This is a genomic window from Streptomyces graminofaciens, assembly GCF_030294945.1.
Taxonomy (GTDB): domain Bacteria; phylum Actinomycetota; class Actinomycetes; order Streptomycetales; family Streptomycetaceae; genus Streptomyces; species Streptomyces graminofaciens.
The window spans coordinates 2,173,517-2,231,187 of sequence record NZ_AP018448.1 but is presented as its reverse complement, the minus strand read 5'-3'; the positions used below and the strand labels follow the sequence as shown (position 1 = coordinate 2,231,187).

Annotated in this window: 49 protein-coding genes and 1 pseudogene (2 of these 50 running past the window's edge); 25 read left to right on the top strand and 25 right to left on the bottom strand. The window is 68.9% G+C overall.

Annotated features, from left to right (window positions below; all coding sequences use genetic code 11):
• Positions 1-840: the 3' portion of a xylose isomerase gene (xylA, locus tag SGFS_RS09680; protein WP_286249394.1), read on the top strand. The gene continues 327 nt to the left of window position 1, outside the view; the window shows 840 of its 1,167 coding nt (coding positions 328-1,167); its start codon lies off the left edge, out of view; the stop codon is at positions 838-840.
• A 518-nt stretch (positions 841-1,358) separates the two neighbouring features.
• Positions 1,359-1,640: a hypothetical protein gene (locus tag SGFS_RS09675; RefSeq protein WP_286249393.1), complete on the top strand. Its 282-nt coding sequence runs from the start codon at positions 1,359-1,361 to the stop codon at positions 1,638-1,640.
• Between the two features lie 131 nt (positions 1,641-1,771).
• On the opposite strand, the gene SGFS_RS09670 is transcribed toward SGFS_RS09675, so the two are convergent.
• Complete coding sequence (locus SGFS_RS09670; protein ID WP_286249392.1) at positions 1,772-3,061, bottom strand: SWIM zinc finger family protein; 1,290 nt, start codon at positions 3,059-3,061, stop codon at positions 1,772-1,774.
• The gene (locus tag SGFS_RS09665) at positions 3,058-5,895 is read right to left on the bottom strand and encodes a DEAD/DEAH box helicase (protein ID WP_286249391.1); all 2,838 of its coding nucleotides are present in this window, start codon (positions 5,893-5,895) and stop codon (positions 3,058-3,060) included. Before SGFS_RS09665 ends, SGFS_RS09670 begins: the two co-directional genes overlap by 4 nt.
• A 261-nt stretch (positions 5,896-6,156) precedes the next feature.
• Between SGFS_RS09665 and SGFS_RS09660 the strand changes: the two genes are divergently transcribed.
• Positions 6,157-6,345 (top strand): hypothetical protein, encoded by a 189-nt coding sequence (locus tag SGFS_RS09660; RefSeq protein ID WP_286249390.1) that lies wholly within the window; start codon positions 6,157-6,159, stop codon positions 6,343-6,345.
• 86 nt (positions 6,346-6,431) lie between these two features.
• Here the strand turns inward: SGFS_RS09660 and SGFS_RS09655 are convergent, their stop codons facing one another.
• The 3 genes from SGFS_RS09655 to SGFS_RS09645 all read right to left on the bottom strand — a co-directional run bounded on the left by SGFS_RS09655 (position 6,432) and on the right by SGFS_RS09645 (position 8,485).
• The gene (locus SGFS_RS09655) at positions 6,432-7,283 is read right to left on the bottom strand and encodes a hypothetical protein (RefSeq protein ID WP_286249389.1); all 852 of its coding nucleotides are present in this window, start codon (positions 7,281-7,283) and stop codon (positions 6,432-6,434) included.
• 137 nt (positions 7,284-7,420) lie between these two features.
• Positions 7,421-7,717, bottom strand: coding sequence for a hypothetical protein (locus SGFS_RS09650; protein ID WP_286249388.1), 297 nt, complete (start codon positions 7,715-7,717; stop codon positions 7,421-7,423).
• 105 nt (positions 7,718-7,822) lie between these two features.
• Positions 7,823-8,485, bottom strand: coding sequence for a class I SAM-dependent methyltransferase (locus SGFS_RS09645; RefSeq protein WP_286249387.1), 663 nt, complete (start codon positions 8,483-8,485; stop codon positions 7,823-7,825).
• A gap of 143 nt (positions 8,486-8,628) precedes the next feature.
• Between SGFS_RS09645 and SGFS_RS09640 the strand changes: the two genes are divergently transcribed.
• From SGFS_RS09640 to SGFS_RS09610, 7 genes are all read left to right on the top strand, one after another.
• Complete coding sequence (locus SGFS_RS09640; protein WP_286249386.1) at positions 8,629-9,405, top strand: MHYT domain-containing protein; 777 nt, start codon at positions 8,629-8,631, stop codon at positions 9,403-9,405.
• Between the two features lie 86 nt (positions 9,406-9,491).
• Positions 9,492-12,017, top strand: a complete 2,526-nt coding sequence (locus SGFS_RS09635) for a sensor histidine kinase (RefSeq protein WP_286249385.1) — start codon at positions 9,492-9,494, stop codon at positions 12,015-12,017.
• A complete protein-coding gene (locus SGFS_RS09630; RefSeq protein ID WP_286249384.1) occupies positions 12,014-12,448 on the top strand; it encodes a roadblock/LC7 domain-containing protein in 435 nt (144 codons plus the stop codon). Before SGFS_RS09635 ends, SGFS_RS09630 begins: the two co-directional genes overlap by 4 nt.
• 20 nt (positions 12,449-12,468) lie before the next feature.
• Positions 12,469-12,885: a DUF742 domain-containing protein gene (locus SGFS_RS09625; RefSeq protein WP_286249383.1), complete on the top strand. Its 417-nt coding sequence runs from the start codon at positions 12,469-12,471 to the stop codon at positions 12,883-12,885.
• Positions 12,886-13,139: 254 nt separating this feature from the next.
• A complete protein-coding gene (locus SGFS_RS09620; RefSeq protein ID WP_286249382.1) occupies positions 13,140-13,745 on the top strand; it encodes a GTP-binding protein in 606 nt (201 codons plus the stop codon).
• 344 nt (positions 13,746-14,089) lie between these two features.
• The gene (locus tag SGFS_RS09615; protein ID WP_286249381.1) at positions 14,090-14,503 is read left to right on the top strand and encodes a roadblock/LC7 domain-containing protein; all 414 of its coding nucleotides are present in this window, start codon (positions 14,090-14,092) and stop codon (positions 14,501-14,503) included.
• A gap of 128 nt (positions 14,504-14,631) precedes the next feature.
• Positions 14,632-15,738, top strand: coding sequence for a DUF6397 family protein (locus SGFS_RS09610; protein WP_286249380.1), 1,107 nt, complete (start codon positions 14,632-14,634; stop codon positions 15,736-15,738).
• Between the two features lie 95 nt (positions 15,739-15,833).
• Here SGFS_RS09610 and SGFS_RS09605 read toward each other — a convergent pair whose 3' ends face one another.
• On the bottom strand, positions 15,834-16,709 hold the full coding sequence (locus SGFS_RS09605) for an acyl-CoA thioesterase (RefSeq protein WP_286249379.1): 876 nt from the start codon (positions 16,707-16,709) through the stop codon (positions 15,834-15,836).
• 19 nt (positions 16,710-16,728) lie between these two features.
• On the bottom strand, positions 16,729-19,242 hold the full coding sequence (locus tag SGFS_RS09600) for a DEAD/DEAH box helicase (protein ID WP_286249378.1): 2,514 nt from the start codon (positions 19,240-19,242) through the stop codon (positions 16,729-16,731).
• A gap of 166 nt (positions 19,243-19,408) precedes the next feature.
• Between SGFS_RS09600 and SGFS_RS09595 the strand changes: the two genes are divergently transcribed.
• Positions 19,409-20,203, top strand: a complete 795-nt coding sequence (locus tag SGFS_RS09595; RefSeq protein ID WP_286249377.1) for a metal-dependent hydrolase — start codon at positions 19,409-19,411, stop codon at positions 20,201-20,203.
• Between the two features lie 80 nt (positions 20,204-20,283).
• Here the strand turns inward: SGFS_RS09595 and SGFS_RS09590 are convergent, their stop codons facing one another.
• From SGFS_RS09590 to SGFS_RS09580, 3 genes are all read right to left on the bottom strand, one after another.
• On the bottom strand, positions 20,284-20,754 hold the full coding sequence (locus SGFS_RS09590; RefSeq protein ID WP_286249376.1) for a DUF5709 domain-containing protein: 471 nt from the start codon (positions 20,752-20,754) through the stop codon (positions 20,284-20,286).
• A gap of 264 nt (positions 20,755-21,018) precedes the next feature.
• Positions 21,019-22,800 (bottom strand): ABC transporter ATP-binding protein, encoded by a 1,782-nt coding sequence (locus SGFS_RS09585; RefSeq protein WP_286249375.1) that lies wholly within the window; start codon positions 22,798-22,800, stop codon positions 21,019-21,021.
• Positions 22,797-24,734 (bottom strand): ABC transporter transmembrane domain-containing protein, encoded by a 1,938-nt coding sequence (locus tag SGFS_RS09580; protein ID WP_286249374.1) that lies wholly within the window; start codon positions 24,732-24,734, stop codon positions 22,797-22,799. Before SGFS_RS09580 ends, SGFS_RS09585 begins: the two co-directional genes overlap by 4 nt.
• A 357-nt stretch (positions 24,735-25,091) precedes the next feature.
• On the opposite strand from SGFS_RS09580, the gene SGFS_RS09575 reads away from it, so the two are divergent.
• From SGFS_RS09575 to SGFS_RS09565, 3 genes are all read left to right on the top strand, one after another.
• Entirely contained in the window at positions 25,092-25,781 is a 690-nt protein-coding gene (locus SGFS_RS09575) for a L,D-transpeptidase family protein (RefSeq protein WP_286259864.1), read from the top strand.
• Positions 25,782-25,860: 79 nt separating this feature from the next.
• Entirely contained in the window at positions 25,861-27,528 is a 1,668-nt protein-coding gene (locus SGFS_RS09570; RefSeq protein WP_286249373.1) for a peptide-N4-asparagine amidase, read from the top strand.
• Between the two features lie 144 nt (positions 27,529-27,672).
• A complete protein-coding gene (locus SGFS_RS09565) occupies positions 27,673-29,112 on the top strand; it encodes a cation:dicarboxylate symporter family transporter (RefSeq protein WP_286249372.1) in 1,440 nt (479 codons plus the stop codon).
• A gap of 103 nt (positions 29,113-29,215) precedes the next feature.
• On the opposite strand, the gene SGFS_RS09560 is transcribed toward SGFS_RS09565, so the two are convergent.
• A complete protein-coding gene (locus tag SGFS_RS09560; protein ID WP_286249371.1) occupies positions 29,216-29,671 on the bottom strand; it encodes a MarR family winged helix-turn-helix transcriptional regulator in 456 nt (151 codons plus the stop codon).
• Positions 29,672-29,783: 112 nt separating this feature from the next.
• On the opposite strand from SGFS_RS09560, the gene SGFS_RS09555 reads away from it, so the two are divergent.
• The gene (locus tag SGFS_RS09555; protein WP_286249370.1) at positions 29,784-31,733 is read left to right on the top strand and encodes an ABC transporter ATP-binding protein; all 1,950 of its coding nucleotides are present in this window, start codon (positions 29,784-29,786) and stop codon (positions 31,731-31,733) included.
• Positions 31,734-31,786: 53 nt separating this feature from the next.
• On the top strand, positions 31,787-32,638 hold the full coding sequence (mltG, locus tag SGFS_RS09550; protein ID WP_286249369.1) for an endolytic transglycosylase MltG: 852 nt from the start codon (positions 31,787-31,789) through the stop codon (positions 32,636-32,638).
• A 21-nt stretch (positions 32,639-32,659) separates the two neighbouring features.
• Here mltG and SGFS_RS09545 read toward each other — a convergent pair whose 3' ends face one another.
• The 3 genes from SGFS_RS09545 to SGFS_RS51360 form a co-directional block, all read right to left on the bottom strand.
• Positions 32,660-33,739, bottom strand: coding sequence for an NAD(P)-binding domain-containing protein (locus SGFS_RS09545; protein ID WP_286249368.1), 1,080 nt, complete (start codon positions 33,737-33,739; stop codon positions 32,660-32,662).
• Between the two features lie 219 nt (positions 33,740-33,958).
• Positions 33,959-34,834: an ABC transporter ATP-binding protein gene (locus SGFS_RS09540; protein WP_286249367.1), complete on the bottom strand. Its 876-nt coding sequence runs from the start codon at positions 34,832-34,834 to the stop codon at positions 33,959-33,961.
• A gap of 307 nt (positions 34,835-35,141) precedes the next feature.
• Positions 35,142-35,225: a putative leader peptide gene (locus SGFS_RS51360; protein WP_350284083.1), complete on the bottom strand. Its 84-nt coding sequence runs from the start codon at positions 35,223-35,225 to the stop codon at positions 35,142-35,144.
• Positions 35,226-35,349: 124 nt separating this feature from the next.
• Here SGFS_RS51360 and SGFS_RS09535 point away from each other — a divergent pair, with 124 nt between their 5' ends.
• The 3 genes from SGFS_RS09535 to SGFS_RS09525 all read left to right on the top strand — a co-directional run bounded on the left by SGFS_RS09535 (position 35,350) and on the right by SGFS_RS09525 (position 38,181).
• On the top strand, positions 35,350-35,772 hold the full coding sequence (locus SGFS_RS09535; RefSeq protein WP_286249366.1) for a secondary thiamine-phosphate synthase enzyme YjbQ: 423 nt from the start codon (positions 35,350-35,352) through the stop codon (positions 35,770-35,772).
• An 84-nt stretch (positions 35,773-35,856) separates the two neighbouring features.
• On the top strand, positions 35,857-37,380 hold the full coding sequence (locus SGFS_RS09530) for a recombinase family protein (protein WP_286249365.1): 1,524 nt from the start codon (positions 35,857-35,859) through the stop codon (positions 37,378-37,380).
• 138 nt (positions 37,381-37,518) lie between these two features.
• Positions 37,519-38,181 carry a recombination directionality factor gene (locus SGFS_RS09525; protein WP_286249364.1) on the top strand — a complete coding sequence of 221 codons (663 nt, stop codon included), beginning with the start codon at positions 37,519-37,521 and terminating at the stop codon, positions 38,179-38,181.
• Between the two features lie 441 nt (positions 38,182-38,622).
• On the opposite strand, the gene SGFS_RS09520 is transcribed toward SGFS_RS09525, so the two are convergent.
• Positions 38,623-39,807, bottom strand: coding sequence for a DUF6907 domain-containing protein (locus tag SGFS_RS09520; protein WP_286249363.1), 1,185 nt, complete (start codon positions 39,805-39,807; stop codon positions 38,623-38,625).
• A 437-nt stretch (positions 39,808-40,244) separates the two neighbouring features.
• Between SGFS_RS09520 and SGFS_RS09515 the strand changes: the two genes are divergently transcribed.
• The 4 genes from SGFS_RS09515 to SGFS_RS09500 are packed head-to-tail and all read left to right on the top strand — an operon-like array spanning position 40,245 to position 45,478.
• Positions 40,245-40,670 (top strand): DUF6507 family protein, encoded by a 426-nt coding sequence (locus SGFS_RS09515; protein WP_286249362.1) that lies wholly within the window; start codon positions 40,245-40,247, stop codon positions 40,668-40,670.
• Positions 40,670-43,177 carry a hypothetical protein gene (locus SGFS_RS09510; protein WP_286249361.1) on the top strand — a complete coding sequence of 836 codons (2,508 nt, stop codon included), beginning with the start codon at positions 40,670-40,672 and terminating at the stop codon, positions 43,175-43,177. The genes SGFS_RS09515 and SGFS_RS09510 overlap by 1 nt, the downstream gene beginning before the upstream one ends.
• A gap of 13 nt (positions 43,178-43,190) precedes the next feature.
• Entirely contained in the window at positions 43,191-44,057 is an 867-nt protein-coding gene (locus SGFS_RS09505) for an immunity 49 family protein (RefSeq protein ID WP_286249360.1), read from the top strand.
• The gene (locus tag SGFS_RS09500) at positions 44,054-45,478 is read left to right on the top strand and encodes a DUF6177 family protein (protein WP_286249359.1); all 1,425 of its coding nucleotides are present in this window, start codon (positions 44,054-44,056) and stop codon (positions 45,476-45,478) included. Before SGFS_RS09505 ends, SGFS_RS09500 begins: the two co-directional genes overlap by 4 nt.
• A 391-nt stretch (positions 45,479-45,869) precedes the next feature.
• Here SGFS_RS09500 and SGFS_RS09495 read toward each other — a convergent pair whose 3' ends face one another.
• The 3 genes from SGFS_RS09495 to SGFS_RS09485 all read right to left on the bottom strand — a co-directional run bounded on the left by SGFS_RS09495 (position 45,870) and on the right by SGFS_RS09485 (position 48,345).
• Positions 45,870-46,400: a proline dehydrogenase gene (locus SGFS_RS09495; protein WP_286249358.1), complete on the bottom strand. Its 531-nt coding sequence runs from the start codon at positions 46,398-46,400 to the stop codon at positions 45,870-45,872.
• Between the two features lie 164 nt (positions 46,401-46,564).
• Positions 46,565-47,080: a hypothetical protein gene (locus SGFS_RS09490; protein WP_286249357.1), complete on the bottom strand. Its 516-nt coding sequence runs from the start codon at positions 47,078-47,080 to the stop codon at positions 46,565-46,567.
• Positions 47,081-47,143: 63 nt separating this feature from the next.
• A protein-coding gene (locus tag SGFS_RS09485; protein WP_434026647.1) for an IS3 family transposase occupies positions 47,144-48,345 on the bottom strand; the annotation gives its coding sequence in 2 pieces (ribosomal slippage) (positions 47,144-48,060 and positions 48,060-48,345; 1,203 coding nt in all).
• 374 nt (positions 48,346-48,719) lie between these two features.
• Between SGFS_RS09485 and SGFS_RS09480 the strand changes: the two are divergent.
• A pseudogene (locus tag SGFS_RS09480) lies at positions 48,720-48,976 on the top strand (glutamate--tRNA ligase); the annotation flags it as partial.
• Between the two features lie 25 nt (positions 48,977-49,001).
• On the opposite strand, the gene SGFS_RS51355 reads toward SGFS_RS09480, so the two are convergent.
• The 4 genes from SGFS_RS51355 to SGFS_RS09465 all read right to left on the bottom strand — a co-directional run bounded on the left by SGFS_RS51355 (position 49,002) and on the right by SGFS_RS09465 (position 53,023).
• Positions 49,002-49,553: an ATP-binding protein gene (locus SGFS_RS51355; RefSeq protein ID WP_350283989.1), complete on the bottom strand. Its 552-nt coding sequence runs from the start codon at positions 49,551-49,553 to the stop codon at positions 49,002-49,004.
• 186 nt (positions 49,554-49,739) lie between these two features.
• Positions 49,740-50,342, bottom strand: a complete 603-nt coding sequence (locus SGFS_RS09475) for a non-canonical purine NTP pyrophosphatase (protein WP_286249355.1) — start codon at positions 50,340-50,342, stop codon at positions 49,740-49,742.
• Between the two features lie 240 nt (positions 50,343-50,582).
• A complete protein-coding gene (locus SGFS_RS09470) occupies positions 50,583-51,566 on the bottom strand; it encodes a phosphotransferase family protein (RefSeq protein WP_286249354.1) in 984 nt (327 codons plus the stop codon).
• A 548-nt stretch (positions 51,567-52,114) separates the two neighbouring features.
• Entirely contained in the window at positions 52,115-53,023 is a 909-nt protein-coding gene (locus SGFS_RS09465) for a hypothetical protein (protein ID WP_286249353.1), read from the bottom strand.
• 753 nt (positions 53,024-53,776) lie between these two features.
• Between SGFS_RS09465 and aspS the strand changes: the two genes are divergently transcribed.
• Entirely contained in the window at positions 53,777-55,099 is a 1,323-nt protein-coding gene (gene aspS / locus SGFS_RS09460; protein ID WP_286249352.1) for an aspartate--tRNA(Asn) ligase, read from the top strand.
• Between the two features lie 57 nt (positions 55,100-55,156).
• Here aspS and SGFS_RS09455 read toward each other — a convergent pair whose 3' ends face one another.
• The 3 genes in view from SGFS_RS09455 to SGFS_RS09445 are tightly spaced (at most 7 nt apart) and all read right to left on the bottom strand, a layout consistent with a single transcriptional unit that may run on beyond the window.
• On the bottom strand, positions 55,157-55,942 hold the full coding sequence (locus SGFS_RS09455; RefSeq protein ID WP_286249351.1) for a hypothetical protein: 786 nt from the start codon (positions 55,940-55,942) through the stop codon (positions 55,157-55,159).
• 7 nt (positions 55,943-55,949) lie between these two features.
• Entirely contained in the window at positions 55,950-56,855 is a 906-nt protein-coding gene (locus SGFS_RS09450; RefSeq protein ID WP_286249350.1) for a radical SAM protein, read from the bottom strand.
• Positions 56,852-57,671: the 3' portion of a radical SAM protein gene (locus tag SGFS_RS09445; protein ID WP_286249349.1), read on the bottom strand. The gene runs 482 nt beyond the window's last position; 820 of the gene's 1,302 nt are visible here — the last part of the coding sequence; its start codon lies off the right edge, out of view — the gene reads right to left on this strand; it ends in the stop codon at positions 56,852-56,854. The genes SGFS_RS09450 and SGFS_RS09445 overlap by 4 nt, the downstream gene beginning before the upstream one ends.

The following is a 57,671-nucleotide window of genomic DNA, read 5'->3' as shown; positions in this document are numbered from 1 at the left end:
GACGTGCGCCGCTACGCGCTGCGCAAGACGATCCGCAACATCGACCTGGCGGTCGAGCTCGGCGCCAAGATCTACGTCGCCTGGGGCGGCCGCGAGGGCGCCGAGTCCGGCGCCGCCAAGGACGTACGCGTCGCCCTCGACCGCATGAAGGAGGCCTTCGACCTCCTCGGCGAGTACGTCACCTCCCAGGGTTACGACCTGAAGTTCGCGATCGAGCCCAAGCCGAACGAGCCGCGCGGCGACATCCTTCTCCCCACCGTCGGCCACGCCCTGGCCTTCATCGAGCGCCTGGAGCGCCCGGAGATGTACGGCGTCAACCCCGAGGTCGGCCACGAGCAGATGGCCGGGCTGAACTTCCCGCACGGCATCGCCCAGGCCCTGTGGGCGGGCAAGCTCTTCCACATCGACCTCAACGGCCAGTCCGGCATCAAGTACGACCAGGACCTGCGCTTCGGCGCCGGCGACCTGCGCTCCGCGTTCTGGCTGGTCGACCTCCTGGAGAGCGCCGGTTACGCGGGCCCGAAGCACTTCGACTTCAAGCCCCCGCGCACGGAGGACTTCGACGGTGTGTGGGCGTCGGCCGCGGGCTGCATGCGCAACTACCTGATCCTCAAGGAGCGCGCGACCGCCTTCCGCGCCGACCCCGCGGTCCAGGAGGCCCTGCGCGCCGCGCGCCTGGACCAGCTGGCCCAGCCGACGGCCGCCGACGGCCTGAGCGCGCTGCTCGCGGACCGTACGGCCTTCGAGGAGTTCGACGCCGAGGCGGCCGCCGCGCGCGGCATGGCGTTCGAGCAGCTCGACCAGCTGGCGATGGACCACCTGCTGGGCGCGCGCGGCTGACAATGCCGCAGCCGCGGCTGAACATGCTGTAGCCGGGGCTGTGCGCCTTGGAGGGGCCTTTCCTGTGCCGTGTCAGGGGTGCAGGAAAGGCCCCTTCATGCTTCCTCGCCGCGCTCTGGCCGATACGTGCGCCTCAATGGCCGAACCTTGCGCGCAATTGCCCGGAATCATGCGATCCATGGCATGAGTCCGTATCAACTCCCGCACAGGGGTCGCACCATGACCAATTCACGGCGACCCTTGTCGGTATGGGCATGCCGCCGATACCGTCCCAGCCCCCTCAGCCGCCGGATGGCACACGGTCGAACGGCGGTGGGTTCGGCCCGCCGTCCGGAGGCTACGATCCGCCGTCGAGCGACCCCTCAGGGGGTTACACCGCACCGACCGCAGGCTTCGGTCCGCCCCCACCAGGAGGCGGTTGGCCACCGCCCGGTGAGAGCGGGAGTAAGCAGCCGTCAGGCCCGCCCGACGGACCTCCACCGGACGGGCGCCGGAAGGTCCTGCTCATCCTGCTGGCCGTGATCATCGTCCTGGTAGGTGTCACCGCCATCGTGCTGGTGGCCAACGGGGGCGAGGGAACACCGGACGACAAGACGCCCGGCGAGACGGGCCGCGACACGAGGCCTACGCCCACCCCGTCTCTGAGTGTCCCCTCGCAACTGCCCAGCGAACTGCCGTCGCTGCCCTCGGACCTCCCCAGTGACCTGCCGAGCGGACTGCCCAGCGACCTCGACTCGCTCTTCCCGTCCCTGGCGGCGGACCTCGGCGGTGACGGCAAGCGCACCGAGCCACTGGAGTGAGCTGCACGCGCGCGTGCCCCGCACTTCAGGGTTCACGCGCGCGTACGGCCTTCTTCCTTCTTCCCGCTCTTGGCACGCGGCTCAGGCACCGTGCGGCTCATACGTCCCGCGGCTCGGGCACCGTGCACGGCTCACGAGCGCCAGCCCCCTCGGACATCACCGCCGACCGAAGCCAGCGCCGTCGCCGGATCCTGGGCCGCCGGGCCCGCCGGCCACCAGCGGCCGCGTTCCTTGCGGTACGGCCACCAGCGGCCGTCCTGCCCCAGACGCAACTGGGCCGAGCCGCCGACCACGGTCCAGCGGTTGTGCGAGGCTCGCAGCCGGGGCCGCTCGTCCTCGTCCCAGGCCGCCTCCAAGGCGGCACGCGCGCGTGCGAGCGATTCCGCTCCTACACGCCACTCCTCTTCGAGCACGGCGAGCCCGGCCCGGCCCCCGTACCGCCAGGCGCGGACGGCGAGCGCAAGCCCTTCCCGGTCGCGCTCCGAGCCACTGGCCAGCCGCGCTTCGACCGTCCTCCCCGGATCGCCGGCCGCCAGCCGTACCGCGTCCTGCTGGATCGTCAACGCTTCTCCCACGGGCTGCTGTTCATGACCTGGCCGGAGCGCCTCGACGAGCATCCGGTACGCCGCGCGAGCGGTCTGCGCCGCGACGAACTCCAGCGCCGCGGGGTCCACACCGGGCGCCGGCCGGGTCTCGGTGTCCAGGGAAGGCGGCACACCGGGTTCCCCAGGCTGCACGGGAGGCGCGGGAAGCGGCGGCAGGGCATGCCCGGCCGCGTACGCCTCGGCGGCGTCCACGCCCTCCTGGGGGCCTTCCGGCGCCACGCGCTCCTCCCATGTGGCGGCCAGCGTGCGCACCTGGAGGTCGCCCAGGAGCGCACGTTCGTCGCGGCCACGCATCAGCAGCAGGACGAACGGGTCCTGGTCCAGCAAGCGCGCCACCTGATAGCAGAGCGCGGCGGTGTGTCCGCAGTGGTCCCAGGCCCCGCAGTCGCACTCCGCCTCCAGTTCGCCCAGCCCGGGCAGCAGGTCGACACCGGCGGCCTCGGCGTCCTCGACCAAATGCGGCGGCATCTCACGGTCGAGCAGGGCGGCGAGGTGCCCGGCCCGCTCGACCGTCATGTCCAGGAAGCGGTCCCACTGTTCGTCGGACAGCTCCTGGAGCAGGACATCGGCGCGGTGCGCGTTGCCGTCGCGGTCCTGGACGACGGCCGTGACCCGCCCCGGGCGCACCGACACCGCACCCACGGCGCCCGCGCGCGCGAGCCTGCGCCCCACCTTGACCTGTTCCGAGTCGAGCGCCGCGTCCTCCAACGCCTTCAGCCAGGCCTGGCCCCACCAGGTCCGCGCGAATCCCCCGCCGCGCAGGGGCGGCAGCGCCGCGAACGTGCGCTCCTCGTCGTGACCCGTGCGCTCCGTCATCGTGCGTCTCCTCGAAGCTCCACCAGGTCGGCGAGATCGGCATCGGACAGCTCGGTGAGCGCGGCCTCGCCGGAACCGAGCACCGCCTCGGCCAACTCCCGTTTGCGTACCAGCATGTCCGCGATACGGTCCTCGATCGTCCCCTCCGCGATCAGCCGGTGCACCTGCACCGGCCGCGTCTGGCCGATGCGGTAGGCGCGGTCCGTGGCCTGCGCCTCGACCGCCGGGTTCCACCAGCGGTCGTAGTGCACCACATGTTCCGCGCGCGTCAGGTTCAGGCCCGTGCCCGCGGCCTTCAACGACAGCAGGAAGACCGGCACTTCGCCCTCTTGGAAACGCTCCACCATCGCCTCGCGCTCGGGGATCGGTGTCCCGCCGTGCAGGAACTGCGACGACACCCCACGCGCCGCGAGATGCCGTTGGAGAAGCCGTGCCATCTGTACGTACTGGGTGAAGACGAGAATGCTCGCCCCCTCGGAGAGGATGGTGTCCAGCAGCTCGTCCAACAGCTCCAGCTTCCCCGACCTGCCCCGGATCCGCGGCCGCTCCTCCTTGAGGAACTGTGCGGGGTGGTTGCAGATCTGCTTGAGCCCGGTCAGCAGTTTCACGATCAGCCCGCGCCGCGCCATGCCGTCGGCCTCGGAGATCTCCGCCAGGGTCTCGCGGACCAACGCCTCATACAGACCGACCTGTTCCTGGGTGAGCGAGACAGCCCGGTCGGTCTCGGTCTTCGGCGGCAGCTCGGGAGCGATGCCGGGGTCCGACTTGCGGCGCCGCAGCAGGAAGGGGCGTACGAGGCGGGTGAGCCGTGCTGCGGCTGCGGGATCCCGGCTGCCCTCGACGGCCTGCGCGTAGCGGGTGCGGAAGGTGCCTAGCCTGCCGAGCAGACCCGGGGTGGTCCAGTCGAGGATCGCCCACAGTTCGGACAGGTTGTTCTCCACGGGCGTGCCGGTGAGCGCCACGCGCGCGCGTGCCCCGATCGTGCGCAGCTCCCGGGCCGTGGCCGAGTAGGGGTTCTTCACATGCTGTGCCTCGTCCGCGACGACCATGCCCCACGGCACCCCGGCGAGCCGCTGAGCGTCGAGCCGCATCGTGCCGTACGTCGTCAGGACGAACTCGCTGTCGTCGCGATCCGCAAGGCTGCGCCGGGACCCGTGGAAACGGCGTACGGGCGTCCCGGGGGCGAACTTCTCGATCTCCCGCTGCCAGTTGCCCATCAGCGAGGCCGGGCAGACCACGAGCGTGGGGCCGGCGGTGGAGGCCTCGCCCTGACGATGCAGATGGAGTGCGATCAATGTGATCGTCTTGCCCAGCCCCATGTCGTCAGCCAGACAGCCGCCCAGCCCCAGGGAGGTCATCCGGGCCAGCCAGCTGAGGCCCCGCAGCTGGTAGTCGCGCAGTGTCGCGGTGAGCCCGGACGGCTGTCCCACCGGTTCCTGCCCCTCAGGGTCCGAGAGGCGCTCTCGCAGCGCCGCCAGCCAGCCCGTGGGCCGGACCTCGACCGATCGGCCGTCGACCTCCGTGGAGCCTGTCAGGGCGGCGCTGAGCGCGTCCACGGGCGCCACCTTGTGGTCCTGCTGCGCCTGGGCACGACGGATCTCCTCGGGATCCACCAGAACCCACTGGTCGCGCAGCCGCACCATCGGGCGGTTGGCCTCCGCGAGCCGGTCCAGCTCCTGCCGGGTCAGCCGTTCCTCGCCCAGCGCGAACCACCAGTCGAAGGCGAGCAACGCGTCGGCCGACAGGAACGAGGTCGTGTCCGACCCCGTTCCCCCGGGGCCAGGCTCGTCGTCCGGCGGACCGATGACCGCGCGGGCCGTCAGCTTCCGCGCCAGCTCCCTGGGCCAGTGCACGTCGACGCCGGCGGCCGCCAGCAGCCGTGTGCCCTCGCCGAGCAACTCGGTGACCTCCTCCTCGGCCAGCGCGACGGTGTCCGGCACGGCGGCCGAGAGCAATGGGGTGAGCGGGGCCCATGCGCGGGCGGCCCGGCGCAGCGCGAGCAGCGCGTCCATCCGCGCGCGCGGTCCGAACGCCTCGGCACCGGCCCACACGGCGGATGCGTCCGCCACGAGCGCCGGGTCGCTCACGCTGTGCACCTGGAGCACGGCGCGGAAGGACAGCCGTTCCTCGTCCGACACGGCTGTCGCGAGCCCTGGGACTTCCACGCGCAGCGACAGGCGGACACCCTCGTCGTACCCGGCGGCGACATCGGCGGCCCACCCCCGCTGCTCGGGCACATGGTGCGGCTCGGGGGCGGCGAAGGCGGGGCCGCCCGCCGCGAGCGTCGCGGCGGGGGAGCGGGGCAACGAGTCGGCGACGGCGTCGAGAAACGCGCGCAGCAGCCGCTCCGGATCCGGCAGCCGAGGAGGTGCCACGCCCTCGACGGGCAGCGCGTGTGCCTCGGGCGGCATCGCTGACGCGAGTTCGCGGATCCGCTCCAGATCCTCCGCCCGTAACGGTCCCGCCCGCCACTGGTCGTGGCCGTTGTCGGTCACGCCGGGCAACAGCAGCCCGCGAGCGGCGAGTTGGAGCGCCAGCACGGCGGCCGCACCCCAGAACGCGGTCGACCGGTGCGCGTCCGCGGCGGCACGCGCGCGCGTGAGCACCGGCAACGCGGCAGGCACCGGCAGCGACAGAGCGGGCATCGGCACCACCTCGACGCCTTCGCGACCGGCCAGGACGACGGTCGGCTCCTCGACGGAACCCGGCGCGACCACGGTCGGCATCGCCCCGTCCGTCCGCCAGAAGACGACACGGCCCGTCCGGGCGGGCTCCGCGGATACGAATGCGGCGGCGCAGCGGGTCAGCTCGGCGACCTCGGAGAGAGATGCCAAGAGATGGGTCTGTACAGAGATGAGCCCACTCCTCAAATTTGACTACTGCATGCAGGATCGCCGAGGTTACATCAGTTCAAACCTCGACCCGAGTCGTCACGGGGTGACATGGCTCACTTGCGGTGGGTGGGGAAAGGGCATCTCAGGGTTGTGCAGGGGTCGCACTCAGGGACGCGTCAGGGGGCGCGGCTCGGAACTGCGGGGAGCGCGATCCCGTTTTGAGATCAGAGAGCGGCAGTGGCCGCGAAGGAGGCGACAGAGATGTCGAAGAGCACAAAGATTGTCGCAGGGGGTGCGGCGATAGGGATCGTTCTGCTGATCCTGCTGCCTTTCCCCTTCTGGGCCAATCTGCTGATAGTCCTGGGGATCCCGACGGTCGCGTACCTCGCGCTGGACCCCTCGCAGCGCCGCAGGCTGCGCCGCGTCGGCCGAAAGGAGCTCGGTCGCTGAAAGGTCACCGGCCCGCGTGGCGGGCGAGTGACGTGCACGCGGTCGCTTCGGGCGTGCGAGCCCTGTCGGCTCGCACGCAGTGGCAGTCAGTTCGGGCGTACGGCGATCTTGTCGAGGGACTCCAGGAGGCCGGGCAGTTCGGGGCCCCGGCCCACCGGCAGTACTTCGCCGGGCTCGTCGTCGAGGAGGACGAACGCGATGTCATCGGTCCTGGCCACCATCGACCAACCGGGACCGTCGGCACGGAGGGTACGGGCGTCACCCGGTGCGAAGGACGAGCGGACGCGGCCGAGCGGCGGCGGCGAGTCCACGTACGCGCGTACCTCCGCGAGAACGCGGCGGATGCCGGCGCGAAGGCCGCCCTCGCCGCTCTCGGCCCCGGCCGAAGCCTCGGGTGACGGCCGGTCGCCGGAATCCTCGCCCGCCCGGCGGACGAAGGCGTCGTCGTCGATCTGCTCCCGCCAGGTGGTCCACTGCAGTGCGATCTCGTCGGCGCCCAGGCGCCGCTGGGCGGGACCCCAGGTGCTGGTGTCCGGCGGGGTCAGCGGGAGCCGCTCGGCGACCTCCGGGGCCGGGTCGTGCGGAGCGGGCACCCCGGGGGCCGCGACGGCGACCGCGAGCGGCCAGCCCGGCAGTGCGGCCACGACCGAATCCTCGTCCGGCGACAGGTCGTATTCCATACCGCAGTCCCACGAGGCGATGGCCACGGCGACCAGTGACACGTCGTCGATCACCACCGTCCACCGGGCGCCGTCGCTGTCCTGCCCCATGACGAGCCCGTATCCGTCGGCGAGCGGCGCGAGGTCGAGCGCCGAACAGGCCTCCGGATAGTCGTCCCCCAGCGCGCTGGGGAAATTCGCGGGCGTGAGCAGTGCCGCCGTCAGCACATACAGCGCGTCGTCGTCCTCGGCGGTGACGGCGCCGTCCGTCCCGGCCATGCCGGCCTCCCCATCGCTCTCGCTCGTTCGTCGGCGCACCCTAATGCGCCCGCCGCGCGCTTGTCACGAGGGTGGCGCCCACGCGGAGCTGCAGTTTCCGGGTGGACAGGGACGAATCGACCAGCGGGCCGACCCGATCAGGCAGCGGGCAGCCCGAGAAGTGACCGCGCGACCGTCTGCGGCGACTGGTCCCGCTCCCGCGCGAGCGCGATGACCGCGCGACACGCCAGCTCGCTCACCCCGAAAGACAGTGCCTCGGGTGACACCCACGTCGTGGCCTCGTCGATCCGGTCCTGATCGTCCTCGGCACAGGCCGAGACATAGGTGGCGGCCGCCTCGAACAGGTTGTGCGTGCGCTTCGCCTCGTGGGCGGCCTCGTCCGGGCGTGCGGAGCTGAGGAATCCACTCAAGGACTTGCGGAGCCTGTCGAACATGTGGGCCACCTTCCCCCGGATCGGTGTCACTGATCGTTCATGTGTTCTTGCTCAACGTAGAGTCCGAGCTGCGGCGACAGAAGAGGGACGGCGTGGTGAAGCGCTTCAAATGGCCGGTTCCGGGCTGTCCTCGCGGAGCGCCCGGGGCTCGGCGAGGGGTCGGCCGACGCGTACGGCCAGCGCCAAAAAGCGGCTGTCCTCGTCCACGTACGACGTCATGCGCCAGCCCGAACCGGTGAGCAGCGGGCCGAGGTTTCCCTCCGCACGCAGGTCGTCCGGTGTGATCTGCCGCCCTTGGCGCGCCGCGAGCGCGGCCCTGCCGATCGGATGGAAGAGCGCCAGCGTGCCGCCGGGTCGGACCACGCGCGCCACCTCCCGCAGATTCTCGGCCGGATTCGGAAGGTGGGCGATGAGACCCGCCGCGAACACCGCGTCCAGCGACTCCGTCCGGAGCGGCAGGCCGACCACATCGGCGAGCAGCAAGGCCCCATCGCGGTCCCGCCCGGCCCGTACGGCGGCCGCCAGCATGGCCGGCGTCAGATCGGCGCCCAGCACCACTCCCGAGGGCCCCACGGCGGCGCGCAGCGGAGGCAGGGCGCGCCCGGTGCCACAGCCCGCGTCCAGTACGCGGTCACCCTCGCGCAGTCCCAGCTCCGCGACGGCCGCGGCGTACGCGGGCGCGTCGTCGGGGAAGCGGGTCTCCCAGTCGGCGGCCCGTGCCGTGAAGAACTCCTGGACCTGAGTGTGGTCGTCGTTCATGTTCCGCATGATCCCTCACCGGTACGGGGTATGTCTCAGCGTGCACGTTCGAGCATGAGGCGATCGTTCCAGCGCACATATGCGCCACATTTCACCAGTTTTCGAAATGCGCCCCCTTCGTGCTCCCCTGCCCCCGCTAGCGTCCCGGGGCCATGGGACACCTGGACCACGCCACCTTCGGCTGGCTGACCCCCGCGCTGTCGTACGTCATGGCCTGCATAGGCGCCGCCCTCGGGCTGCGCTGCACCGTCCGTGCGCTGGGCGCAACCGGCAGGTCGCGCCGCAACTGGCTGATCACCGCGGCGTCCGCGATCGGCACCGGTATCTGGACGATGCACTTCGTGGCCATGCTCGGGTTCGGCGTCAGCGGCACCGAGATCAGCTACAACGTGCCGTTGACCATCCTGAGCCTCGTCATCGCCATGGCCGTCGTCTGCGCCGGAGTCTTCGCCGTCGGCTACAGCCACGACCGTGCCAGGGCACTCTTCCTGGGCGGGCTCACCACCGGGGTCGGCGTCGCGAGCATGCACTACCTCGGCATGGCGGCCGTACGGCTGCACGGCCACGTCACGTACGACCCCGTGCTCGTCGCCCTCTCCGTCGTGATCGCCGTCGTCGCGGCGACCGCGGCCCTGTGGGCGGCGCTCAACATCAAGTCGCCACTCGCGGTCACCGTCGCCTCCCTCGTCATGGGAGGGGCGGTCAGCAGCATGCACTACACCGGGATGTTCGCGGTGAGCGTGAAGGTCACCCCGTCCAGCGCGGTCCTGCCCGGGGCCACGGCGATGCAGTTCATCTTCCCCCTCGCCGTCGGCCTCGGGTCCTACCTGTTCCTCACCTCGGCGTTCGTCGCGCTGTCGCCGACGGCCGGGGAGCGCGAGGCATCCGCGTCGGCCCAGCGGCCGGTCGAGAGCGCCACCGCCCACTAGGGGGTGTGAGCGGCACTTTCACAACACCCTCAGCCGCGCCCGAGGCGGCCCGAGAGCGCGCCAGAACCACTCCGATCGAGGAGGCCATGCGTACCCCCCGAAGGACCTCGACCACCGATGCCCGGACGCCGTCCCAGCCACCGGTGCGCGGCCGCCGCGCCCACGCCGGCCCTCCGGCCGACGAGCGCCCCGACCCCGACGACAACACAGGCACACCGACGACCGGGCCACCCGCGCGCGCGGGATGGCACATACGCCCCCGCACCGTCCGGGCCAAGATCGTCTGCCTGTTGATGGTGCCCGTCATCTCTCTGCTCGCCCTGTGGGCGTACGCCACCGTCACCACCGCCCAGGACGTGGCACGCCTCCGGCAGTTGCAGCGCGTCGACACCACCGTGCGCGGCCCCGTGGCGGCGGCCGTCGCCGCGATCCAGGCCGAGCGCGTCGCAGCCGTCCGGTACGCCACCAAGCCCTCCGCCGAGCGGGAGAACGAACTGAAGACGCTCTCGCGGCACACCGACCGGGCCGTCGCCGCGCTGCGCCTGGGCGACCGGCACACCGTCGCCGACGGCACCGACCTGCCCTCCGGAGTGGCGGAACGTCTCGACACCTTCGTCTCCCGCGCCGAGCAACTGCGCTCCCTGCGCACCTCCGTCGTCGACCGCCGCACCGGGTGGGCCGAGACGTACGAGCGGTACACCAAAACCATCGCCACGGCGTTCGGCGTGGGCGGCGCGCTCACCGGCATCCAGGACGCCGAACTCGGTTCCGACGCGCGCGTGCTGCTCGAATTCTCCCGCGCCGGCGAGTCCCTGGCCCAGGAGGACGCCGTCCTGTCCGGCGCCCGCCTCGCCGGGACCCTCGACGGGGAGCGACTGCGCCTGTTCACCGGTGCCGTCGACACCCGCCGCGTCCTCACCGAATCCGCCGCGGCGGATCTGCGCGGCCCCGAGCAGGCCGCCTGGCGGGAACTCTCCGAGGGCAGCGCGTACGCCGCTGTCGTCGCGGCCGAGGACAAGGCGCTCACGAGCCGCCCCGGCACGAAACCGCTTGCCGCCGCACCCGAGGCCGCCTGGAACACCGTCCACGCGCGCGTGCAGGACGACATGCGAGCCATCGAGGCCGACGCCGGACGCGGAGTCGCCGACCGGGCCGACCCCTTCACCCGCGGTCTGCTCACCCCGGCCGGCGCCGCCGTGCTGCTCGGTCTCGCCGCTGTCGCCGCGTCACTCGTCATCTCCGTACGCATCGGACGCGGCCTCGTCGTGGAGCTGGTCAGCCTGCGCAACACCGCCCTGGAGATCGCCCGCCGCAAACTCCCGTACGCCATGCGGAAGCTGAGGGCCGGTGAGGAGATCGACGTCGACTATGAGGCGCCGTCCGGGCCGGCCGCCGAGGACGAGACAGGGCAGGTCGCCGAGGCGCTCGGCATCGTCCACCGGGCCGCCCTCCGCGCCGCGGTCGAACGCGCCGAGCTGGCCAGCGGCATCTCCGGCGTCTTCGTCAACCTCGCCCGACGCAGCCAGGTCCTCGTGCACCGCCAGCTGAACCTGCTGGACAGCATGGAACGCAGATCTGACGACCCGGACGAACTCAGCGACCTGTTCCGTCTCGACCACCTCACCACCCGTATGCGGCGCCACGCGGAGAGCCTGATCATCCTCTCCGGAGCCGCACCCGGCCGCGCCTGGCGCATGCCGGTCTCCCTGACCAACGTCGTCCGCGCGGCAGTCTCCGAAATCGAGGACTACGCGCGCGTGGAGGTACGACAACTCCCCGAGGCCCAGATCGCCGGCGCCGCCGTCGCCGACCTCACCCACCTCCTCGCCGAACTCGTGGAGAACGCCGCCCAGTTCTCGCCGCCTCACACGCGCGTGCGGATCACCGGCGAACCCGTCGGCAACGGCTACGCCGTCGAGGTCGAGGACCGGGGCCTCGGCATGGGCAAGGAGACGCTCACCGAGGCCAACCGCCGCATAGAGCAGTCCGAAGCCCTCGACCTGTTCGACAGTGACCGGCTCGGCCTGTTCGTCGTCAGCAGGCTCGCGTCCCGGCACGACATCAAGGTCCATTTGCGGACCTCCCCGTACGGAGGCACCACCGCGGTCGTCCTCCTCCCCATCGCCCTGCTCCACAGCGGGGCGGCGGAACGTTCCATCCGCCCCGCCGCCGAAGCCGGGCAGCCCGCGGAACGCGAGTACGCGCGCGTGCCCGCCGCTCCGCACCAGGAGCCCGTCGAGCAGTCCGCGAAGCGGCCCGCCCTCGTGGCCCCGATCGCAGACACTTCCGTGCACGGCACCCCCGAACCCCCGCCCCCCGGTGTCACCACCCTGCGGCTGCACCGCCCCCCGCAGGAGCCGGAGAACACCGACGAACTGCCGCGCCGCGTACGCCAGGCCAACCTCGCACCCCAACTGCGCGCACAGCGCAGCGAGGAACCCTCGTCGGAGGCGGACCCGCACACGGACGACGGGCGCACCCCCGAACTCGTAAGGGACCGTATGACGGCCTACCGCGACGGCTGGGCACGCGGCGGCGGCAGGGCGCCCGGCCGCGGCGCCACTTCTCGCCCGGCCCCGGGCAGCGACAGCAGCGAAGGAGACCCCGCATGATCCAGGACCCGAGCATCATGGCCACCGAGCGGTCCGGTGAACTCGACTGGCTGCTCGATGACTTGGTGCTGCGTGTGCACGAGGTACGGCACGCCGTGGTGCTCTCCAACGACGGACTCGCCGTCGGCTCATCCACGGGCCTCAAGCGTGAGGACGCCGAGCACCTCGCCGCCGTCGCCTCCGGCTTCCACAGCCTGGCCAAGGGCGCCGGCCGCCACTTCGGCGCCGGCGGTGTGCGGCAGACCATGGTGGAGATGGACGACGGCTTCCTGTTCGTGGCGGCCGCCGGGGATGGCTCCTGCCTCGCCGTGCTCACCGCCATCACTGCCGACATCGGCCTGGTCGGGTACGAGATGGCCCGATTGGTGAAGCGTGTCGGGGAGCACCTCTACACCCCGCCCCGCGCCACCGCGCGGCCCCCGGCCGGATGAACCGGGGACGGCTCGCGCCCATGACCGAGGACAGCACAGGCGCCGAAGACCGGACGCCGGGCAGCCAGTGGTACGACCACGAGGCCGGGCCACTCGTCCGCCCGTACGCGATGACGGGCGGACGTACCCAACCCGGCCCCACCGGGGTCCGGTTCGACCTGATCGCGCTGGTGTCGCTGGACACCGGCGCACCCGCCGCGGACGACGACACCTCGCTCGGACCGGAACACCTGACGCTGATCGAACTGTGCCGTACCGAGACCCAGTCGGTCGCCGAACTCGCGGCGGGCGCCGACCTGCCTGTCGGAGTGGTGCGCGTCCTCCTCGGCGACCTGCTGGAACTGGGCTGCGTCACCGTCAGCCGCCCGGTACCGCCCGCCCAGCTTCCCGACGAACGGATCCTGCGCGAGGTGATCGAAGGGCTGAGGGCGCTCTAGATGAACGACCACACGGGGCTGTCCCGTACCGACTTGCGCACCCAACCGGGCACCGAACGGGCACAAGGCGATCGGTGCAGGGAAATAGCGGTCCAACAGCCCCGAGACGAATGACAGTCACCATGATGCTGACTTCATACTCCACAGACTTCTTCCGACAGTCGTACCGGATCGCTCTCCCTGTGCCGACACCGTTCCGCACCGACTGATGCCCACCGTCCCGCTGTTGCCGACTATTCCGAGAGAAGTGATCGATGGTCTCCGAACACTCCGATGCCGCAGATGGGGACACGGGCGCCCTGGCATTGAAGATCCTTGTCGCCGGTGGGTTCGGCGTGGGCAAGACCACCATGGTCGGCGCGGTCAGCGAGATCAAGCCGCTGCGTACCGAGGAACTGCTGAGCGAGGCGGGCCAGTCGGTGGACGACACCGACGGGGTGGACCAGAAGGTCACCACGACCGTGGCCATGGACTTCGGCAGGATCACCATCAGGTCGGGCCTCTCGCTCTACCTGTTCGGCACCCCGGGGCAGGACAGGTTCTGGTTCCTTTGGGACGAGTTGGCACAAGGGGCTCTCGGAGCCGTCGTCCTCGCGGACACCCGACGCCTCCAGGACTGCTTCCCGGCGGTCGACTACTTCGAGCACCGGCACATCCCGTTCGTGGTGGCCGTCAACTGCTTCGCGGGATCCCGTTCCTACGGCGCCCAGGACGTGTCACGCGCCCTGGACCTCGACCGTGGCACGCCCGTGGTGCTCTGTGACGCACGTGACCGCGACTCCGGGAAGGAAGTGCTGATACGGCTCGTCGAGTACGCGGGGCGGATGCACACCGCCCGGCTGCTCGACTCCGTGGGCTGAGCCCGGGAGGAAAACGGCCCGGCCGGGCACCGCAGCCTGCTGCTGTCCGGCCGACCTCGCCGTTCCTGGCCGAATCACTCCCTTGACACTGGCCTTGCCGGTGCCGAGGCGCATGTCGTGTCGTCCGGCAAGAACCAGATCGGTGTGACATGCGGACGGTCACAGGAACTCACAACTGACCCTGCACAGGCGCGAATTCCTTGTGAAACCGAGGGCCTGGCATGCCTTGTCGGTCATCTTCTTGGCCATACCTCTGTCCCGCTTGCCCGTGCGGCGACGGTGGGGAAGGCTGAACCGTCGGGTCCTCCGGACAGAAGGACCGACGAAACGGGGAGAACGAAACGATGGCGCAGAACGCGGGACTCGGCTGGCTCCTTGACGACCTGGCCGAGCGCGTCGAACCCATACGGCACGCACTGGTGCTGTCCACCGACGGACTGGTGACGGGGGTGAGTACCGGCCTCAGGCGCGAGGACGCCGAACACCTCGCCGCGGTCTCCTCCGGACTGCACAGCCTGGCCAAGGGCTCGGGACATCACTTCGGTGCCGGTCGCGTACGCCAGACGATGATCGAGTTCGACGACGCGGTGCTCTTCGTCACCGCGGCCGGCTCGGGCAGCTGCCTGTGCGTCCTCAGCGCCGCGGAGGCCGACATCGGCCACATCGCCTACGAGATGACCCTTCTCGTCAATCGCGTGGGCGAGCACCTCGGAGTGGACGAGCGACAGCCCGAGCGGGCTTCCGCGCTGGACCTCTGACCTGCTGCTTTCCTAGGGGCGGCTGAGTTATCCACAGGCCCGCCACGATGTCCGACGAACGGGCTACGGTTTTTCCCGAGGCGAGCGCGAACCAGCGTGAGCCCATCACCGCAGGGGGGAGAACCACCATGTCCGGCAACACCATCACACAACCCGCGACGCCTGCCGTGTCCACCAAGCCCACTCCGTCGACCGTCGCCCCGGTACCGGCCGGGGCGACCGGAGCCACGGTGTCACAGAGCCGCGCCGCACGAGAACTGGTCCTGAAACGAGGCGAGTTCGACCTGGCCGTCCAGCTGGGATGTGTACGAACAATCGTCGACGACGGGGGAGGAGGCAGCCGGGTCGCCCGCTCGGAGATCGACCGGCTACGTGGCGAGCAAGGCTTCCCGGAGATGCTGCGGGAGCGGGTCAAGGCCGTGGGTACGACAGCGGGCGCCGAACTGCTGGAGGTGACGACCGCCAAGTTCACCCGCTTCGCGCGCCTCGGACTGATCGCGCCCGTCCGCTTTTATCTGAACCGCTACCGGGCGGTGGTCTGGCTGTATCTGGCGGAGGAACTACGGCAGTTCAAGGCCGACGAGAAGAACACCCATTTGCTCAAGGGCCGCATTCCGGAGGAGCTGCGCAAAAGGCTGGACGCGGGCCTGGACCTGCGCCCCCGAAACTGGCGAGGCCGCCACCTCGGGTTCCTGTTGAGGCAGACCGAGGACCCCTGGGCACGAGCCGCCGCCTCGGCCTCACTCCTCGATCCGCTCCAGGTCGCCGAGATCGTCCGGGACCCCTATGAGCGGGCCTATTTGAACCGCCACCGGCCCGCCAGGGCCGACCAGGCCACACCCGAATCACCCGCCGCCCGGATCACCGCGAGCATCATGACGGCGGACGACCCCGACGAGATCGAGTGGCTGCGCGCGGATGTACGGCAGTCCCTCGCCGAGGCACGCACCCGACGGGCTGCGCCCCGTCCCGGCGGCGAAAAGCCCCGTCCGCCCGGCAAAGCACGCTCAGCACATGACACGCGGCACGAGACACGCCTTGTCGTGGCGGCACGGCCGGCGCCACACCTGCCGAACAGCGAGCCGCGCCCGGAGGAACGCCGGCCACATGGTGCGCTCCGACCGGCACCTGACCTGCCGAACGGTGTGCGGCGCCCGGAGCGACACCGCCCGACGACCCACGACGCACCGGAACGACGCGGTCTGCTCGGCTGGCTCCGCCGCAGACACCCCTGACGGCCGACGGCCCGCGCACCGGCCGGGGCCAGGCGCAGAGCGGCAGCCGGTGAGACGCAGGGCGACAATCGGTTGGGCCACCCGGCAACGCCGGCTCAGGGACCGAGCTTGCGGAACAGCCCTTCCTGGACGACCGAGACCAGCAGACGCCCCTCCAGGTCGTAGATGCGGCCACGGGCGAGCCCCCGCCCGCCCACCGCGATCGGCGACTCCTGGTCGTACAGGAACCACTCGTCCGCGCGGAACGGCCGGTGGAACCACATGGCGTGGTCCAGCGACGCCATGTCGAAGCCCCGCGGCCCCCACAGGGGCTCCACCGGGATGCGAACGGCGTCCAGGAGGGTCATGTCGCTGGCGTACGTCAGCGCGCAGGTGTGCACCAGCGGGTCGTCGCCCAGTGGACCCACGGCCCGCATCCACACCGCGCTGCGCGGCTCGGCGTTCTCGACCTCCTCGGGGGTCCAGCGCAGCCGGTCGACATACCGGATGTCGAAGGGCTGACGCCGGGCCATGCGCTCCAACTGCTCGGGGAGCGAGCCCAGATGCTCGGTGATCTCCTGCGTCACCGTCGGCAGCGACTCGGGGTCCGGCACCTTGCGGGCCGGCGGCAACTGGTGCTCGAAGCTCCCCTCTTCAGGCTTGTGAAAGGAGGCGGTCAGATTGAAGATCGTGCGGCCCTGCTGCACGGCGGTGACCCGGCGCGTGGTGAACGACCGCCCGTCGCGGACCCGCTCGACCTGGTACACGATCGGCACCCCGGGACGGCCCGGGCGAAGGAAGTACGCGTGCAGCGAGTGCACCGGCCGGTCGCCCTCCGTGGTGCGGCCGGCGGCCACCAGGGCCTGGCCCGCCACCTGGCCGCCGAAGACCCGCTGCAGGGACTCCTGCGGACTGCGGCCGCGGAAGATGTTGACCTCGATCTGCTCCAGGTCGAGCAGGTCGACGAGCCGCTCGGCGGCGTTGGTGGTCATGTGCTGGCCTCTCCTGTGCTCACAGCTGGCCGACGTCGGTGACTCGGACGACGGCACGGCCCTCGGCGTCGGAGGCCGTGAGGTCGATCTCCGCGCTGATGCCCCAGTCATGGTCGCCGTTGGGATCGGCGAAGGTCTGCCGGACGCGCCACAGCCCGTTCTGCGGCTCCTCCTCGATCATCAGCAGCCGAGGACCGCGGGCGTCCGGACCGGTGCCCAGCTCCTCGTACTCGTCCCAGTACTTGTCCATCGCCTCGCCCCACCGCTCGGCGTCCCAGCCGGACTCGGCGTCCAGCTCGCCCAGCTCATCGACCTGGTCGAGGGCGGCGAGCTCGACGCGGCGGAACATGGCGTTACGGACGAGGACGCGGAAGGCACGGGCGTTGGAGGTGACCGGCTTGACCTGGTCGGCCTTCTCCTGGGCCTCCTCCGCCGTCATCACCTCTGGGTTGGCCAGTTGCTCCCACTCGTCGAGGAGGCTGGAGTCGACCTGCCGGACCATCTCGCCGAGCCAGGCGATCAGATCCTCCAGGTCGTCCGACTTCAGGTCGTCGGGGACCGTGTGGTCGAGGGCCTTGTAGGCGCCGGCGAGGTAGCGCAGCACGATGCCCTCGGTGCGGGCCAGCTCGTAGTAGGAGGTCAACTCCGTGAAGGACATGGCCCGTTCGTACATGTCCCGGATCACCGACTTCGGCGACAGCGGATGGTCACCGACCCAGGGGTGGCTCTTACGGTACGTGTTGTACGCGTGGAAGAGCAGCTCCTCCAGGGGCTTCGGGTAACTGACCTCCTGGAGCCGCTCCATGCGCTCCTCGTACTCGACACCGTCCGCCTTCATCGCGGCCACTGCCTCACCGCGCGCCTTGTTCTGCTGGGCGGCGAGGATCTGCCGCGGGTCGTCCAGCGTCGACTCGACGACGGACACCATGTCGAGGGCGTACGACGGCGATTCAGGGTCCAGCAGCTCGAACGCGGCCAGTGCGAACGTGGACAGTGGCTGGTTGAGCGCGAAGTCCTGCTGGAGATCGACCGTCAGGCGCACGATGCGGCCCTCGGCGTCCGGCTGGTCGAGCTTCTCGACGATGCCGCCGTCGAGGAGCGAGCGGTAGATGGCGATGGCGCGGCGGATGTGCCGCAGCTGCTGCTTGCGCGGCTCGTGGTTGTCCTCCAGCAGATGACGCATCGCCTCGAACGCGTTGCCCGGACGGGCGATCACCGACAGCAGCATCGTGTGCGTCACCCGGAAACGGGACGTGAGCGGCTCGGGCTCGGAGGCGATGAGCTTCTCGAAGGTGTTGTCCGTCCAGCCGACGAACCCCTCGGGCGCCTTCTTCCGCACCACCTTGCGGCGCTTCTTCGGGTCGTCGCCCGCCTTCGAGAGTGCCTTCTCGTTCTCGATGACGTGCTCGGGCGCCTGCCCCACCACGTAGCCCGCCGTGTCGAACCCGGCTCGCCCGGCGCGGCCCGCGATCTGGTGGAACTCACGGGCACGCAGCGTCCGCACCCGGTTGCCGTCGTACTTCGTCAGGGCCGTGAACAGCACCGTACGGATGGGGACGTTGACGCCGACGCCGAGTGTGTCCGTGCCGCAGATGACCTTCAGCAGACCGGCCTGGGCCAGCTTCTCCACCAGACGCCGGTACTTGGGGAGCATGCCGGCGTGATGCACACCGATGCCGTGCCGCACGTAACGGGAGAGGTTGCGGCCGAACTTGGTGGTGAACCGGAAGTTGCCGATCAGTTCGGCGATCTGGTCCTTTTCCTCCCGCGTGCACATGTTGATGCTCATCAGCGCCTGTGCCCGCTCCACGGCCTGTGCCTGCGTGAAGTGCACGATGTAGACGGGAGCCTGCTTGGTGGCGAGCAGTTCCGTGAGCGTCTCTGTCAGCGGGGTCAGTACGTACTCGTACGAGAGCGGCACCGGACGAGTGGCCGAGCGGACCACCGAGGTGGGGCGGCCGGTGCGCCGGGTGAGGTCCTTCTCGAACATCGAGACGTCGCCGAGCGTCGCCGACATCAGGATGAACTGCGCCTGCGGCAGCTCCAGGATCGGGATCTGCCAGGCCCAGCCGCGGTCCGCCTCCGCGTAGAAGTGGAACTCGTCCATCACGACCTGGCCGACGTCGGCGTGCTTGCCGTCGCGCAGCGCGATCGACGCCAGCACCTCGGCGGTGCAACAGATGACGGGCGCGTCGGCGTTCACGGACGCGTCGCCGGTGAGCATGCCGACGTTCTCGGTGCCGAAGATCTTGCACAGCTCGAAGAACTTCTCCGAGACCAGCGCCTTGATCGGGGCCGTGTAAAAGGTGACCTCGTCCCGGGCGAGCGCCGCGAAGTGTGCGCCCGCCGCGATCATGCTCTTGCCGGAGCCGGTTGGCGTCGACACGATCACGTTCGCGCCGGAGACCACCTCGATGAGCGCCTCCTCCTGGTGCGGGTAGAGGGTGAGACCGCGCTCCTGGGCCCACGACTCGAAGGCTTCGTAGAGTGCGTCGGGGTCGGCGGTCCGCGGCAGCTGATCGATGAGGGTCACGCCCCCATCTTGCCTGCCCGCGCACCCGATGGGGGAATCGGATGCCGGACCGAAGATCGCGAACGCTACGCTGTGGCGCCGGCGGAGCGTCAGCGCACCTGGACAACTGGGCAGCGGCACAAGGCGACTGGACAGCGGCACGAACGGAATGGGACGGGGCACGGCCATGATGGGACCAGCACACTCACTGTCGGGAGCCGCGGCCTGGCTCGGCGTAGGAGCGGCATCGGCCGCCGCCGGGCACACCATGCCCTGGCCGGTCCTCCTCGTCGGTGCCCTGATCTGCGCGGGCGCCGCCCTCGCCCCGGACCTGGATCACAAGGCGGCCACGATCTCGCGGTCCTTCGGCCCCCTCTCGCGCTGGGTCTGCGAGATCGTCGACAAGCTCTCGTACGCCGTCTACAAGGCGACCAAGAAGCAGGGCGACCCGCGTCGCTCCGGCGGGCACCGCACCCTCACGCACACCTGGCTGTGGGCGGCGCTGCTCGGCGCCGGCGCCTCCGTCATCGCGATCACGGGTGGCCGCTGGGCGGTGCTGGCCATCCTCTTCGTGCACATGGTGCTGGCCATCGAGGGTCTGCTGTGGCGGGCGGCTCGCGGCTCCAGCAGCGATGTGCTGGTGTGGCTGCTGGCCGCGACCAGTGCCTGGATCCTCGCGGGTGTCCTGGACAAGCCGGGCAACGGGGCGGACTGGCTGTTCACGCAGCCGGGCCAGGAGTACCTGTGGCTCGGGCTGCCGATCGTCCTCGGCGCGCTGGTGCACGACATCGGGGACTCGCTGACGGTGTCCGGCTGCCCGATCCTGTGGCCGATACCGATAGGCCGCAAGCGCTGGTACCCGGTGGGCCCGCCGAAGGCGATGCGCTTCCGGGCCGGCAGCTGGGTCGAGCTGAAGGTGCTGATGCCGGTGTTCATGGTGCTCGGGGGAGTGGGCGGGGCGGCAGCGCTGAACTTCATCTGACACGGCTGCGGCCGGCTTCGCGGGAAGGTCCTGGTACAACCAGGAGCCCCGGGCCGAGCCCGACGGGGAGTCCGTCGGCGTCAGCCCGACAACGAATCCTCGTCCACGATGTGCATCGCGGCCTCCTCCGCGGAGGAGGCCGCGCCGTCGATGCCTACGTCGGTCGCGATCAGCCCGCTTTCCTCGTCCTCGTGCGAGCCCTCGTCGGGAGCGACGAGGCGGCCCGAGCGCAGCGCACCCACCTCGTTGTCCAAGGGCTCGCCGTCCGTGTCCGAGGAGTCGCCGATACCGTCCCCGTCGGGGTACGCCACGTCCGGAAGCTCCTCGGCGAGCCGCTGAGCCAGGGTCTCGCCGCGGAGCCGCTCCGCGGCGGTCACACCGGTGTGCTCCACCGCCCATGGCCGCTCCGGTGGCGACCAGCCCCGGTCGAGGGGGTCGGCGACACCGTCGGCGACCAGGGTGTCCTCGGCGTCCAGCAGCCCCGCGTCATCCTGGACGTCGGATGCGTCAGGTTGGTAGACGTCGTCTCCCCATCCGCCGGCTCTGTCCACGGGTACCTCCAGTGGTGGGACTGGCCCGGTGCCACCGCGTCGTACGACGGTGGACGCGCGGACCGCTGGGCAGGGGTCCGAACCCCGCGAACCGGGCGGCTCACGGGCGTCCCCCGAACCGGTGCCACCACCAGCCTTCCACCCGCGTTCGGCACCGCGCAACGGCAGAGCACGGGCCGGGCGCCTCCAGTCCGCTCGCGGCGCGAGAAGGGGCAGACCCCGCCGAGGGCCGCCGTGTGCGGAACGGCGGCGGCCTCGGGCAGGTCACCCGTGCCAGGACCGCCACAGCGCGGCGTACGCGCCGTCCGCCTCGACCAGTTGGTCGTGGCTGCCCAGCTCGCTGATGCGGCCGTTCTCGACGACTGCGATGACGTCCGCGTCATGGGCGGTGTGCAGCCGGTGGGCGATCGCGACGACCGTGCGGCCGTCGAGGACACGGGCGAGGGAGCGCTCCAGATGGCGGGCCGCGCGCGGGTCGAGGAGCGAGGTCGCCTCGTCCAGGACCAGTGTGTGCGGGTCGGCGAGGACCAGCCGGGCCAACGCGATCTGCTGGGCCTGCGCGGGGGTGAGCGAGAGCCCGCCCGAGCCGACCTCGGTGTCCAGACCGTCGTCCAGCGCCCGCGCCCAGCCGTCGGCGTCGACCGCGCCGAGCGCCGCCCACAGCTCGGCGTCCTCGGCACCCGTACGGGCGAGGAGGAGGTTGTCGCGCAGGGAACCCACGAAGACGTGGTGCTCCTGGTTGACGAGCGCGACATGGGAGCGGACGTCCTCGGCGGGCATCCGTGCCAGCTCCGCACCGCCCAGGGTGATCCGGCCGTCGCGGGGTGCGTAGATCCCGGCGAGCAGCCTGCCCAGGGTCGACTTGCCGGCGCCGGACGGGCCGACCAGGGCCAGCCGGGTGCCGGGCGCGACCGCCAGGGACACCTCGCGCAGGACGTCGACGCCCTCTCGGTAGGCGAAGCGCACCCCGTCCGCGTGCACGTCGCGCCCGTCGGGGGCCACGGACGGGTCGCCCGCGTCCGGCTCGATGTCCCGGACGCCGACGAGTCTGGCCAGGGACACCTCGGCGACCTGCAGCTCGTCGTACCAGCGCAGGATCAGGTTCACCGGGTCGACGAGCATCTGGGCGATGAGCGCGCCCGTGGTCAGCTGGCCGAGGCTGATCCAGTCGTGCAGGACGAAGACCCCGCCGATGATCAGGACCGAGCCGAGGACCGTGGTGTGGGTGAGGTTGAGGACCGGGAAGAGCACCGACCGCAGCCACAGTGTGTACCGCTCCCAGGAGGTCCACTCCCGGATCCGCCGGTTCGACAGCTCGATGCGGCTCCGGCCGAGGCGGTGGGCCTCGACGGTGCGTCCGGCGTCCACGGTCTCCGCGAGCGCGGCGGCGACGGCGGCGTACCCGGCGGCTTCCGAGCGGTAGGCGGAGGGCGCGCGCTTGAAGTACCAGCGGCAGCCGACCACCAGCAGCGGCAGGGCCAGCAGCACGGCGAGCGCCAGCGGGGGAGCGGTCACGGCGAGGCCGCCGAGCAGCAACGCGACCCACACGACACCGATGGACAGCTGTGGCACGGCCTCGCGCATCGCGTTGGCGAGCCGGTCGATGTCCGTGGTGATCCGGGACAGCAGGTCACCCGTGCCGGCCCGCTCCAGCACGCCCGGCGGCAGCCCGACCGACCGGACGAGGAAGTCCTCGCGCAGATCGGCCAGCATTCGCTCGCCGAGGACGGCACCGCGCAGCCGTACCTCGCGCACGAACACGGCCTGGACGACGAGGGCGGTGACGAACAGGGCGGCCGTGAGTTCCAGATGCAGCTCCCGAGCCCCGTCCGACACGCGCTCGACGACTCCGCCCAGCAGGTACGGGCCCGCCATCGAGGACACGACGGCGATCGTGTTGACCGCGATGAGCAGCGCGAAGGCCCGGCGATGCCGGCGGAACAGCTCGGCCACATAGGCGCGGACGGTCGCGGGGGCACCGACGGGCAGCGTGTTCGCCGTCGTCGGGGCGGCCGGGTCGTACGCCGGTGGCGCCACGCCGATCATGCGGTCTCCTCGATCTCTTCCAGTTCGTTCAGCACATCACTGAGGGTGGGTTTGCCATGTTTCGAGCCGTGACTCTGGTGCGAGTCCTTCTTCGGCGGATCGTGTTTCGCCGCGCCGCCGTCGCGCACGCCGTCCCGGAGGCCGCCCTCGACGACACCGCCGTCAAGGACTTCGCCGAGGGAAGCGGCAGCCTCCTCGTCGGTCTCGCGGGTGACCACCGCCCGGTACCGGGGCTCCCCGTGCACCAGCTCGCGGTGCGCGCCGACCGCCGCGACCTCGCCCTCGTGGACCAGCACGACCCGGTCTGCGAGGTCCAGCAGCAGCGGCGAGGAGGTGAACACGACCGTCGTACGGCCTTCCCGCAGCGACCGGATGCCGTCGGCGATGCGAGCCTCTGTGTGCGAGTCGACGGCGGACGTCGGCTCGTCCAGGACCAGCACCTCCGGGTCCGTGATCAGGGACCGGGCGAGCGCGAGCCGCTGGCGCTGGCCGCCGGAGAGGGACCGCCCGCGCTCGGTGATCCGGGCGTCCATCGGGTCCGCGGCGTCCAGCGAACCCTGGATCAGGGCCTCCAGCACGTCACCGCACTGCGCGGCTGCCAGTGCCTCCTCGGGGGTGATGTCGCCGGAGCCGGGCACGTCGAGCAGTTCGCGCAGGGTGCCGGAGAGCAGCACCGGGTCCTTGTCCTGGACGAGGACGGCCGTACGGGCGGAGTCGAGCGGCAGCTCGTCGAGCGGGACGCCGCCCAGCCGCACCGAGGTGTCGGAAGAGGCCTCCTCGGCGGCGTGTCCGCCCAGTCTTTCCGCGAGCCGCCCCGCCGCGTCCGGGTCGCCGCACACCACAGCGGTCAGGCGTCCGGCGGGCACGAGCAGGCCGGTCGCCGGGTCGTGCATGTCCCCGGAGGGCACGGAGGCGTCGAGCGAACCCGCGGTGTCCGTGGCCCGCTCCAGCGACAGCACCCGGGCCGCCCTCTTCGCGGAGGGCCGCGAGAAGGAGTAGGCCATCGCGATCTCCTCGAAATGGCGCAAGGGGTAGGACAGGAGCATGACCGCGCTGTACACGGTGACCAGCTCGCCGATCGTGATCCGGTCGTCGCGGGCCAGCCCCACGCCGTACCAGACGACCGTGATCAGCAACAGCCCCGGCAGCAACACCTGGATGCCGGAGATCAGCGCCCACATGCGGGCGCTGCGCACGGCGGCGTGGCGGACTTCCTGGGAGGCCGCGCGATAGCGGTCGAGGAAGAGTTCCTCACCGCCGATGCCGCGCAGGACGCGCAGGCCCGCGACGGTGTCGGAGGCCAGCTCGGTGGCGCGGCCCGCCTTCTCCCGCTGAAAGTCGGCCCGGCGCGTGGCCCGGGGCAGCAGCGGCAGTACGGCGAGCGCGAGGATCGGCACGCCCACGGCGACGACGATGCCGAGCGCCGGCTGGTAGACGACGAGGGCGACGCAGACGAACACCACCGAGAGCGCCGCCGCGGTGAACCGCGACACGGCCTCCACGAACCAGCCGATCTTCTCGACATCACCGGTGGACACCGCGACGATCTCACCGGCCGCCACCCGCCGCGTCAGCGCCGAGCCGAGCTGGGCCGTCTTGCGGGCCAGCAGTTGCTGGACTCGTGCGGCTGCCGTGATCCAGTTGGTGACCGCCGCCCGGTGCAGGAAGGTGTCGCCGAGCGCGATGAGCATGCCGCACAGCGCCAGCAGTCCGCCCGAGAGGGCGAGGCGCGCGCCGGAGCGGTCGACCACGGCCTGGATGGCGAAGCCGACACAGAACGGCAGCCCGGTGACGGACGTGAAGTGCAGCAGCCCCCACGCCAGCGACTTCAGCTGTCCACCGAGCTGATTCCGGCCGAGCCACCACAGGAATCGGGGTCCCGAGTGTGCGTCCGGCACGCCCGGGTCGGGATACGGAAGGTCTTGAATCTGCATGACGTCCCAGTGGCTCGTGTCAGGGGGTGAAAGGGGGAGAGAAGAGGGCAAGGGAGAGCAGGGGAGTCGGAGTGAAATGGGAGGAAAGGGGCATGGAGGCCCGTCGGCCAGACGTGAAAGGTTGGCGTCACCGCGAGGTCGGAAGCAAACGGTTTTCCGTTGCGGGGCAAAGTTTCGGCCCGGACCACCCGTGATCGATCCGATGCGCGGGATGGCGGGCGCACATACCCGGGACGCGGTGCGACGATGGACCGCATGCGAATAGGCGGTACTAGGCGTGGACGAACCACCGGTGCGAGCGATGTCGGCGGTCCGGCACGCAGACGGGTCGCGGCGGTGGTCTGCGGCGTCCTGGTGATGTCCCTGGCGGCGTGCGGTGGTTCGAGCGACACGAACAGCGGTGGAACGAAGGCGGACACGGACTCCGGCGGCAAGTCCGAGCGTGCGAAGCCAGAGACCGTCGACCTCACCCGCATCCCGGACGTCGGCGACCGCCTGCAGAAGCAGATTCCGGCCGAATCCCGCCAGGTCGTGGCCGTCTACGGCGAGGGCAAGGACGACGCCGACGCCACGGTCGTGCTCTACACGAAAAGCGGCTCCACCTGGGACCAGACCCGCACCTGGCGGGGCCACAACGGCAAGAAGGGCTGGACCACCGACCACCAGGAGGGCGACAAACGCAGCCCGGTCGGCGTTTTCACGCTCACCGACGCGGGCGGCGTCCTCGCCGACCCGGGGGCGAAGTTCCCGTACAGCCAGTCGGCTGCCTTCCAGGCCCCGCACTACTGGGCCAAGTCGCACTGGCACGACTTCGACTACGTCATCGCCATCGACTACAACCGCGTCAAGGGCACCTCGCCCAACGACCCGACCCGTCCCGAGGGCCAGTCCAAAGGCGGCAGCATCTGGCTGCACATGGACCACGGCAGCGGCACCTCGGCCTGCGTCAGTCTGTCCAAGTCGGGCATGGAGTACCTGCTGCGCACCCTCGACCCGGCGAAGCACCCGGTGATCGTGATGGGGGACAAGGCGGAGCTGAAGGCCTGAGCGACCGTCAGCCTCCGGCCACCGCTCTGGCCGGAGGCCTCATTGCGGCGGGACGCCGACTCCCCGTAGAACACCGCCCATGAGAAGCCGGATCGTCATGTCCATGCTCGCCGGAGCGACCCTCCTCACGAGCTCACTCCTGGTAGCCACCCCCGCTCAATCCGCCGAGGCCCCCGCCCGGTCGGCTCAACCGGTGGCCGTCCCCGCCGAGTTCGGCACCGACTGGCACGACCCGATCACCGCCGCCCCGCCCGTCACCAGACCGAAGAACACCAAGTCCTGCGAAGTGACGGTCGCCGAGGCGCAGTTCAGGGACTTCACGCCGTACAGGGGCACCTATGCGCCCCCGGGTGACTGCGGCAGGAGCTGGAGCAAGGTCGTCCTGCGTCTCGACGGCAAGGTGAAGGGCCGCCAGTACGACCGCCTCGGCCATCTGCACATCGGCGGCGTGGAAGTCTTCCGGACGTCGACACCCCAGCCCTCGCCCGACGGTATCGAGTGGTCCGTCGAGAAGGACGTCACCCGCTACAGCGACACCCTGCGCTCCGCGCAACCCGTGGAGATGCTCATCGGCAACGTCGTCGACGACACCTACACGGGCATCCTCGACGTCAAGGTCACCCTGACCTTCTACGCCGCCAGACCCACCGCGAAGACCGCCGAGACCACCCCCGACCGCGTCCTCACCCTCCAGGACGGCAACACCCTCACCACCCCGCGCAACAGCGAACGCGTCGTCGCCGAGGTGTACGCCACCGGCTCCGGCGGGGGCTGCGAGGAGTACTGGTATCTGACCGTGCCCGACTCGGCGCCGTACTCCTGCAAGGCGACGGACGGCCCGTACCGAGAGGTGCAGGTCGAGGTCGACGGGCAACTGGCCGGAATCGCCGCGCCGTTCCCGACCGTGTGGACCGGCGGTTGGTCCAACCCCTTCCTCTGGTACGTGATCCCGGGCCCCCGCGCCTTCGACATCCAGCCCATCCGCTACGACCTCACCCCCTTCGCCGGGCTCCTCAACGACGGCCGCCCGCACCGTGTAGAGGTCTCCGTGGTCGGCGTCCCCGAGGGGCAGAGCGGCTGGAGCACCCCGGTCAACGTCCTCGTCTGGCAGGACGAGAAGAGTGAGCACGTCACCGGCGCGCTGACCGAGTCCCGGGCGGGCGACCTCGCCAGCGCCTCGACGTACACGCCCGGTGCGGAGCACCGCCTCGACACCGAGGGCGGCCACCGGCTGACGGTCTCCGGCTACGTCGAAACCTCGCACGGCCGCGTGACGACCACCGTCCGCCGCAGCCTCGCCAACACCTCCGTGCACACCTGGTCGGACGGCGAGAACCCCGACGCGCTCAAGGCGCGTTGGACCGACGACGAGACGGTCACCGTCGACGGGCGCGGACCGGCCAGGGCGACCCGTACGCAGCGGTCGTACACGATGGACGGCACGACGACGCTCGGTGCGGGCGACCGGCTGCGGACGGTACTGACGCTGGGGGACCGGGCGGCGGTCACCGGGACGTACGGCGGGCGGCGGACCGCGTGGTCCCGGCTCGACGACACCTACACGGGTGACGCCACGTACACGGCGGGTGTTCCGCGTGACCAGCGGCACGCCGTCGGGACGACCAGCGAGCGCTACCGGCTGTACGGATCGGGCGGTTGCTACGACCGTTCCCTCGTCACCGTGCAGGGAGTACTGACGGAGGACAAAGGGAGCGGAGGGGGCAGGGCGGGCAGTTCGGGCTGTTGACGTCTCATGCGTGCGCCGTGACGCCCGCTCGATGATTTACGTGCCGGAAACACGGCGGTCTTCCCCGCGATCGAGATCTCCCCGATAGTGATCCGCGCGGAAGCACTTTTCCGCATACCAGAAAGTCCCTTCGGAGGAGTGCCCGTGCCGCAGTCCGTACCGTCCCTGCCGCGACGCGTCGCACGCATGCTGCGTACCTCACTTTTCGCGCAAGTCGGTGTTGCGCTTGTGCTCGGAATCGTCGTCGGAAGGTTGTGGCCGGACACGTCCACGACCTTCCAGCCGCTCGGCGACGGTTTCGTGCGACTCATCAAGACGGTGATCTCGCCGCTCGTGTTCTGCGTGGTCGTCGTCGGCATCGCCAAGGCCGGCAACCTCAAGGCGTTCGGGAGGATCGGGCTCAAGGCCCTGATCTGGTTCGAGGTCGCCTCCACGGCCGCGCTGCTCATCGGCCTGATCGGCGCCAATGTCTTCGGCCCCGGCTCGGGCATGAACGTCGACCCCTCGAAGCTCGACACCTCGGCGGTCGACGCCAAGACCGCCGGTGGCTCGCTCCCGTCGACCAGCGAGTTCATCCTGAACGCGCTTCCCCAGAGCGCGATCGGCGCCTTCGCCGAGAACGCGCTGCTCCAGGTGCTCGTGCTCGCCTGTCTCACCGGTGCCGCGCTGCTGCACCTCGGCCACACCAAGGTGCCCAAGATCCTGCCCGCCATCGAGCAGGCCCAGGAGGTCATCTTCGCGATCGTCGGCTTCATCATGAAGCTGGCCCCGCTCGCCGTGTTCGGCGCGATGGTTCACCTGGTGGGCGAGTACGGCCTCGGCGTCATGAAGACCTACGCCAAGCTGATCATCCTCTGCTACGCCGTCGCTCTCGTCTTCCTCGTGCTGCTGGGCGTCGCGCTGAAGCTGATGACCGGGCTGAGCCTGTGGAAGTTCGTCCGCTACACCCGTGCGGAGATGCTGCTCGCGCTGGGCACCGCCTCCAGCGAGAGCGTCATGCCGCGCATGATGCAGAAGCTGCGCCAGGCGGGCGCCCGTGACGACGCCGTGGGTCTGGTGCTGCCCACGGGGTACTCCTTCAACCTCGACGGCGCGTCCATCTACCTCTCCATCGGCACGCTGTTCATCGCCCAGGCCGTGGGCGTCGACCTCAGCCTCAGCCAGCAGATCACCGTCATCCTGGTGCTGATGCTGACCAGCAAGGGCATGGCCGGCATCCCCGGTTCGGCCTTCCTCGCCCTGTCGGCGACCGCCTCCTCGCTCGGCGCCATCCCCGCCGGAGCCGTCGCGCTCCTCCTCGGCGTCGACCGCATCATGGACTCGATGCGCGTCGTCACCAACCTGCTCGGCAACTGCGTCGCCGTCTTCGCGGTGTCGAAGTGGGAGGGTGCGCTGGACACCGACCGGGCGAAGAAGATGCTCGACGGGGAGATCCAGTTCGTGGAGGAAGAGGACGAGCCCGGCGAGGAATCGGCCAAGGCCGGCGAGCCTTCCGCGCGGGCGGAGGCGCCCGCTCCCGCGCAGGCGGAGGTCCCCGCTCAGTCCAAGGCCGAGACCAAGGAGCCCGCTCCCGAGCTCGGTTGACCACACCTTTCGGCATGACAGGGGCCCGGCGCAGCACACTGCGCCGGGCCCCTGTCATGCGTCCAAGGCAATTCATTCACTTCATTCACTCAAAGGAATCGATTCAGCAGCGCCGCTCCGCCCCCGGCGCCCCATCGACCAACGTGTCGAGCAGCCCGCCCAACACCCCCCGCTGCTCGTCCGACAGCGGCGCCAGGATCTCCTCCGCCGCCGACCGTCGCGCATGGCGCAGCTCCCGCAGCACCTTCCGCCCCTCGTCCGTGACCTCGATCCGGATCACCCGCCGGTTGGTGGGATCGGGCACCCGGCGCACCCGCCCGCTCGCCTCCAGCCCGTCGACCAGGGTCGTCACGGCGCGTGGCACGACCTCCAACCGCTCGGCCAGATCAGCCATGCGTGGCGGCGCCTCGTAGTGCGCGACGGCGCGCAGCAGCCGGGACTGAGCTGGGGTGATTTCCAGCCCGTTCTGCTGGAGGTGGTGCTTCTGGATGCGGTGCACACGGCGGGTCAGCCGCAGCAGCTGCTCGGCGAGCAGGCCGTCGGCGTCAGGGCTGGTCATGCGGGAACAATATCAGGACCATGTTCATTGTGAGTATAGGTAACGATGGGCTACTCTCCCTGGCAGTTGCCTGACATCGTCCCGTTCGGCCATGACACCTCCGAAGGAGCCCATGCATCCCCACGACAAACCCGCCTGGACCCCCGGGCGCACCGAGGCGGACAAGCCGCACCAGCCCCGCCAGCTGCGCCGCATCCTGGCGCTCTTCCGTCCCTACCGCGGCCGCCTGGCGATCGTCGGTCTTCTGGTCGGCGCCGCCTCCCTCGTCTCGGTCGCCACCCCGTTCCTCCTCAAGGAGATCCTCGACACCGCGATCCCCGAGGGGCGCACGGGTCTGCTGAGCCTGCTCGCGCTCGGCATGATCCTCAGCGCGGTGCTCACCAGCGTCTTCGGTGTACTCCAGACACTGATCTCCACGACCGTCGGCCAGCGCGTCATGCACGATCTGCGCACCGCCGTCTACGGCCGGCTGCAGCGCATGTCGCTCGCTTTCTTCACCCGGACCCGCACCGGCGAGGTCCAGTCCCGCATCGCGAACGACATCGGCGGCATGCAGGCGACCGTCACCTCCACGGCCACCTCCCTGGTCTCCAACTTCACCAGCGTGGTGGCCACACTCATCGCGATGGTCGCGCTCGACTGGCGCCTCACCGTCGTCTCGCTGCTCCTGCTGCCGCTCTTCGTGTGGATAAGCCGCCGGGTCGGCGGCGAACGCAAGCGGATCACCACCCAGCGCCAGACACAGATGGCCGCGATGGCCGCGACGGTCACCGAGTCGCTCTCCGTCAGCGGCATCCTGCTCGGTCGCACGATGGGCCGCTCCGACTCGCTCACCAAGGCCTTCGCCGAGGAGTCCGAGGGGCTCGTCGACCTCGAAGTGCGCTCCAACATGGCCGGACGGTGGCGGATGTCCATCATCACCGTCGTCATGGCCGCCATGCCCGCCGTCATCTACTGGACCGCCGGCATCGCCCTCCAGTTCGGCGGCCCGTCCGTCTCGGTCGGCACGCTGGTCGCCTTCGTCTCGCTCCAGCAGGGCCTGTTCCGGCCCACCGTGAGCCTGCTGAGCACCGGCGTCCAGATCCAGGCCTCGCTCGCCCTCTTCCAGCGCATCTTCGAGTACCTCGACCTGCCCATCGACATCACGGAGCCCGAGAATCCCGTCCGTATCGACGAGGTGAAGGGCGAAGTCCGCTTCGAGGGCGTCGAGTTCCGCTACGGCGGCAGCGACGACAACGACGCCAAGTCGCGCCCGATCCTCGACGGCATCGACCTCACCGTCCCGGCCGGCGGCAGCCTCGCCGTCGTCGGCCCGACCGGCGCCGGCAAGTCCACACTCGGGTGCCTGGTGCCGAGGCTGTACGACGTCACGGGCGGCGCCGTCCTGATCGACGGGGTCGACGTGCGCGACCTGGACTTCGACACGCTCGCCCGCGCGGTCGGCGTCGTCTCCCAGGAGACCTACCTCTTCCACGCCACGGTCGCCGAAAACCTGCGCTTCGCCAAGCCGGACGCCACCGACGAGGAGCTGTACACGGCGGCGCGCGCGGCCCAGATCCACGACCACATCGTGTCCCTGCCCGACGGCTACGACACGGTCGTCGGCGAACGTGGTCACCGTTTCTCCGGCGGCGAGAAGCAGCGCCTCGCCATCGCCCGCACCATCCTGCGCGACCCGCCGGTCCTGATCCTCGACGAGGCGACCAGCGCCCTGGACACGCGCACCGAACACGCCGTGCAGGAGGCCATCGACGCGCTCTCCGCCAACCGCACCACCATCACCATCGCCCACCGGCTCTCCACCGTCCGGGGCGCCGACCAGATCGTGGTCCTCGACTCCGGGCGCGCGGTCGAACGCGGCACACACGAGGAGCTGCTGGAACGGGACGGCCGGTACGCGGCACTCGTACGGCGGGACGCGCGACTGGAGCCGTCGGCGCGAGCAGGGGCAGACCCGGAGCCGTCGGCACGGCCGGGGGCAGACCCGGAGCCGTCGGCACGGCCGGGGGCAGACCTGGAGCCGTCGGCGCGAGCAGGGGCAGAACTGGAGCCGACAAGATGAAAGTATGCACGAATATGCCGGATTTGGAGTGATTTGCAGGTTACCGTGCCCGCATGCAGACGAACACTCCGCCACCGAGCACGATTCGACTGACGCGTCGGGGCCGGGCCGCCCTCATCGCGACCGGAGCCGTCGTGGCGGCCACCGCCGTGGCGGTGCCGCTGCTGAGCGTGGAGAGCGGTGGCGGCGAGGCGAAGCGCCCCACCTCCCTGGTGATTCCGGAGGGCTGGCGCGCGACCCAGGTGTACGAGGCCGTCGACAAGGCCCTTGCCCTGCCCGCCGGCGCCACCAAGAAGTCCCTGGCCAAGGCCGGGCTGAGGCTCCCGCCGGACGCCGATGGCAATCCGGAGGGCTACCTCTACCCGGCGACGTACCCCCTGGCGGAGAAGTCGACCCCGGAGTCCCTGCTGGCCTTCATGGTCGACACCGCGAACAAGAAGTTCGGCGGCGGTCAGGTCACGGCCGGGGCCCAGCGCAACGCCATGAACGTCTACCAGGCGGTCACCATCGCGAGCATCATCCAGGCCGAGGCGGCGAGCAAGGCCGACATGGGCAAGGTGGCGCGGGTCGTCTTCAACCGCCTGCAGCGCGGCATGCCGCTGCAGATGGACTCCACCATCAACTACGCGCTGAACCGCTCCACGCTGGACACGAGCGTCGACGACACGAAGATCAACAGCCCGTACAACTCGTACCAGCGCATGGGTCTGCCGCCGACGCCGATCGCCAACCCGGGCGAGGAGGCGATGCGTGCCGCGATCAACCCGGCGCCGGGCAACTGGCTGTACTTCGTCACGGTCAAGCCGGGCGACACCCGCTTCACGGCCAGCTATGAGGAGCACCTGCGCAACGTCGCCGAGTTCAACCAGAACCGCAAGAAGCCCTCGCCGACCGCTTCCAGGTGAGCGTCGGACGTCGTACGGGGCTCAGGCGGTGACCGGTTCGCCCGCCAGCAGTCGCCTGATGTCCCGTACCGCCGACCGCCCCGCGCGATTGGCGCCGATGGTGCTCGCCGACGGGCCGTAGCCGACGAGGTGGATCCGCGGATCGGCGACCGCCCGGGTTCCGTCGATCCGGATGCCGCCGCCCGGCTCGCGCAGGCGGAGCGGGGCCAGGTGGTCGAGGGCGGCACGGAATCCGGTCGCCCACAGGATGACGTCGGCGTCCACGTGACGTCCGTCGGCCCACTGCACCCCGTCCGGCGTGATCCGGTCGAACATCGGCAGCCGGTCCAGGACGCCGTCCGCGATGCCCTGCCGGATCGCGTCGTTCAGCGGCAGCCCGGTCACGGACACGACACTCCTCGGCGGCAGCCCCTGGCGCACCCGTTCCTCCACCAGCGCGACGGCCGCGCGCCCGGCCCCCTCGTTGAACTCCCCCTCCCGGAAGACCGGCGGACGCCTGGTCACCCAGGTCGTCGAGGCGGCGTACGGGGCGATCTCCAGCAGATGTTGCGTCCCGGAGGCGCCCCCGCCCACGACCACGACCCGTAGCCCCGCGAACTCCTCAGGGCCGGGGTACTGCGCCGTGTGCAACTGCCGACCCCGGAACGTCTCCTGACCGGGATAGCGCGGCCAGAACGGCCGTTCCCACGTCCCCGTCGCGTTGATCAGGGCCCGCGCCGACCACACGGCGTCGCCCGAGGTCTCCACGAGCAGCCGCCCGCCGTCCCCCTCCCGCACGGCCCGCACGTCGACGGGACGCCGTACGCGCAGGTCGAACGTGCGCTCGTACGCGTCGAAGTACTCCCCGATGACCTCGGAGGACGGACGCGACGGATCGGCGCCGGTCAGTTCCATGCCCGGCAGCGCGTGCATTCCGTGCACCTTGCCGTACGTCAGTGACGGCCAGCGGAACTGCCAGGCGCCGCCCGGGCCGGGGGAGTGGTCCAGCACCACGAAGTCGCGCTCCGGCTCGAAACCCGTGCGGCGCAGGTGATAAGCGCCGGCCAGACCTGCCTGACCAGCGCCTATGACGACTACTTCGACCTCACGCACGTTGTTCACGCTTCTACTAACTGTGGGGAGGTCGCCGATCTTCCCGAACGATCGATCAAGCAGCCGGAGGGCCCCGGACAGGCCTCGGGCGGGCCCCGGACAGGCCTCGGCGCGACCGTGATCGTGGCGTTGGCGGCGGCCGAGGAGTTCCCGCCGCAGCCTGTCAGGGCCGGGGCGGGAGCGAGACGTCGTTGCATGGGGGATTCCGGGCGGTTGGGCAAGTCGGGTTCAGGGGCGCCGCGAGGGGGAGCGTTCGCGTGGCGCCGGGGGAGTTCGGGCTGCCTCGGCGGCGGTGTCGACGCCCAGCCGTTCGAGGAGGTGGCCGCGCAGCTCGGCGAACCGGGGGTCGGCGATGTCACGGGGGCGGTCCAGGTCGACCTCGGTCTCGTACGCGATGACACCCTGGTCCATCACCAGGACGCGGTCGGCGAGCAGCACCGCCTCCTCCACCTCGTGCGTCACGAGCAGCACCGCGCAGCCGCGGCGCTGCCACAACTCGCCCACCAGACGCTGGGCCTTGATACGGGTGAGCGAGTCGAGGGCGCCGAACGGCTCGTCGAGCAGCAGCAGATCGGGCTCACGGACCAACGCCCGGGCCAGGGTGACACGTTGGGCCTCGCCACCGGAGAGGGTCTTGGACCAGGCGCCCAAGCGGTGATCCAGGCCGACCTCCGTGAGCGCCTGCTTCGCGCGGGCCCGCTCGGGCTTGCCCGGCAGCCCGAGCAGCACATTGCGCCACACCCTCCTCCACGGCATCAGCCGCGGTGCCTGGAACGCGAACGCCGTGCGGCGCGCCACGAGGACGGTGCCCTCGATGTCGCGGTCGAGCCCGGCGAGGATGCGCAGCAAAGTGGACTTGCCGCAGCCGCTGCGGCCGAGCAGGGCCACGAACTCGCCCGGTCGGACGTCGAGTCTGAGGTCGTCGATGACGGCCCGGCCGTCGAAGGAGCGGGTCAGCCCCTCGACATGCGCGGCATGCACGACGCGGGCACCGGCGGAGGCCGCCTGGGCGCCGGAACAGGCGGTCACGACATCGGCGTGGGCGTTCTGGGCGCCGGCAGGGCCCGCCTGGGTGCTCACCGGCCGGTGAATGTCGGTCGCCATTGCGGCAGGATTTCGGGGAGATCGGGAGAGCGGTGCGGGGCGTCGGCTGTATCCGGAACATCCGTCTTGGGTCCGGGTGGGGCATGGCTGATGCTCATGAGAGCTCCACGAGGAGGAGAGCGCCGGTGGGGGCGGCCCTGCGACACCACCGCGTCGGACGCCGGTCGACACGGCTGGCCTCAGTGGACCCGGCTCAACGGAACGGGTCCAGACGGAAGCGGACGGCTTCCGGCGGAGACGAGCGGGGGCCGAAGGCGGCGTCGGGTGTGCGGATAGGGCGGCGGCAGGCCGGAGGAGGTGAAAGGCGTCAGTGGCCGCGACGACACGCGGCGGAGGCCACCCGCAGCAGGTCGATGTGACCGCGCGAAGTGAGCATGACTGAACGCGACATGCGGCCGAACGTAGCCAGATGGTCCGTGTACGGTCAATGGGCATCTCGCGAGGTGGACTCGCCGTATCACCGGATGTGCGGTCGCCGCGGGCTCGAACCACGACGATGCGCGAGGATGGCGGTCATGTCCGATTCCTTCACCACCCGAGTTCTGAACGTCGCCTCCGGTTCCCGTGAGCGGGTCGTCGATCTCACCCGCGAGTGCGAGGCGTTCCTGCGCGAGGCGGCGGCCGACCGGGACGGTCTCCTCAACCTCTTCGTCCCGCATGCCACGGCCGGGATCGCCATCATCGAGACCGGCGCCGGCAGCGACGACGACCTCCTCGCCGCACTGCACACCCTCCTCCCGGCGGACGACCGCTGGCAGCACCGCCACGGCAGCCCCGGCCACGGCCGCGACCACGTCCTCCCGGCCATCGTCCCGCCCCACGCCACACTTCCGGTCGTCGCCGGCCGCATGGAACTGGGGACGTGGCAGTCGGTGTGCCTGGTGGACACGAACATTTCTAAAGACAACCGTCAGGTTCGTCTGAGCTTCCTGGGCTGAGCAAGATCATCCTAGGTGTGGCCGCCAAATCTCCGTACCTTGCGTGTTCGGAACGGAGAAGTCTTGCGCGGTACGGACCTGAACATGATCGAACGCCCCTACGACGGATGCGGAAAGTGCCTGCTAGGAGTACGGCGGCTGTCGCGGATGAAGCTAGCTACGTCGTCTCCGGAACGGCAGCGCGAGGACGTGCTTACCACCGCGGCCTCCGTCGGGGGCCACATCATCGGCTGGGCCGACGACTGGGAGGTGTCGGGCGCGACCGACCCGATGACCCGGCCGAAGTTGGGCCCTTGGCTCCGCGATGAGAGGGGTCCGTACGACGGGTTGGTGGCTGCCGCCGTGGACCGGCTCGGCCGCAACGTCGTGGACTGCCTCAACACCGGCTACAAGATGCGGGACGAGGGGAAGCTACTCGTCACCTACGGCCATGACGGTCCGTGGGACCTGAACGATCAGGTGGACGAGAACCGCTTCACTATGGAGGCCTGGGGGGCGCAGATGGAGCTGCGGGCCATCCAGCGCCGAAACCGCAACGCTACGGAGAAGACGCGGGCAGCGGGACGCCCGAAGGGGAAGCCCTCCTACGGGTTCCAGTACGTGCGGACCGTGATGGGCGGCAAGATCGATCACGTCGTCCTGCATCCGCACGCCTCGACTGTCATCCGTAGGGTCGCTCGTCGCATCCTGGCCGATCCGGAAATCGTCACCGCCAGCAGCGAGGCGGCCCGCCTGAGCCGGTCCGGAGAGCTTTCGCCCGCTGACCACTTGGCCGTCATGTACGGCAAGCCGGCAGGTGGCCGCCCGTGGCAGCCGACAAGCCTGAAGAACATACTTCTGTCCGAGGCGGCCTTGGGCTACTTGATGCACCAGAACAAGCCGGTGATCGACCGAGACGGAAACCCCATGCGGCTCTGCGAGGGCTTGTGGGACCGTCCCACGCACGAGGCCCTGAAGAAGGCCCTGGTTCCCCGGCGAACACCCTGGATCGGCCGCCGTGCAAACCGGCCTTACATGCTGACGGAGTTGGCGCTGTGTGGGCAGTGCCACAACCGGCTGTACACGCAGACCTCACGCGATGAGCCGCCTCGATACGTGTGTACTGCCCGGAACAAGGGATGGCTGAGTGCGAAGGAGTGTCGGCCTGCACCACTGATACAGGCACGGCTACTGGACGCGTGCGTGGAGGAATGGTTTCTGCAGAGGTTCGGCGATGGAATGATCTTCGAGACGGTCTACGACCAGGGGAACGGCGTGGCGGAACGCGTGGCCGAGCTCAAGGCCAGCCGCGAGCGCCTGCGCGCTGACCGCGAGGCTGGACTCTATGACGCGCCAGATGACGCTGTGTGGTTCCGGGAGAGGTACGCGGCGATGGGGCAACGGCTGGCGGAGCTCGAATTGGAGCCGGAACGCTCGCCGGGTATGGTCCGGCGGGCGACGGGAGAGACCGTGCAGGATCGCTGGGACAAAGCGTTGGATGTCCAGGCCCGTAAGGAAATCCTCATGGACTTCGGTGTGCGGGTCATTCTCTACCCGAATTCAGCACCGGTGCGCTGGGTGGCAGGCGTAGTGCACGGACCGGAACGTGATCCAGCGGGCGTTGCATGAAGTCCGGTGGGCCGCTTCATTGCATCTGATTCGACGGCTGTGTGAGGGCTTCGCCCCTACACGAGAACACCGGCTCAGCCAAGCTCCAGAACCCGTGCATCCTTGGATCCTCGGAATCCGAAGGGCAGGAGTGCTGGCATGGCCCAGATATACGGTCGTGAAAAACTCGTCGGCCAGATCACGGCGGAAGAGTGGCGGACCGGGCGACGGGCAGGGCTTCGCCCCTGGCTTTTGACCACCAAGAGCAGGGAAGTCGCGGAGCGCGCTTCCGGGCTGTATCAGGGAGAGGTGGCGTGTGCCGCTTCCGGAGGCGACCTTCATGCCCGGAAGCTCTACGCAGAAGGCATCGCGGTGATTGTCGCCAGTGTGGCCAATGTGAGGCACCGACTGGCTCTGGAAAGCGAACGGGGACTCGTCCATGCCTGCGACGGCTCGAGGTCGCTTCCCCCGATGCCGGACGAGGGGCAGCCTTGCGGGTGCCCCGATGATCCCTTTGAACGCAAGGCGGCTGCGCGGGCTGGGGCGGGGCCAAGGCCTGATGCCCGTGTGATTTTCCGCCTAGCGGCAGCTCCGGGGCTGGGTGAGCTCTCGTTTCAGTCGTCGGCATGGCAGTTCTACGAATCATTGGAGTCGGTGTCTCACAAGGTGAAGCGAACTGGCGGGCCGGTGCAGATGGAGTTGGTCCTTCGAGAGCAGCGCTTGGCGACCAGGTCGGGGCTCGATGTCTCGTTTGCGTATCCGGATGTGCACTCCGTGCGCCGTCTTCCGGTGACCCAAGCTGGTCTGCATCTGGCTGCCTGATGGAGAGAGGAGTGAGGCAGCAGGATTTCGCCGTAAGAGCAGCTCTCGGCGACGGGTGAAAAGTCAGCCGCCGCCGACGGCAGCCGGTGGAACTTGTCCGTCCAGATGGTGTACCTGCTCGCCGTTGAGCTCATTAGATGTTCTGGCGTCCATATCGCATGCCGAACAGAACCCGGCGTACAGCCCGACTCGTCTGCCGCCACCTGCGGTTTTACCTGGGAGAGGGCCTCTGACCTGCGTCGGAGGCCCTTTCCGATCTTTCAGGAGCTTGCCGCGTTAGGCGGCAAAAAGTCCCTCGGAAGTCCCTCGGACAGAGCTGAAAGTCCCTGAAAAGTCCCTGGAGCGGAGGGGCGGGCGACGCCTCTGAGCTGGGTGTTCGCGACAGCTGTTGGAGCATGGCGCTGGAGCCGCAGGCATCGTGGCGGCCCTGGCCCGGCGGGGTTACGCGGCCTCGGCGTCGGCCGTCGTGTCGTTCCGCGCGGCCCATTCGGCGCGGGCTGCGGTGAGCCGAGGGTGCATGGCGCGAAGCTCTTCCAGCTGCCCGGCCACCGTTTCGATGAACTCGGCCAGCTGGTCCGGACCCATCGGGCGGGTGTACATGTCGGCGGCTACTTCGACCAGTACGTGCGGGACTCGGTAGGCCGGGCTGACTGTCGAGTCCGGACTTACGGCGAGGTGTGCGCAGAGCACCTGCCAGGACTCGTACTCCTCGTAGGCCTCGGTGTATTCGGCAGAGGCCACAGCGCCGTACATCTGGTGGTGTACGTCGGCCGGGTGGGGCCTGCCCTTCATTTCAAAGGTGTGGTCCGTCGTGCACCAGGACGGGCAGGTGACGGTGTGCCGGGTGCCGTATCTGTCGTCGTACATCCAGGTGCGGTCAAGCGCTGCGGCCGTCTCGCCGGTCCGCCCGGATACCAGGCACGCGAGCTGCGTACGTGCGGCCCGGAGCTTCGCCAGGTGCGCGCTCATGTCGCTGATCAGTTCGTCGACCTCTCCGAGGTCGAGCGTCGGCCAGTCGCCGCCGGCCACGAAGTCCAGGCCGGGCGTTTCGTCGTCGACCTGGGACAATTGGAACGCCATGATGCCGTTTCTGCGCTGACAAGCGTAAGGGCGGTGAGCCCCCATGGCGATTAGCGGGCCGTGGTGAAGGTGTTCGCGCGGGTCCTCGTGTTCCCTGGGGTTTCCATCGCAGAACGAGACGCCAGCGGGGCAGGCGGTCATCTGCGGAGTGCCCGATGGCTCGTGGCTGGCGGAGACCTCCACCTTGTCCGCGAGGGTCTCGAGCTCGTCGGCGAACCTGCGAAGCTCCGTCGCCTTGACGCGGGCCTCGGCCGCAGTCGTGTCCGTGTCGCCCAGACCGATGATCGGCTTCGAACCAGACAGATCCAGAAGGTGCGCATTCAGCAGCTCCCGGCCGTCATTGCCCTTGACGGTGTGCAGGGTTCCGAAGTGGTCGTAGTGGTTGCCGGTTTCTGTGCACCAGTCTGGGTGGACAGTGCACGGCTGCCGGTCACTGGGCTCGAGGCTTGCCTCGGTCGGGGGCATCGAGGGGGCGTCGGCAAGTTGGAGGGCCCGGGCGGGGAAGTCCTCGTCGCTCTCAGTGGCTGTCGTTGCGATGATGCTCACGCTTCTCTCCTTGTTGCAGAAAGGCTGGGGCAGAGACGTTGGCCTGTGGGCGCGACTGTCGAATGCACGGCTGTTCTGCTGCTTCGGTCCTCGTGGTCACCCAGCCTCGCCAAGGTCAGGCACCTGCCTCTCCGTTCGGGCGGCACTTGCCTCAGAACTGGCAGCTCGGCGGTACACTGCGCGGCTTTTGCGGCGATGCGGAGCACGGTGGGGCGCTGTGTAGACAACGTGATGTCGGCGAAGTAGTGGCGACGCTTCGGTTGAAGGGGGGCGAGCAGGCGCCCGTTCTCGCCGTGTGAAGTGACTGGTTCCAGCCTCATGCCGCAGCACGATGTTGTGTCCGCAGTGGCGTACGCGAGAGCATGTTCGATGATCGATGAGACGTTCGTCTTGTCGGGACAGTCGGTGCGGCGGCAGGGGCTGACGCTCTGTATCGGGTGGCTCTTGGCGTGTACGGGGGTTGGGAGAGCGGTGTGACGGGGTGGGACATAGACCCGGTCGGGGTGCGCGGTGTTCTGGAGACGTCGGGTACGCATGGGAAGAACCTGTCGGAGGCGGGTTCGGCGATGCAGGGCAACCTGGAGGAGGCCGCCTCGGCGGCGGGGATGATCACCAGTCAGTACGGGCCCTACACCAGCACCGTTGGCGTGGTGGGCGCGGCGCTGGGGGAGTTTCTGCAGCAGTGGAGCCGTGACCTGCTCTATATCGCCGAGCGGGCGTCCAAGTCGCTGAGCGGGGCTGCGGAGGCCACCGGGCACTACGTCGAGGGCGACCTGACTCTGGCGGCCAACGCACAGCGTGAAGCGGCCAAGGAACCGAAGGTCGAGCTGCCTGGGGTCGATACGCCGGCCAAGGGTCAGTGATGGCGGACGAGGCGAAGCTGATCGACCCGTCGGGGATACCGCAGTTCCTCGGGGATCTGTCCACCCTTGGCATCGACGTGATGTTGCTGTACGCGAACGCGGGTCAGTTCCGGGCTTCGGGCGCGGATCTGCACACCGCCTTCCAGGGGTTGTCGGCCTTCTACCGTGCCCCGGAGGCCCATGACCTGTTCTCCTCCACGCAGCCGGTGAAGGCGAAGGCGGACGCGTTCGCGGACGATCTGGAGAAGGTCGCTGGCGCGTTGGATGAGTATGGTGTCGATGTCAGGCCGCTGGTGGAGAAGTTGGCCACCCTGAAGGCGGACGCGCGGACGTTCGTGGACTCGGTCGCGGGGGACGACGACTGGCGCAAGGACAAAGACAAGGTCGACACCAATAATGGCTTATGGCGCGAGGTCAACCAGACAGTCGCCGCCTTCCAGGCCGCTGAACGCGCCTGCCACAACAAGATCACCGCCCTCGTCGGCGGCACCACGCTCACCGTCGATGACGGTTCGCACGGCGAGAACATGTACGGCTATCGCGCCGAGGACCTCGATCACGCCGGGGAGACCCCGTGGGGCGCGGCTGTCGAGCAGGAGTACGAGGGCTGGGACTGGTTCACGCACACGTCCGGGCAGGTCTGGGACGGTTTCTGGACCGACGGTGTGATGGGCACGGTCCATGGCGTGGGCACCCTGTTCGGCGCGGACGGCTCGGACGCGGCGGGCGAGGCGTGGACGGGCCTGGCCAAGCTCGGCACTGCCTCCTTCCTGACCAGCGCCACCCTCGGCACCTGGTGGCTGGTGCCCGACGACAAACTCCCCTCGTGGCTGCGCGATTCCCGCACCACCTACAAGCAGACCGTCAAGGGATTTGTCGCCTGGGACACGTGGGAGAGCAACCCGGCCCGGGCTGCTGGCGCCGTCAGCTTCAACGTCCTGGGCCTGCTGGGCACCGAAGGGGCGGGCGCGGCGGCCACCGGTGTCGGCCGGACCGGAGCGGCCGCTCGTGCCGTGTCGGTCGTGGGCAAGGTCGGCCGGGCCGTCGACCCGTTCACGTATGTCGGCAAGGCGGGCAAGTTCGCCTACGTCAAAGTCGGTGACGCCTTCAGCACATTGAAGAGACTGGACTCCGGGGCAACACTGGACCTGCTCGAGCGAGGCGATGCCCTCCGGTCGCCCAAGGTTCCCGACAACGCGATCCCGTACGTCGACGACGCGACCGGAAGGGTCGTCTGCCTCACCGACAAGGGCCACCTGCTCAACGCCGACGGCACCCTTCACCAGCACGCCTCCCAGGCCAAGGCCGAGCCGTCGGCCGCCGCCCGCGCCGGGGACGACTCCACGTCTCGCGCCCCGGTGACAGGAACCCGGGAGCCAGAACTCGTCGGTGCTCACGCGGGGACGAATTCCGTCGCCGACGTGGGCCGGACGGGCGAGCGCGCTCCGGGCAACGGTGTCGGGCATGGTTCGGGAGACGGTCCGGGAACGGGCAGGGGGACCCCAACCGGTTCCGGACCTGGACATGGCGGGCCGCATGACCGCGCCACACGGTCGGCAGGGCCCGATGAGCATCGGGCGGATCGGGCGGACAGCGACGGCTCCCGTGACGAAGGACAGCGGAAGCTGACTCCTGCCGAGCGCAAGGCCATTCAGGACGAGCATGTCCGGAGGGCCAACGAAGACCCGGAGTGGCGCAAGAAGCACTACGACACCCTCGGACGCAGGAGACCCCATATCGGACTGGTGGACGGCGTCGAACTTCCCCAGCTCGCGAAGGATGCGCAAGGGCGCTTCGTGGCCAAGCACGACCTGCCGAGTGGTCCGTCCGAAACCCGGTTCGGTGCGAAGCCGCTGCCGCGGAGTACCGCCCCCGACGACGTTCTTCCGAGGCTCGACAGAAGGACCGCTGACCGTCGCGCCTATATGGACCTCATGAACGCGCAGAAGGCCTTCGACGAGACGCCCTCGACATCGAACCGCGAGGCCCTTGCCGCTGCTCAAAAGGCCTATGGAAAACAGCTCGGAGACGTGCCTCCGAACAGCAAGATCTCCGAGAAGCTGGGTGAGGACGCCTCCAGGCTCCACGCCGTTCGACGCGAGTTCCCGGACGCTCAGGAGATCGACCTCCCCAAGACGCCCACCGGGGCCCACATGTTCGACGGCGCATACAGGCTTGAGGACGACAAGATCCTGATCGTTGAGGACAAGGCGCCGGGAAACGATCTCCAATGGCGACAGGGACGAGCCGACCCCGAGGATCCTGGGCGACCGCACGTCGGCGACGACGGCGGGGCGGCCGGTATGCGAGTGAAGCAGGGAACGTATCTGTACCTGCGGACCATCCTGGGCGAGATGACGAAACGTGGCGGTCGGGACGCCGAACTCGCGCGAGAGTTCAGACAGGCGCTGAAGGACAGGAAGTTGCAGTACGTCCTGGTCAAGGTCCAGGAGCCGGACGGCACCCTCTATGCTGGCGTCGTGATCGAACACATGAAAATCAACTGAGAAAGGGAGGGGCGTGGTCATCCATATTTCCCGTCACGACTTCCCCGTGGACAACGTGGCCGAAGCCATGGCGCCGATCGTCCAAAGCAACGACGAAGCACTTGCTGAACTCGAAACGTCAGAGTTTGACCGCTTCGATGCCTTGGACTATTCACTGACTGTCGCCAAATGGAACTGCCTGACGGATCCCTCGGGTGAGGAATTTTCGACGTGGGAGACCTGGGTCACCGCGATGCAGGTCGGATCGGGCCTGTTCATCTCTGGAGCGGCTGCGGAAGGCCCTGTCCCATGCCGTATCGGAGGAAAAGGTGAGATCAAGAACCTTCCGGCAACCGGCCCGCAGGAATATCTGCACGCCGGCAACTGGCTCACCACGTACTACTTGGCGGTGATCTGCCGGGAGAACGAGCGTCTCGACCAACTCGCCCGTGTACCCGTCTCATTCCTGCGCGCGTCAGGTGTGGAGTTCGACGAGTACGTCTACGCCTGGGTGGAGACCCTGCAGAATGCCTGGTTCGGCCGCCCGGAAACCTGGAACACCCTGGCCGCCGCGATTGATGGGACGGACCCCGAAGCCCCCCGTATTGCCAGTGCCGAACTGATGCTGAAAATCCTCTATCCGCCGCTGGAGATCTTCCACCGCTACCAGCGGCAGGAGCCGGAGCCGTTCAACACCGCTCTTGCGGAAGCACTCACCTGGCATCGCGAGTTCTGGACCGAGAACGAGACACGGTCAAAGAGCAGCGAAGGCCTTGTGGCTCTGGCCCCATTGGCCGTCGCCTGCATGGCGTTCGACGCGGACATCCCGGTCGACGTCGAATCCGCGTACCTGCCCAAGCACCTCCTCGAACGTTCCTGGGTGGGCGAGTTCCCGACGTGACCAAAGACGTTATAGCCCTCACCCCGAAGATGCCGGATACCCGCTCCTTGATCGCCGGCCTCTCAGCAGGCGGCCCCGACCTGGGACTGACCTCCACCGGTGACGGCGGCGTCCTCCAGCTGTGCACACGCGCCGGCCGTCCCCTGGTCTCCGTCGAGGCACCCCTCCTGGTCCACATCCCCGGCGAAGCGGAACGCCTCCTCGGCCCTGATGTGTCAGCGCCACCGCCGCCCTACTGGTGGACCGAGACCCGCGCCTCGACCTCGGTACCCGAAGCAGAAGCTCTCGCTGAATCGTTGTGTGGACGCCTGACCACGCTGCTCGGCGGGACAGCGTGGCCACGCGCCGCAGGTACGACACGCGTGGTGGCCATCCCGCAGGACCAGTCGGCCGATGACGCACAGGAGGTCGTCGCCCCCTCCGCTCCCACCGTTCCCTCGGTCGACGTCCTGACCGACTCCACGGCGGTCGTCATCTCCGACCGTCCCGTCCTCGCCTTCACCACCTGGCTCTCCGACGTCCTGCGCACCACGAGCGCCACCAACCGCGCCCTGCACCTGGTCACTCCGCCCCAGACCCGGCTCACTCTCCCCCTGCGCACAGCGCTCAGAGGCGCCCCCAACCGGTGGGTGATCCAGGCCCCGGCCGGCGGCTTCTACGACGGCCTGTCCGGGGTCCCCCTCGCCTGGCAGCAGGGCACGTTCCTCCCGACCGGCACGACGGTCGTCGATGCGTTCACCCAGCAGACCGAGCCCACCCCGGAACGCCAGTTGACCGTCACGTTCCGCACGGTCCACGCCCCCACCGACGACCTGGTCCTCGGCCGCGGTCTGGAGACCGCCTGGCGCCACCTGACGGGTGCGGCGCCGGTGGGCTGGAGTACGTCGGAGCCGGTCAACCTGCCCTGGTCACCACGCCAGCTGACGGACCTGGCCCGCGACCGGTCACCAGCTCCGACCCACCTGGTCGCGATCGGCGCACCGGACCAACCGTCCATCGCCACACACCGCATCACGCGTACGAAGGCTGGCGTCGCCCAAGACATCGCGCTCACGCACGGATACACGTCTGCTACGGACGTTCCCCTGGACGCCATCGAAGCCCTCGCCTCCGCGCTGGTCGACGAGCATGGCCTGGTGACGATGCTCACCACGCTCCGGGCAGCGCGCGCGGACCTGACCCTGACCCCGCGTCTGGAGGCCCCGCCCCTCCCGCTGTCCTTCACCCTCGGCGCCCGAGACGTCAACGCCATCGGCCTCACCCACGCCCGACGACCACCCGTCGCCCTGCGCCCGCGACAACTCGGCACGCACGCGCACCCTGCCCTGCACTATCTCTTGAGCGACGGAACCGACTCCGGGGCGTGGACCGCGCTTCAAGATCTCACCGCCCACCTCAAGGCCGCTCCTGGAGCGGGGTGAATCGGCCTGATGAGGAAGAGCCTCGTCCAACTTGAACCCGCAGGTTATTGGGGCTGGTTGAGTCAGCGATCTCGTACTCGTGCTGGTCGCGGGTGGTTGTCTGCGCCCGAGATCGTCTGTCAGCGTGCGACTTCGGTGTGGGTCAGCACAAGCAGCGCCCGCAGCAGCGTGGTCGCGTAACGGGCCGACAGCCGAACCTGGTGATGATGCGCAGCACGTTTGTTGAGTGTGCAGGCAGTGGCGCCCCGTCGAGGGCGTCTACGACGTCGCTACGCGATGAGTGGCTGTTTTGATCTTCGACTTCACTGATCAGCCCGCACCGAGTTGCGCAGCAGGTCACAGCACTGAACGACCTCACCTTGGCGAATCGCTGGCGAGCCCAGGACCGCGACTAGTAGACGCGTATCCGGCTATCGCCGAGGACGTCGGAGGCCGCCGCTCGGAGGCTCTTCACGGCCTGGTACAGCAGGTGCTCCCGCTCGGCGGCGAGCGCGGTGTCCGCGGCCTTGCGGGAGGTGTCTTCCGCGTGGGCATCACGCACCATCCGTCGCATGACCTCGGCGAGGTCGTCGGCCGCGTGGACCACACTGTAGACCGCCTCCACCACGGAAGGCGGACCCTCGAGGATGACGAACTCGGCGGCCCGGTGGACGCCGCGGACCTGGGCTGCGAAGCGCTCCATCTTCTCGTCGACGTCCCGCAGGTCCGGCCGGTCCGCCCGCAGCGCGTCGCGCACTGCGTCCAGGGCGACATCGCGGTCGTACACGGCGCTCAGGTAGTTCGCGGAGGCGTCCCGGCGGTGCTGCCGGCGCCACTGGCCGAACTGCGAGCGCGCCGCCGCGCGCCCGGTGACCATCGCGGAGCCGAGGGTGGCAAGTGAGCCTACGGCGGCGCCGAGCAGCGCGGTGAGTCCAGCGTCCATGGCACCATTCTGCCTACGTCCAGGCCCAGTTGAGGCGCGACCAGAAGCGAGATCAGGTGGGGGTGAGCGCCAGGCCGGTCGGGTTTGCGACCGGAGTCCGGTGAGTTGGCAGGTTGAGCGCGGCCCGTTCATACGGCGAGCACCGGCCGACCCACGCTGGTCCGTCACGTGAACCAGGCGTCCGGCTCATCCGGAACGGGTCGGCCTCGCTCCGGAGCGGCAGCCATGATCGTCTCTAGATATCCGGGCAGGGCCGGTGCGGGACTGATGTCGTGCGCGTCGATGATGCCGTCCATAAGGACAACCGCAGGCCCGACTTCGTTAGGGTCGGCGCGCGGGTACCGCGTGATCAGGCTCCACCAGCCGCCATGGATGCGAACAACCCGCTTCGGCTGCTGCGGCGCCCAGGAGTCGTACACCGCTACTGCCTTCACAGCAGCCGGATCTTCTGTGGCGTATTCGGCGGCATACTCACCGAGTTCCTGCAGCAGCGCAGCCACGAAGGGGTGCTGCAGGGGAGTGGGCACGACGAGGTCGACCAGGCGCAACTCGCACGGGTCAGGATCGGTGATGCCGTCGTTGTACTCGTCCCACAGATACCGCTTGCGGTACGCATCCCAGGTGCGCCAGTCCGCAAGCTCCCGGATGAGCCGATTGGCCAGCTCGTCGCGGGTGGACAAGACTTTGTCCTGTGTCGGAGCCACGGCAGCGGATGGGCCTTGACCCGGATTCTTGGACACGGGCTATGCGGCTTGGGCCAGGGTAGTTGCTGTTGTGTCGAATGCTGTCTCGTAGGCGATGGGACTGCGTTGTCCGAGGCTGGAATGACGGCGTCGGGTGTTGTAGCGGTTGAGCCAGCGGAACGCGTCGAGACAGGCCTCGCGTTCGCTGGACCAGTGCTTTCGGCCCTGAAGCGTCTCGCGTTTGAACGTCGCGTTGAAGGACTCGGCGAGCGCGTTGTCCGCCGAGCTGCCGATCGCGCTCATGGACTGGCGGACGCCAGCCTGGCGGCAGGCGTCGGCGAAGGCCCGGCTGGTGTACTGGGCCCCGTGGTCGCTGTGCATGACCGCCCCGGCGAGGCTGCCGCGGGTCCGTTCGGCCGCGGACAGGGCGTCGGTGACAAGGCCGGTGCGCATGTGGTCCGCGATCGCCCAGCCGGCCAGGCGGCGTGAGGCGAGGTCGATGACGGTGGCCAGATACAGGAACTTCCCGCCGTCCAGCGGGAGATAGGTGATGTCGCCGACGTACTTCGTGTTCGGCTCGCTTGCTGTGAAGTCGCGGCCGATGAGGTCCGGGGCCTTCGCCGCGGCCTGGTCCGCAACAGTGGTGCGGTGTCTGCGGCGCAAGCGCACGCCCGCCAGACCGGCACCCCGCATCACCCGCGCGATCCGCTTGTGATTGACGCGCTCGCCCGCCTCGCGGAGCTCGGCCGTGATCCTGGGGACGCCATAGGTGCCGTCCAACTCGCGGTGCACGACCCGTATCCGGGCAGCGAGTCGGGCGTCCGCCGCCCGCCGGGCGGCCCGGTCCGCGGCCGTCGCCCGCCAGTAGTAGAAGCTGGAGCGGGCGACGCCCAGGATGGTGCACAGCCGCTTCACGCCGTAACGGCGCTGATGGTCGGCGACGAACTGGAAGCGGTTCACCAGCGCGTCTCCCCGGCGAAATACTTCGCCGCCTTCCGCAGGATCTCGCGCTCTTCCTCCAGCTCACGGACCTTCTTCCGCAGAGCGGCGTTCTCCGCCTCCAACGGCGTCGGCGGCTCGGTCGGCACATCCGCCCGGCGCCCCCGGGGCCGGCTCGCTCCGGCCGCTCGGACCCAGTTCCGCAAGGTCTCGGGGTTGATCCCCAGATCGGCGGCGACCTGCCTGATCGTCGCCTCGGGACGCGACTGGTACAGCGCGACCGCGTCCGCCTTGAACTGCGGCGGATAGTTCTTCATGACCACGAGATGTCCGTTCTCAGATCCTCAGGATCCAGTGTCTCGTGTGTCCAGGATCAAGGGTCAAGGCCCGATGGCGGCGTTCCCGACCCAGGCCCGAGCGGGCCATGCTTACGGCGTTTGCCCATGCCACCCACTCTGGTACCGCCGCAACGTCAGCGGGAGGGGGCATTGGTGTGCGAGCCCAGTCACACACCAATGCTCAACTCGCCATCTGAAATGCAGAGTCACAGCTCTCGGTAGCACGGGCAGCGTGCTGCTCGCGCACTACCTGCTCGCCCATAACGTCGGTAACACGACGGTGCGCCCGACGAGCGGCGGCGCGAGACGGTGTACTACCGACTCCATGCGAGCGTCCACCCTGATCGATGGCGTGCGATGAAGGCGATCCAGTGGCCCTCCTGACCACGGCCCGTGCCAAGTTGGGATGGCCGACTGGATCAGCCCCGAGTCCCTCAAGGAGCCGGTCCTGACCGCCGGCGAGGGGCACAGCCTGAAGCTGGGCAAGGCCCAAGCCCTGGTACGCGTCGCCGTACGGGCCGCACGGTCGGCCTCTCGCTCTTCGAGTCTCTAGAGGCTCGGCAAGGACCGCACCCTGGCCCGGATCGACGCGGCTCTCGAGGAGCTCGCTGGATGACCACTTCTGTCTGGTTCGAAGCAGCTCAAGCCGCTTGGTGCTCGACTCGTGTACATGGACTGGCGATTGGCGCGGGTTCCATAACGGCGGAGTGGGTGTCTACCGCGCGGTTGAAGGCCGCGTGGTCAGCAGGTGCTTCGGCGTGTGAGGGCATCCCGGTCTTGGTGTCCCTCACGGACGTGGGAACCGTCAGCTCGAACCAGGTCTTCTTCCCCGTCGCACAGGGGTGTGATCCCCACTCCGTTGCCAACGCTGCGACGAGGAAGAGACCGCGCCCATTCTCGTCCGCGGACCGAGCTTGAGACGGACGCACCGTAGTGGGGTCGACATCGGTGACTTCCACACGGAGCCGCTGTCCGGTCCACTGTACGGACACAATGCACGCGGCCCGCGTGTGCATGACCGAGTTCGCGACCAGTTCTCCGGTGAGCAACTTCAAGTCCTGGGCCAGCTCCTCGTTCAGGGCCAGCCCGAGCCGCCTTGCACGGCTCACAATTCTGTCTCGTGCAGCCGGCACCGCCTCGACCAGGGGCGGGACGGTAAACGCGTAGGGCGATTCTTCGAACGGGCGCGACATAGCTGGGACCTCTCGGTGGGCAGGGGCTAGTGTGTCAACGCGATCTCCCAAGTGACTGGATCGCTCGCCGACTTCACCAAGCAGCCCGGCAGAGCAACCGGGAAATCCAGTAAGAGCCCGGCAGGCGGCGGACGTCCACCATGGACCACAGGCTGCCTGGCTCCCTATCCCTGAAGTTATATCACCTCAGTAATGCCGCTGTGGCTGTGCCAGCCACTCGCCCAGGGCTGCGACGACCGAGCGCTTTCCCCACTCCGCGAACACACCGTTCTGCTCATCCTCCGGCAAAGCGGCCAGTGTCGCGGTGGCTCCTTTCGGCACGAAGATTGACCACAGGTCGGACCAGGATCGTGAACCGTGCCCACGATCGGGCGCCATCGCGATCGTTCCCGGCTCGCGGGTGTCGTCCGCAAAGGTATGCAACTCGCCGTCGGCGTCCGCGTAGACCGCGGCACTCGCGAAACGGCAGGTCCGCTTCTCGGTGAGGTCCGCGAGATGGGTGAATCCGGCGGGGCCGAAAGCCTCCAGAGCCTGTTTCACCATCGGTCCCGGCCAACCAGCGAACTCCTCAATGTAGAAGCCTGAATCCTCGACGAACAACGGCTGTCCGAGAATCGCGTAAGCCTGCCGGGCCTTGTGCTCCGCGATTTTCGCAACTGACGTGGTCTGGATCTCATGCAGCTCCAAAGCCACCTGTTCCACTTCAACACCCCAAGGCGCAAGATGCTCTTGGGCTGTACGATACTTCCCGCCATTCCCTGTGCACATCGCAACCGTGATACCCGGCATGAATCGAAGAACCCCTCTTCGGGAACAAAACTCGCGGAACCACGTGGCCGCAGGTCCCATATTCGGTTGCCGCGTGAGGCCATTTCAACAAGATCGGGCACCATCTGCTGCCATCAATCGTCCTCCGGGAGCACGTCGTCGGCCGTGTTCGGCATGGGCGGCAGCGGGATGGGCTCTGGTGCTGACTCGACCCCCGCTTTCGTCAGACGATTGGTGTGCCAGGTTGATCAGTTGGTTGGGTCATAGCAGCCACTTGCGCCGGGCCGCCAGCCATCGCAGCGTGACCTCTCCGCACCACGTCTGGTGCTGACGCAGGTACGGCGACCAATCGGCTGGGGGCTGTGAACCGGAGACCAGGAAGAAGCCCGAGAGCGCGGCCAGAGCGGCATCGAGTTGACCGTTGTCGACTCCGCGAGCTGTGGGGTGATTCCTGAACACAGTGGTGGCGTCGTGGCCATCAGCGTGTGCTGTGGCCAGGAGGAGTACGAGGTCGAACCAACTAGCTCCAAGGCAAGGCCAGTTCCAGTCGCAGATCCACGCACTGCCATTGGCGTCGACGAGGATGTTGTCCTGGCGGAGGTCGTGGTGGAGGACTGCGTCGCCAGCGACGGCTTGCCGCCACTGGGATTCCAGCTCGGCCAGGGGGGCCAGTCGGCCTGTCGGGACCCATGTGGGGAGGACCGCGGCGCTTGTGGCGCCGGCGGCGAGCAGCCGCCAGTCGTCGAAGTCACCATCTTCGCCGAGTGGTTTCAGACCGACCTGCTGGAATGCAGCGGGTGGCGTGGACAGTGCCTCGGCTGCGGTCGCGTATGCGTCGAGGCTGGCTGAGAGCTCTTCGGTCCTCCACGGCGAGCTGGGCATACGGCCGCTTTCGATGGCGTCGAACCCGAGGATCACCCATCCATCCAGTTCCTCACTCCATCGGTGTTGAGGCGCTGGTACCGCCTGGGGCAGGGCCTGGTTGACCTCGGCTTCTCGCCGGTAGCAGTCGGCGATGTGTGCAAAGTCTGCGCTGTTGACGGCTTTGACGAACTGGGTGCCGCCCGTTCCGGTGATCACGCTGGCGAAGCCTTGGGTGAAGCCGCTTCCGGCACTCGGTCGGGCGGCCACGCTGCCCCCGAGTCGTCGGGCGATGAGTTCGCGGACACGCTGGGGCAGGTCGTTCCACTGGGGGCGTACGGCAGTGGAGTGGTACGGCGGCCTCGGGGTGATGACGATCGGCATTCCGCAAGCGTGAGGCCAACGGCCACGTGGCCGCCAGCGAGATTCACCATGCCGTCTCGGCCTCACAAGGCGACGGCGAAGCGTGTGGAGGGTCGGCGGCCGGTCTTCTACACGCTGGCCTCCAGAGGTGTGATTGCCCAGCATCGGGATGTATGCCGAGGCCAGCCCGGTGTCGAACGCCGGCGACTACCAGGCCCGGCGCGGCAGCATCTGCTACCGGCCCCGGTCGAGTCGGTAGGCGTTCGTTCACACCCTGAATGCCTACGGCCTGGCCACGAACCGTCTCGTGCCTGGGCTCCTTGAGCAACGTCAAGAGGCCGACGGCACCGTGGCGGTGCCCGAGGTTCTGCGGGAGTGGATCCTGGGCGGTTTCCTGGCAGCGCCGTCCCGCATCGTTGAGCCAGAAGCATCCTGACGCAGGTCGTGGTGAAGCCCTGCCCTCCGGCTACGGGGAGGCCGGAGGGCAGGGCAGCTCTTCACCAGGGCCGGCTACGGCAGGCCTGGGTGTGGCTACTGGGAGAGTTCGCCCAGGTGCTCGTGCGTCGTCGTCAGAGCCCTGGGCGTTTGGTCGGCGGAGCGAGATCCAGGATCTCTGCCCGAAGCTGCCCGCAGGCAGCGGCCGTCTCCCTGCCGGCAGACAGGTGGTGGGACACCGTCCAACCGGTCAAATCTCTGGAGAGTGCGGCGATGAATTCCTCTTCCCTCGAGCTTGGGAGCAGCGGGCTGCCGTGCACGGGATTGAAGCTGGAGAGCCTCAGTATGAGAAAGCCTCCGGCGTAGGGAGCGAGCAGCTCGGTCAGCGCCGCTTCGTCATCGGGCCGTGTGTTGTGCTCGCAGAGAACGTAGTTCAGCACCACCGGGCGCAGTTCAGCAACAGCTGCCCACAGCGGCAAGACGGTTGAAGGATCGTCCGCGCGGGGGATGACCACCCTGCGCTGAGCGGCGTTGGCGCCGTGCAGCGAGAACATGAGGCGATCCGGGAGCCAGGCCTTGGGCTTCAGGAGATTTCGCACCCAAGCCTGCGGGGCGATGCTGGTTACCTTCACCTGCCGAGCCATTCCCTGGTCGACGATCGTTTTCGCGGCGGTGGTGACGTGGTTCCAGTTGGCGGCAGCGTCACCGACTCCGGCGAAGTCGACCCAGATGAGGGGGCCTTGCTGGGTACCTACCTGTTGCTCCAGCTGTCCTACTGCAGAGGTAATCTCTTCCGCGTGCAGATTTCGAACAAAAGGAGTCCGCGCGAAGGTGGTGGCGCAATGCGCGCAGCCATACCTGCAACCCGCCTGGGCCGACATGCACACCGAATAGGCTTGGTGCTCTCCCTCCCAGAGTTGCACGGCTTCGAAGGTAGCCATGTCTGACGTTTTGAAGACGTGCTTGATGCTGCGGTCGGGTGCTTTCGATGGCAGAGTTGAGACGACCTCGACCGAAATTCCGGGCGTGGATATTCCTTCCATCGAAGGAGTTCCTTTCCAGGAGTTACTCGTGCAGGGTCGGTGGGAAACGGGACGATAGCTCGTGACTGGTGTTCACGTGCGTCGATTGCTCGTGAATGCATGGACTCTCTATCGCGAAAGCAGGCGACGAAAATTCTTCTATTTTTTGGGTGGGCCAAATCGATGCGAGGACCTGGCCAAAGCAGCGTAAAACACGATCGCGTCGACCAAAAATCACCGCCGTGATATCACCCAAGAAATACGGTGGTGAAAGGGAGGTGAATCCTCTCGCGCAGTCGGGCTCTGCGGAGAGAGAGCGTGGCCTGCCGGGTATCTCGTTGAGGGCGTCCGGATCTGATACGTGACGAGGGCTTGGGGCAGGGGACTCTGAAGATCTGGATGGCGGTTGACCGTCATTACGGCCGCACGCTGCTCCGACAGGCCGCTCGTTGACGCGATCTTGCTGTCGCATCCCTGCCCGCCCCGCTATGCTCAACAGCAACGCGTTGAAGGAGACGAGTAGCCGCGGGATCACGCGAGGAGAGAGAGCCGCCGGTAGCTGGGAAGGCGGTCTTGCGTCCCAAAGTGAAGACCCTCCTGAGCGCGGGGAGGAACGGCCTCGTTGAAGGCCCAATGCCCCGCCGGCCGGCCCCCGTCATCGGGCATGAATGAGGCCGTGGCTCTCTGAGCTGCGGTAAAGGCGCGGTGGCACCGCGAGTACCCTTCTCGTCCGCGCCCCCAAGGGATCATGACGACGCCCTTTGGAGGGCTGCGATGATCCACATGACTAGCCGTGTACTGGTGTCTGGCCTGCGAGAACATGTCGGGCAGACCGTTTCTGTGTCGGGCTGGGTGAACACGCTCCGCCTGCAGCGCAAGATGCAGTTCGTCGTCGTACGTGACCACACCGGCATGGTGCAGGTCACTCACAAACGCGGCGGCGAAGGCGACGAGGTTGAGACCGCGCTGGAGGGGCTGACGCCGGAGTCCGCAGTCCGGATCACCGGTCGCGTGGTCGACAATCCGATCGTGAAGCTCGGTGGCCTGGAGATCATCCCGGAATCGGTCGAGGTACTGAACCGGGCAGAGACTCCGCTACCCATCGACGAGCAGACCGGACTCGAACACCGCCTGGACTGGCGGTTCCTCGACGTGCGGCGCCGGCCCCAGGCGCAGCTGCTGTTCGCTGTGCAGACCACACTCGAGCAAGGGATGCGGGAGTACGCGTACGGGCAGGGGTGCACGGAGATGCACACCCCGAAGCTGATGGGCACCGCCTCGGAGTCAGGCGCTGAGGTGTTCAAGCTCGGCTACTTCGACCGCTCCGCCTACCTGGCTCAGTCGCCGCAGTTCTTCAAGCAGATGGCGATCTCGGCGGGTGTCGACAAGGTCTTCGAGATCGGGCCCGTCTTCCGCGCTGAGCCGTCGTTCACCTCCCGGCATGCCACCGAATTCACTGGTGTGGACGTGGAGTTGGCGTGGATCGACGGAGTCGAGGACGTGATGGCGTTCGAGGAGCAGATGCTCGCACATGCCATCGCCAAGGTCGCCGACGCACACGGTGAGGCGATCCAGGAGACGTTCGGTGTCGAAGTGACGGTACCGACGACGCCGTTCCCGCGGCTCACGATGGCCGAGACGCAGGAGGTCCTGCGGGCCAAGGGATGGGACCCGGTCGGCGTGAAAGAGGACCTGGACCCAGAGGGCGAGCGTGGGATCGCCTCGTACATCAAGGAACAGACAGGGCATGAGTGGGTGTTCGTCACCCACTATCCGACGAGCATCCGGCCCTTCTACCACATGCGGCCGACGGACGACCCGGGTGTGACGCTCAGCTTCGACCTGCTGTGGAAGGGGCTGGAGGTCACCACCGGTGCGCAGCGTGAGCACCGCTACGACGTGCTCTTGAAACAGGCTGCGGAGAAGGGGATGAGCACCGAGCCGATGCAGGACTACCTGAACGCCTTCCGGTACGGATGCCCGCCGCACGGCGGTCTGGGCATGGGGCTCGGGCGGGTCCTGATGGTGATGCTCGGCCTCGACTCGATTCGGGAGGCCACGTTCCTGTTCCGTGGCCCGAACCGGCTCACCCCGTAGTCACGCCAAGAGCCGGGGCCGCTGCACCCTTTGGAGGGTGCAGCGGCCCCGGCCTGGTCAGTAGCGAACGTGTCGCAGATCGAGCTTCCACGCCTCGTCGGGGTGCTGGTCCCAGTAGGCGCGGAGTGCCAATTCACGTTCGGCGAAGCGGCCTTGGTGGCACAGGCCGCCGTGGGAGAGGGTGACGCTCATCGCGAGCGAGGAATCGGTGGTCACCCAGTGCGGGGTCAGGGCGTGGCTCCACAGTCGGTCACCGGGCCCCATCCGTAAGGACTCGCGGTCAGCCGGGTCGTGTTCGGGCGGATCCTCTGCGGTGGTCTCGCCCACCACAGCGGCCTCGGCCGTGAGGTGCTTGTCGGGGTTCCTGTAGCTGTGGAAGGTCTTCGTGCCCTCGACCTGCCACACGAGCCCGTGCGAGTTGTCGTTGTGATACGTCGATGAGGCACCGCCCGTGGAGATGAACAGCAGGGGCGCGCACCGTTGCCACGTGAACCCCCAGCTCGACAGCCGGGTTCGCCAGGGGACCATGACCTGCTCTTGGAATCCGCTGAGGAGTCCGTCGTAGAAGCGGGTGAGGTTGAAGTGGACGAGGCGGAACGTCCACGTGGCCACTTCTTCGACCGGGGCTGTGCGGAAGGCCGACGTACGGTCCATGCGTACGGACCAGTCCTCGTCTCCGAGGATGGTGAAGCGCACTTCCTCGTCCCGCCGGACGGCGTCGAGGACGTGAAGGGCGGGCGGAAAGCTGAAGCCGGTGGGGGTGAGGATGTTACTGACGCGCCTGTTGGGAGGGATCCGCCACTGTTCGATGAACTCTTCTGGTGTGGTGACTGGGGTCGTCATCGTCCACTCACGGGGTGTCGTCGGCGCGGCAGATGGCCGCGCACTCTGGGGTGGTCCGGTCCTGCGGTTCGGCCTGGAGAAAGCGACTGATCTCCGCGCGGGGCGCGCGGACGCTCACCCCCGTTTTGCCGTAGGGGCAGCGGCGGATCTCGCCGCTTGCGGACACGTACAGCGTCGCGGACGCGCAGGATGGCCGTCGCTCGGGGTACAGGTGCATGGCTCGCAGCGCGGTGAGGTACTCCTGGAACCGCGGGGTGAGCTGGAAGTAGCGTCCGAGAAGGTCGGCGTCCTCGCGCTGCTGGGCCAGGTAGTTGTAGAAGGTGAAGCCGGCGCGCTGTCGTGCCGTGTCGTCGAGTGCCACCGGGCTGAGCTGGATCTGGACTCCTGACTTGTGGATGCGCTCGTAGACGTCGTGGCACTCCTGGGCTGTGAGTTTCCAGTACGTGAGGTGGAGAACTCTCTCTGCCGGGGGGACCTGCTCGAGGGTCGTGATTGCCGACGCCACGGACCGGGTGGTGCGCCCGAGTGCCATGGCACCGGCCGAGTCGGCGGACACGGTGACGTTCGCGAGCAGGCGCGCGATGTCGGCCAACCGGTCGACGTCGTCGGGGTCTCGGGCCGAGGTGACTGTCGACACGGGAATCCCGAACTGGTGGGCGAGCCGTACGAGCTGGCGGAGTTGGGGGTGGTGAGCGGGTTCGCCGCCGGTCAGGCAGATCGCCTCGACGCCGGTCTCCCTCAGCCGGGACAGTGCCCGGGTGTAGGTGGCGATGTCGAGGAAGCCGTGGGCCCGGTCGGCTCGGAAGCAGAATCCGCAGGCGATCTTGCAGTGGCCAGCGGTGCTGATGAGTGCGGAGCGGAACCGCTGCCGGGTTAACGCGGGCGGGCGCTCGGGCTGGGTAACGGTGTTCACTGCACCCCCGTGCTGTCCCATACGGCGATCTCCACGGTGCTCGCGTAGAAGTCGCACATCTGCGGGTCCGGCCGGTCTCCGCGGATGAGGAGTTGTTCGTTGCGTGAGGGCCCCCCGCAGATCGCGAGGGCAGGGCACTGACCGCATTCGGGGATCGGGGCGACGTTCTTCGCGATGCCGCCCAGCAGGTTCGGGTCCGCTCGCAACTCGTCGAGCGTGTGAAGGAAGGTGGGTGCGGTGAAGTTGATGTCGCAGAGGCTGACCCGGTTGCCGGGTAGTAGGGCGACGTTCAGGGTCCGGTCGCTCTGGATGTGGTCGAAGAGCATGGGGCGGCGCCGGTCGAGGGCCTGGAATGCCCGGTCGAGGACGGAGAACATCATCCCGCCGCGCCCGAGGGCGACGAGGCGTGCTTGGTACAGCTCCTTGGCCAGCTCCCTGCCCTCGACCGTCCAGCGTCCGCTGGTGGGTATCGGGGTGTTGGCGTAGATGAACTTCAACCCGAGGTCGTCGATGATCCAGCTGACGGTTTCGGCGAGGCGGCCGATGTTCGCGGTTGTGGGGGTGAGGTTGCATCCCACGTGGATGGCGCCTGCGTCGAGGAGCCTGCGGACGTTGCGTCGGATCCGGTCGTCGGCCGCCTGCCCGCCCAGGAGCCGGCGGTTCTCGGAGTTGATGGCGGGCGGTCCGTCGATGGAGATTCCGACGCCGTACTCGTAGCGGGCGAAGTGGTCGATCATGGCGTCGGTGATGCGGGCCCCGTTGGTGACGACCGTTCGGCGGACCTGCTTGACGTCGTACTGCGCGGCGAGGGAGTCC

Bases quoted from the DNA above. Each gene is read 5' to 3' on its own strand.
- SGFS_RS09670 (WP_286249392.1), bottom strand. From the start codon at position 3,061: ATGACGGAGCGCACGGGTCACGACGAGGAGCGCACGTTCGCGGCGCTG.
- SGFS_RS09660 (WP_286249390.1), top strand. From the start codon at position 6,157: ATGTCGAAGAGCACAAAGATTGTCGCAGGGGGTGCGGCGATAGGGATC.
- SGFS_RS09655 (WP_286249389.1), bottom strand. From the start codon at position 7,283: ATGGCCGGGACGGACGGCGCCGTCACCGCCGAGGACGACGACGCGCTG.
- SGFS_RS09650 (WP_286249388.1), bottom strand. From the start codon at position 7,717: ATGTTCGACAGGCTCCGCAAGTCCTTGAGTGGATTCCTCAGCTCCGCA.
- SGFS_RS09645 (WP_286249387.1), bottom strand. From the start codon at position 8,485: ATGCGGAACATGAACGACGACCACACTCAGGTCCAGGAGTTCTTCACG.
- SGFS_RS09640 (WP_286249386.1), top strand. From the start codon at position 8,629: ATGGGACACCTGGACCACGCCACCTTCGGCTGGCTGACCCCCGCGCTG.
- SGFS_RS09635 (WP_286249385.1), top strand. From the start codon at position 9,492: ATGCGTACCCCCCGAAGGACCTCGACCACCGATGCCCGGACGCCGTCC.
- SGFS_RS09630 (WP_286249384.1), top strand. From the start codon at position 12,014: ATGATCCAGGACCCGAGCATCATGGCCACCGAGCGGTCCGGTGAACTC.
- SGFS_RS09625 (WP_286249383.1), top strand. From the start codon at position 12,469: ATGACCGAGGACAGCACAGGCGCCGAAGACCGGACGCCGGGCAGCCAG.
- SGFS_RS09620 (WP_286249382.1), top strand. From the start codon at position 13,140: ATGGTCTCCGAACACTCCGATGCCGCAGATGGGGACACGGGCGCCCTG.
- SGFS_RS09615 (WP_286249381.1), top strand. From the start codon at position 14,090: ATGGCGCAGAACGCGGGACTCGGCTGGCTCCTTGACGACCTGGCCGAG.
- SGFS_RS09610 (WP_286249380.1), top strand. From the start codon at position 14,632: ATGTCCGGCAACACCATCACACAACCCGCGACGCCTGCCGTGTCCACC.
- SGFS_RS09605 (WP_286249379.1), bottom strand. From the start codon at position 16,709: ATGACCACCAACGCCGCCGAGCGGCTCGTCGACCTGCTCGACCTGGAG.
- SGFS_RS09595 (WP_286249377.1), top strand. From the start codon at position 19,409: ATGATGGGACCAGCACACTCACTGTCGGGAGCCGCGGCCTGGCTCGGC.
- SGFS_RS09585 (WP_286249375.1), bottom strand. From the start codon at position 22,800: ATGATCGGCGTGGCGCCACCGGCGTACGACCCGGCCGCCCCGACGACG.
- SGFS_RS09580 (WP_286249374.1), bottom strand. From the start codon at position 24,734: ATGCAGATTCAAGACCTTCCGTATCCCGACCCGGGCGTGCCGGACGCA.
- SGFS_RS09575 (WP_286259864.1), top strand. From the start codon at position 25,092: ATGTCCCTGGCGGCGTGCGGTGGTTCGAGCGACACGAACAGCGGTGGA.
- SGFS_RS09570 (WP_286249373.1), top strand. From the start codon at position 25,861: ATGAGAAGCCGGATCGTCATGTCCATGCTCGCCGGAGCGACCCTCCTC.
- SGFS_RS09560 (WP_286249371.1), bottom strand. From the start codon at position 29,671: ATGACCAGCCCTGACGCCGACGGCCTGCTCGCCGAGCAGCTGCTGCGG.
- SGFS_RS09555 (WP_286249370.1), top strand. From the start codon at position 29,784: ATGCATCCCCACGACAAACCCGCCTGGACCCCCGGGCGCACCGAGGCG.
- mltG (WP_286249369.1), top strand. From the start codon at position 31,787: ATGCAGACGAACACTCCGCCACCGAGCACGATTCGACTGACGCGTCGG.
- SGFS_RS09540 (WP_286249367.1), bottom strand. From the start codon at position 34,834: ATGGCGACCGACATTCACCGGCCGGTGAGCACCCAGGCGGGCCCTGCC.
- SGFS_RS51360 (WP_350284083.1), bottom strand. From the start codon at position 35,225: ATGTCGCGTTCAGTCATGCTCACTTCGCGCGGTCACATCGACCTGCTG.
- SGFS_RS09535 (WP_286249366.1), top strand. From the start codon at position 35,350: ATGTCCGATTCCTTCACCACCCGAGTTCTGAACGTCGCCTCCGGTTCC.
- SGFS_RS09530 (WP_286249365.1), top strand. From the start codon at position 35,857: ATGATCGAACGCCCCTACGACGGATGCGGAAAGTGCCTGCTAGGAGTA.
- SGFS_RS09525 (WP_286249364.1), top strand. From the start codon at position 37,519: ATGGCCCAGATATACGGTCGTGAAAAACTCGTCGGCCAGATCACGGCG.
- SGFS_RS09510 (WP_286249361.1), top strand. From the start codon at position 40,670: ATGGCGGACGAGGCGAAGCTGATCGACCCGTCGGGGATACCGCAGTTC.
- SGFS_RS09495 (WP_286249358.1), bottom strand. From the start codon at position 46,400: ATGGACGCTGGACTCACCGCGCTGCTCGGCGCCGCCGTAGGCTCACTT.
- SGFS_RS51355 (WP_350283989.1), bottom strand. From the start codon at position 49,553: ATGTCGCGCCCGTTCGAAGAATCGCCCTACGCGTTTACCGTCCCGCCC.
- SGFS_RS09475 (WP_286249355.1), bottom strand. From the start codon at position 50,342: ATGCCGGGTATCACGGTTGCGATGTGCACAGGGAATGGCGGGAAGTAT.
- SGFS_RS09470 (WP_286249354.1), bottom strand. From the start codon at position 51,566: ATGCCGATCGTCATCACCCCGAGGCCGCCGTACCACTCCACTGCCGTA.
- SGFS_RS09465 (WP_286249353.1), bottom strand. From the start codon at position 53,023: ATGGAAGGAATATCCACGCCCGGAATTTCGGTCGAGGTCGTCTCAACT.
- aspS (WP_286249352.1), top strand. From the start codon at position 53,777: ATGATCCACATGACTAGCCGTGTACTGGTGTCTGGCCTGCGAGAACAT.
- SGFS_RS09455 (WP_286249351.1), bottom strand. From the start codon at position 55,942: ATGACGACCCCAGTCACCACACCAGAAGAGTTCATCGAACAGTGGCGG.